This is a genomic window from Acetobacter malorum (assembly GCF_001580615.1).
In the GTDB taxonomy this organism is placed as follows: domain Bacteria; phylum Pseudomonadota; class Alphaproteobacteria; order Acetobacterales; family Acetobacteraceae; genus Acetobacter; species Acetobacter malorum.
In genome coordinates this window covers 1-56465 of the sequence record NZ_LHZC01000035.1, presented here as the reverse complement: position 1 = coordinate 56465, position 56465 = coordinate 1, and the positions used below count along the sequence as shown (strand labels likewise).

The window sequence follows — 56465 nt, the reverse complement described above, 5'->3', positions numbered from 1 at the left end:
CCGTGGGTGATGAAGCCCGGCGGCCACGGCATGCCTACGCTGCCGCTGGCCCCGGAAGAGTAAGGCGCTGCTTCTAAGCAGCACAAACATCTGGACGCCAAAACGCGGGAACTGATTGCTCTGGCCGTCGCCGTTACCACCCGCTGTGATGGCTGCATCTCCGTCCACACCGTTGCCGCCAAAAAAGCCGGCGCAACAAAGGAAGAAATTGCAGAAGCTCTGGGCGTCGCCGTGGCGCTGAACGCTGGGGCGGCCGTGGTCTATTCCAGCCGCGTTCTGGATGCGTTTGAAAACCAGCCTGCTTAGAAGCAGCGCCTTACTCTTCCGGGGCCAGCGGCAGCGTAGGCATGCCGTGGCCGCCGGGCTTCATCACCCACGGGCGTGCGCCCCGCACCTCACGATCTGACACCACCCGCACACCGTCCGGGCGCAGGAAGATTGCCTGTGCACCCTCTCGCCATGCCGTAAACCGATCCAGCTTGCGCACACCGGGGCAGGATTGGCGCAACGGGGCGGCACTGATCACCAGATCCATTCCGGCACATAGCGAGTCGGGTAGCAGCGCCTCGCCATCGGACCGATCACGCACCCTGAGCAGCACGGAACGCCCTTTCAGGCTGAGCAGGCACACATCTGGCACCCCATCCTGCCCGCACGCCAGCGCGCCATCCGGCGTTTCTCCGCCCTCCGCAGGGAAAGGCTGTGGAGGCAACGCCAAAGCTTGCTGCCATGCGGCGCGCACAAGAAACGCATCCCGCGATTGCCCACCCACCAGCAACGCACGCCCATCCCGCACCGCCATCAGGCCTCCATCCGGGCCGATGAGCAGATCCGGCTGTGCGACCAGAAACGGGGACAGCACGCCCGCCAGAACAGGCACCACACCGGCGAGTCGCCACACAGGTCGCCACAGACACAGCCAGCACAACCCGAGCAACACAGCCGCCAGCCCCCAGCCGGGCATATGCGGCACCAGCATGCGGGCAGCGGGCCAGTGCGCAATGCTGTGGGCCAGATGCAGCACAAGCTGAATGCCCCAGCCCATCAAATGGAGTGGCACGGCATCCAGATGCAGCGGCATGAGCATAAGAGCCAGCAGGCCCAGCGGCATGATCCACACGGCCATGAGCGGCACTGCAATCAGATTAGCCAGAATAAAAAACGGCTGCACTTCTCCAAAATGCGCCATGACGATGGGTAAGGTCGCAAGGCCCGCCAGAAGGCTGGTCAACGTCAAGGTGACCAGATGCAAAGTCAGCCAGCGCCGAAAGCCGCGTCCTTCCTCCCGGAAGCGGGCAAGATGCGGGCGGGCAACTTCATAGCCCGCAATCAGCGCCATAACGGCGGCAAAGGACATCTGGAAAGCCACGCCCAGCACTTCCTGCGGCATGACCAGCAGCAGAACCGTCGCCGCCAGCGCCAGCCCACGCATGGAGACGGCACGCCGCCCTGCCACCAGACCCAGCACAACAACCGCCGCCATCATCAGGCTGCGGGTCGCGGGCAAATGCAGGCCGGTCAGCGCCACATAGGCCGCGCCACCCAGCAACGCCAGCAGGGCGGACAGTTCCTTGCACGGCCAGCGCAACGCCGCCCACATCCACGCGGCAAAGCCGATGCGGAACACGGCCATCAACACACCCAGCACAATACCCAGATGCAGTCCGGCCACTGCCAGCAGATGCGCCAGACCAGAGGCGGCAAAGTCTTCCCGCACGTCTCGCGGCACGGAAGCTCCTTCCCCCGTCAGCACAGTTGAGGCCACCGTTCCCGCAGCCCCCGGCAAGACCTGCCGGATACGCGCATCAATCCGCTCCCGCAGCGGCTCCAGCCTTATGGAAAATCCTTGCTGAGATGCCACACAGGCCACCAGATCGCGCTGCCCGTCGGCCTCAAAGCTCTTACGCCTGTCATCAGCGCGCTCTTCAGAGTCGGGCCGCCCGCTCTGCCCCACCGGACCACCCTGAGAGGACCGCCCATTTGAGCACGCCAGCGGCTGCATTCTCCCCAATGCCCGGCCAGACCCGGCACTTCCGGCAAACCACGCCTCGCGCTGGAAATCCCGGCCACCGGGAAAAGCCGGAAACGGCGGAGGCCGCAACAAGGCCCGCACCTGCACTGCCGCACCGGGAGCCAGACTCGCAGGGTCATCCGGGCGCAGCGTCAGGCTCAGCGTGCGCTGCAAAGGCCGCATGTCATGGTCAAGCGGCGTTGCAAATCTCGCCCCGGCCAGCACAACCCGACGCGCCCCGGCAGCATCTTCCGCCCCGCGGGGCGGCAAAACCATGACGGACTGCACCGTGCCCGAGACCACAACCGCCCGACGCGGCAACTCCGGCATGGGCGGCTGGCAATGCGCCGCACTCCATGCGGATACAAATCCCAGCGCCACCGCCACACAGGCCCCGCCTGCCAGACGCGCCCACAGGGACAGCCACCCAGCAACCAGAATGCAAAGGCCCAGCGCCAGCCCCGCAACCGGCAGCCCTACCCCCCACAGCGCCCCCGGTTCCTGCGGCAGAAGAAAATATGCCAGCACGCCCAGCTCCATGCCCACCGGCACCCACAGCACCAGCCGCCGTTGCTCAGCAAGAAGAGCAGCCGTCAGCAACGGCATATGGCTCCCCGCGTGTGTGCGTGATAAGGATGCGCCCCATGACGACGATCCGCACACGCTTTGCCCCGAGTCCGACCGGCCTGCTGCATATCGGCAACGCCCGCGCGGCCCTGTTCAACTTTCTTTTTGCCCGTCATCACGGCGGCGAATTCCTCCTGCGTATTGAGGATACCGACCGTGAACGGTCCACCCAACAGGCTGTCGATGTTATTTTCGACGGGCTGGCCTGGATGGGCATTACGGCAGATGAAAAACCTGTCTTCCAGTCCACCCGGCAGCCCCGCCATACGGAAGTGGCACTGGAACTGCTGGAAAAAGGTCTGGCCTACAAGTGCTATTGCACGCCTGAAGAACTCAAGCAGATGCGTGAAGACGCAATGGCAAACGGCAAGCCGCCCCGTTACAACGGGATGTGGCGCGACCGTGACCCGTCCGAAGCCCCTGCCGGCGCACCCTATGCCGTGCGCATCAAAGCCCCGCGTGAGGGCGAAACGGTTATTGAAGATCTGGTTCAGGGCGAAGTCCGCGTGGCCAACGCCGAGCTGGATGACATGATCATCCTGCGCTCCGACGGCACCCCCACCTATCAGCACGCCGTGGTGGTGGATGACCATGATATGGACATCACCCACGTCATCCGCGGTGATGACCATCTGACCAACACCTTCCGTCAGGCCATGATCTACCGTGCCATGGGCTGGGATCTGCCGCGCTTTGCGCATCTGCCGCTCATCCACGGGCCGGATGGCGCCAAGCTGTCCAAACGTCACGGCGCGCAGTCCGTTGTGGAATTCCGGGATGAAGGCTACCTGCCGGAAGCCCTGTGCAACTACCTGCTGCGTCTGGGCTGGGGCCATGGCGATGCGGAAATCCTCTCCCGTGAAGAGCAGATCAAACTGTTCGATCTGGATGGCGTGGGCCGCTCCCCGTCCCGCATGGATTACGCCAAGCTGCTGCACATCAACGCCGTCTGGATGCGTCAGGCTGATGATGAACGCCTGACCAACGATGTGATGGACCGCCTGAAAGCCGTTGAGGGTGTGAGCACGGATGACACCGTCCGCGCCCGCGTTCTGGCCCTGATGCCCGGCCTGAAGGAGCGTGCCCGCACGCTGGTGGAACTGACGGAAAGCGCTGCCTTCCTCGGCCGCCATGTGCCGCTGAGCTTCAACGCCAAGGCAGAAAAAATCCTCACGCCGGAAGCCCGCACCATTCTGGATGGTCTGGCGCGTGAACTGGCGGCGGTGGAAGACTTCACGCCAGAAAACATTGATGCCGCCCTGCGCCGCTTTGCGGAAGCTGGTGAGCACAAGCTCGGTCAGGTTGCCCAGCCGGTGCGCGCTGCGGTGACAGGCTCCAACACCTCCCCGGGGATTGATGCCACACTGGCGGCTCTGGGTAAGGATGAAACGCTCGCACGCATCGGAGCTGTTCTGCATGGCTAGCTTCCCCGGCCGTCACTCCCGGCATCTGCTCGGTCTGCAAGGCATGACGCCAGACCAGATTGAGCCGCTGCTTGATCTGGCCGAAAGCTATGCTCTGCTCAACCGCTCCCGCAAGGTGCCAAGAGACGTGCTGCGGGGCCGGACGCTGATTAACCTCTTCTTTGAGGACAGCACCCGGACCCGCACCTCTTTTGAGCTGGCAGGCAAGCGTCTGGGCGCGGATGTGATCAACATGTCCGTGGCGCAGTCTTCCGTAAACAAGGGCGAAACCCTGCTGGATACGGCGGCCACACTCAACGCCATGCAGGCCGACCTGCTGGTGGTGCGGCACTCCCAGTCCGGAGCCCCCGCCCTGCTGGCGCAAAAGGTGGAAGCCTGTGTGGTCAATGCGGGCGATGGCACGCATGAACACCCCACACAGGCCCTGCTGGACGCCCTGACCATCCGCCGCCATTGCGGCGGGTTCGGGGGGCTGACGGTCGCCATTTGCGGGGATGTCGCCCATTCCCGCGTGGCGCGGTCTGATATCCATCTGCTCACCACCATGGGCTGCAAGGTGCGCGTGGTTGGTCCGCCGACGCTTGTGCCGGGCGGCTTTAAAAGCCTCGGCGTTGAGGTCTTTCACACCATGGAAGAAGGCCTGCGCGGCGCGGATGTGGTGATGATGCTGCGCCTGCAGCGTGAGCGCATGTCCTCCGGGCAGATCCCCAGTGCGCGGGAATATTTCCGCTTTTACGGGCTGGACCAGCGGCGTCTGGCTCTGGCGAACAAGGACGCACTGGTCATGCACCCCGGCCCGATGAACCGGGGCGTGGAAATTGACAGTCTGGTGGCCGATTCCGACCAGAGCGTGATTCAGGAACAGGTCGAAATGGGCGTGGCTGTGCGTATGGCCGTGCTTGATCGGCTGACCCGCAGCAGGCATTCCGCATGAGCACTCTTCTTTTTGATAATGTCCGCCTGATAGACCCCGCCTCCGGGCTGGATCAGCCGGGCCGCCTGCTGGTGCGCAATGGCGAGATTGCCGGCACGGACAAAGCCGGGGCCGAGGGTGCGCCGGATAATGCCGAGGTCATTGACGGTCAGGGCGCTGTTCTGTGCCCCGGCCTTGTTGATATGCGCGTGGAAATTGGTGAGCCGGGCCACGAATATCGTGAGACCATCGCTTCCGCTGCCCGCGCGGCCTCTGCCGGTGGCATCACCACCATTGCCGTGCTGCCCACCTGTGAACCCGCCATTGATAACCCCGCGCTGGTCCGCCTGCTGCGTGGCCGCGGGGAAGAAACCGGGGCCATTACCATCCTCCCCTACGGCGCGCTGACCAAAGGCTGCAAAGGGCAGGAGCTGGCAGAAATCGGCCTGCTGCATGAAGCCGGTGCCGTCGCCTTTACCGATGGGGCCCGCGCCATTGACCCGGCCCGCCTGATGCGTCTTGCACTGTCCTACGCAGGCGGCTTTGGCGCTCTGGTTGTGCAGCACCCGGAAGAACCTTCTCTGGCAGGCTCCGGCTGCGCCACAGCGGGTGAACTGGCAACCCGCATGGGCCTGCCGGGTATTCCGCCGGTAGCGGAAGCCATCATGATCGCGCGGGATATTCGTCTGGCCGAACTCACCGGGGGCCGCCTGCATTTTGGGCATGTCTCCACGGGGGAAGGTGTCGCACTGATCCGTCAGGCCAAGGCCCGCGGGCTGCGGGTGACGTGTGACACCGCACCGCATTATTTCGACCTGAACGAAAACGCGATTGGCGATTTCCGCACCTACGCCAAGTTCTCCCCGCCCCTGCGTTCAGAAGAAGACCGTCTGGCCATCTGTGCGGCACTGGCCGATGGCACGATTGACGCCATTGCGTCCGACCACCTGCCGCGTGATGCCGATGATAAACGCCTGCCGTTTGCACAGGCAGCAACCGGTGGCACAGGCATGGTCACGCTGCTGGGTGTCACACTGGCGCGGGTGCATGACGGCACGCTCACGCTGCCACAGGCCCTCGCCCTGCTGACGCATAAACCCTCCGCTCTGCTGGGTGCGGCCTGCGGCACGCTGGCAACGGGGGCTGCGGCAGATCTCTGCCTGTTTGCGCCGGACCAGAGCTGGCTGGTGCAGGCTGGCAAACTGCCGGGCCGTGCCCAGAACACCCCCTTTGATGGCCGACCGCTGGAAGGCCGTGTGCTGGGCACCTGGAAGGGCGGACGCCGCGTTTACGGAGCCCCCGCAGCATGATGTCCGACCTCCCCTCCTATGCGCTGTGGCTGCTCGCGGCCATGGCGTTCATGGGATACGTGCTGGGCAGCGTGCCGTTCGGGCTGATCCTGACCAATGTGGCCGGCGTGGGCGACCTGCGCAAAATTGGTTCCGGCAATATCGGGGCCACCAATGTGCTGCGCACAGGCCGGAAAGATCTGGCCGCCGCCACACTGGGGCTGGATGCTGCCAAAGGCGCGCTGGCTGTCATGATTGCGTGGATCATGACGCCGCCGGACTTTTCTGACCGGATTCTCGCCGTCACCGCATTGGCTGTGGTTGTCGGGCATTGCTACCCGATCTTCCTCGGCTTTAAAGGCGGCAAGGGTGTCGCCACCGGGCTAGGGGCGCTGCTGGCCCTTTCTCCCATTACGGGGCTGATTGGCTGCGCGGCATGGCTGGGTGTTGCCAAGCTGACCCGCATTTCCTCCGCCGGGGCGCTAGCGGCTTTCATCATCATGCCGTTTGTCACGCTGGCTCTTTACGGGTTCAGCTTTCAGGCGTCCGGCAAGCCTATGGCCGTGCTGCTTATCAGCCTGCTGGTGCTCATGCGGCATAGTGCGAATATTGGCCGTATTCTGAACGGCACCGAACCCCGGGTTCCTCCCAAACAAAAATGAACACGCTTGTCGCCTGCCTGCGTCTGGCCCGCACCGAGTCTGTGGGGCCACGCACATGGCGGCGGCTGCTCAGCCAGTATCACACAGCCGAGGCCGCGCTTGAGGCCTTACCCCGCCTCCCCCAGCGCGGGCGGGTGCCGCTGGTTATCCCCTCTCAAGACAGCATTCTGCGGGAAATTGAAGCTACCCTTCACATGGGGGGCCGCATCCTCACGCTGTTGGATGCAGACTACCCTTTTCTCCTGAAAGAAATCCCCGACGCCCCGCCTGTCCTGAGTGTGCTGGGGGACGTCGCCGCTCTCAGCAAACCCGGCATCGGCCTGATTGGCGCACGCAATGCGTCCTCCTCCGGGCTGCGGCTGGCGGAAAGTCTGGCAACGGAACTCGTGGAAGCCGGCGTGTCGGTCGTCTCCGGTCTGGCGCGCGGGATTGATACCGCCGCCCATAAAGGCGCACTGCACCGGCAAGGCCTGACAGTGGCCGCCATTGCCGGTGGACTGGACAAACCCTACCCCCTCCAGAACGCCCACCTCCAAGCCGAAATCGCGGAAAAAGGGGCTGTGGTGACGGAAGCCCCCCTCGGCACGGCGCCGCTCAACCGCCATTTCCCGCGCCGCAATCGGCTGATTGCCGGGCTGACGCTTGGCTGCGTAGTGGTGGAAGCTGCACCCAAATCCGGCTCGCTCATTACTGCCCGGCTGGTCGGCGAGTATGGGCGGGAACTCTTCGCCGTTCCCGGCTCTCCGCTGGACCCGCGTTGCCGGGGCAGTAATGACCTGCTGCGCAACGGTGCGGTGCTGACAGAAACCGTCGCCGATATCCTGCCGCACCTGCCACCGGTAGTGTTCCCGGAACCCTCGCGCACCACCTCATCGCCTTCATTTTTTCCGCCAGTGCCGCGTTTGGAGACCGTTCAGGACGGCCCGCAGACTCCGCAGCACTCTTTTTCACTCAGCATCTCAGATGCGCCTGAAACAGAAGAAAAAGCGAACACCGCCAGAGCCACGCAACGCGCATACGGCAAGACGACCGGAAACGCGCAAAGTGGCGCTTTACCGCCCTTGCAGCCTGCATCCAGTCCCTCCGCCTCGTCCGTCTCCAGCACTGCCTCTGTCACAACAAAACCACCCCCACCCCTCGCAGAAACGTGTGAGACCGTGCGGGAAAAAGTGCTTGATCTGCTCTCCTTTACGCCCATAGCGGTTGACGATCTGGTTAGGCGCTGCCAGTTCTCAGCTTCCGCCGTCTTGACCGTGCTCACGGAACTTGAGCTTTCTGGCTGTCTGGACTCACTCCCCGGTGGGCGTGTTGTTCGTGCCGCCAGTCATGGCAAAAACGGCTGATCTAGGTGCTGCTTCCGGCAGGTCGGAGAGAGTATGACTGACGTTGTGGTGGTCGAATCGCCCGCAAAAGCGAAAACGATCAACAAATATCTGGGCGATAACTATACGGTGCTGGCCTCCTTTGGGCATGTGCGGGACCTCCCGCCCAAGGATGGCTCCGTGCGCCCGGACGAAGATTTTGCCATGTCCTGGCAGGCCGATGAGCGGGGCAACAAGCAGGTTGCCGCCATCATCAAGGCTCTGAAAGGCGCCAAAACGCTCTATCTCGCCACTGACCCGGACCGTGAAGGGGAAGCAATTTCCTGGCACGTCCGCGCCATGCTGGAAGAAAAGAAAGCGCTGAAGGGGGTGGACGTCCAGCGCGTCACCTTCAACGAGATCACCAAAAGCGCCATTAAAACCGCCATGGCCCATCCGCGTGACCTCGATATGCCGTTGATTGAGGCGTATCTGGCCCGCCGTGCGCTGGACTATCTGGTGGGGTTCACCCTCTCCCCCGTTCTGTGGCGCAAGCTGCCCGGCTCCCGCAGTGCGGGCCGTGTGCAGTCCGTCGCCCTGCGGCTGATCTGTGAGCGGGAAGCCGAAATTGAGGTCTTCAAACCGCGTGAATACTGGACAGTGCAGGCAGCGCTCGCCACACCGGCTGGCGCCCCGTTTACCGCTCGCCTCACGCATCTGGATGGCAAAAAGCTCGACCAGTTTGATCTGAGCAACGAGGAACAGGCCGCCACTGCCAAAAAGGCCGTGGAAGCGGAAAACCTGTCCGTTCAGTCGGTCGAACGCCGCAAGGTTCGCCGTAACCCGCAGCCACCTTTCACCACCTCTACCTTGCAGCAGGAAGCCTCCCGCAAGCTGGGCATGGGGGCGCAGGTCACCATGCGGACCGCGCAGCAGCTTTATGAAGGCATTGACCTGGGCGGCGAGACCGTCGGTCTGATTACCTATATGCGAACGGACGGCGTGCAGATGGCCAAAGAGGCCATGTTCGCTATCCGCGGCCATATCGGCAAACATATTGGCGAGGAGTATGTCCCCGCCCAGCCGCGTTTCTACAGCTCCAAAGCCAAGAACGCGCAGGAAGCGCATGAAGCCATCCGCCCGACGGATGTGTTCCGCACGCCCTCTTCCGTGGCCTCACACCTCACGCCGGAACAGCGCCGCCTGTATGAGCTGATCTGGAAGCGCGCAGTCGCCAGCCAGATGGAATCCGCATCGCTTGATCAGGTTGCCGTCGATATTGCTGGGCCGTCAGGCAAAACTGTGCTGCGCGCCAACGGCTCCATCATCACCTTTGATGGCTTCCTGCGCCTCTACACCGAAGGCCGGGATGATAGCGACAAGCCTGCGGATGATGACTCCCGCATGCTGCCGCCCATGAAGGAAAAGGACCCGCTGAAGCGCGAAAGCGTTGCGGCGGACCAACACTTCACGCAGCCTCCGCCGCGCTTCTCGGAAGCGTCTCTGGTCAAAAAGATGGAAGAAATCGGCATTGGCCGTCCTTCCACCTACGCGTCTATTCTGACCGTGCTGCGGGACCGCAATTACGTCACGCTGGAAAACCGCCGCTTCATCCCCGAAGCACGCGGGCGTCTGGTTACGGCGTTCCTCGTCTCGTTCTTTGAGCGGTATGTGGACACCACCTTCACCGCCAGCCTTGAAGAACTGCTGGATGATATTTCCGATGGTCGGGCCGAGTGGAAACACGTTCTGGCCAACTTCTGGGATGCGTTTTCCAAAGCGGTGTCGGACACCAAGGATCTGACCATTACCGATGTGCTGAATGCACTCGATAAGGATCTTGGGCCGTTCTTCTTCCCGCCGCGTGAGGACGGGTCGGACCCGCGCCATTGTACGGCCTGCGGCACGGGGCGTCTCGGCCTCAAGCTGGGCCGTTACGGGGCGTTTATTGGCTGCTCCAATTACCCGGAATGCTCCTTCACCCGCCGCCTGTCCTCCGACAGCGCGGAAGATGGTGATGGCGCTGCTCTGAAAGACGGCATGCGGGTGCTGGGCCAGCATCCTGACACGGGTGAGGACATCACCGTGCGTCAGGGGCCTTACGGCCTGTATGTGCAGCAGGGCGAACCAGATCCGGCGGACAAAAAAGCCAAACCCAAACGCGCCTCGCTTCCCAAAGGCATGGACGGGGAAGCCATTACGCTGGATCAGGCTGTAGGCTTGCTCTCCCTGCCGCGCCTTGTCGGCCTGCACCCGGAAAGTGGTGAACCGATTGAGGCCGGGCTGGGTCGCTTTGGCCCCTACGTGAAAATGGGTGCGATCTACGGCTCTCTCGATAAGGACGACGACGTTCTGACCATCGGGCTGAACCGCGCTGTGGATGCGCTGGCCAAAAAGCTGGCCTCCATCCGCAACATGGGCGTACATCCCAAGGATGGTGAACCCGTTATGATCCGTAAGGGCCGCTTTGGCCCCTATGCGCAGCATGGCAACATGGTCGCTACCCTGCCGCGTGGCACGGATATGAACGAGGTCACGCTGGATGAGGCCGTGGCGCTGCTGGCTGAAAAGGGCAAACCTCTGAAAGCCAAGGCCGGGGCCAAAAAGAAAACCACGACCAAGACCGCTGCTAAAAAGACCGCAACCAAGGCCGAGCCGAAAACAGCCACCAAAAAGGCTGCCAGCAAGACCACCACGGCTGCGAAAAAAACGACCCCCCGTAAAACGGCGGCCAAGAAAACCACGACAGAAGACGGCGCTGAGGCTCCGGCCAAAAAGCCCGCCACACGGAAGAAAAAGGCGGACTGACCCGTGCAGAAAAGATCGGGGGCCGCAGCTCTGCCTGACCCTGCGGCCCTCCGGACTTTTCTGGAAGCAGACCGCACCCCCGTTTCTCCACCGGATATCCTGCGGGCCTTTGGCCTCCCCACGCACCTGAAAGCCGCCCTGCGGACGCATCTGCACGCCATGGCGGTTGCGGGAGATCTCGCCTGCCTGCCCCCGGGCAGACTGAAGGGCGTGACGGGCCTGCCGGAAACTGCCCGCGCCATCATCACCCGCATGGGGCGCGATGGCCTGCCACTGGCCCACCTGCCGGATGACCCGCGCGGCAGCACGGTCGCCCTTGTCACACCGCATCTGGACGGCAACCTGCTCATCCCCGGTGATGAGCTGATCCTGCGCCTACGCCCTGCAACAGGCCGCACCCGGCGCGAAGGCCGCCCGATCCGCCTGCTCTCCACGGCCTCTCGTCAGATTGCCGCCGTCTTTCAGCCCGCGAGTCCGTCGAGTGCGGAAAATCCCCCATCGCAGGCACGACCAGACCAGCTAATCCCCTGTGACCGCAGGCTTACCCGACCTCTAAATGTCGTGCCGGATGCCGCCTCCCCTCGCCCGGCGCCCGGCGATGTCGTGCTGGCAGACCTCCTGCCCACGCAGGATGGGCAGCCTCCGCAAGCTCGCCTTCGCACCGTTCTCGGCCCGGCCACCGTACCGGGCATGCCCGCCACACTGAGCCTGCTGACCCATACCGTCCCCACGGAGTTTCCGGCGGAAGTGGAAGAGGAAGCGTGCAGGGTTGCCCAGATGCCTGTGGCACCAGACGCCTCTGATGCCGCCTCAGCACTTTCCTCAGAAAGACGCACGGACCTGCGTTCCCTCCCGCTCGTCACCATTGATGATGCTACGGCGAAGGATTTTGACGATGCCATCTGGGCGGAACGGACAGCAGATGGGTTCCGGCTGATTATCGCCATTGCGGATGTGGCGTATTATGTCGCGCCGGGGTCCGCGCTGGATGCCGAGGCCAGAAAACGGGGCAACTCGGTCTATCTGCCGGGCCGCGTGGTGCCCATGCTGCCCCCAGCCCTCTCTGCCGGGGTCTGCTCCCTCAAACCGGGGGAAGACCGGCTGTGCCTGTTTACCGAGCTTGAAATCACGCCCACCGGGCAGATCCGCTCCGGCAAACTAGGGCGCGGAATTATGCGCAGTGCAGCCCGCCTGACTTATCAGGACGTGCAGCAGGCACTGGGAAACGCCACCTCACCAGATCAAACGGCCAGTCCACAACCGGACTTCAACAGCAGCCCGGCTCTTGCTGCGAACGCCAGCCTCTCGGCTCTGCCGCCCGACCTCATGCGGACCTTACAGGCCGCGGCTCTGGCATTGCAGGCCGATGCCACAGCCCGTGGCGTTGTGAGCCAGCCGGAAGAAGAGTATCGCGTCACGCTGGATGAAGACGGACAGCCCGTAGATTTCAGCCTGAGGGAACGCCTGCCCGCGCATGATCTGGTGGCCTCGTTCATGATTGCCGCCAACCGCTTTGCGGCGGAAGAGCTGATGCGGCACAACGCACCGGGACTGTTCCGGGTGCATCCCGCACCGCCGCCACCCTCCGGCGACAGCACGGGCGGCCCCCGCCAGCCAGCCCGAATGCAGGCACGCTATGCGGCCTCACCGGGGCGGCATTACGGGCTGGCGGTGGAGCACTACGCGCATTTCACCAGTCCAATCCGGCGCTATGCGGACCTTGTGACGCACCGCGCCCTGCTGGCCACCCTTGAGCGGGACGCACGCATTGCAGCCTCCCTCCAGCCGGACAGATCAGACCTGCCAGCCCTGGCAGAACATCTGCAACTGACGGAACGCCGGGCCGCCTCTGCCGTTCAGACCTGTCAGGACAGACTTGCTGCCATTTTTCTGACCCCGTTTATCGGGCACACTCTCCAAGCTCATGTCACGGTCGCAACACGCTCAGGCCTTGCCGTGACATTGACGAAAACAGGAACTCCGTCTTTCCTTTCGTTTCTCGCCTTGCCGGATGACTCAGGGATGCATGACGACTCGCTACCTATGCGCTCAGACCTCAGTTCAGGAACCCGTTTCCTGAACAGCGGCCTGCTGCCCGTCGTCCTGACGGCCACCCATCCGGCACAAGGCACACTCACTCTGGCACCGGCCCCCAGACGCCATGCCAGCTAGTACGGCCCGCCGCCTGTTTCCCATGCCGTTGCGCCGTGCATTGCCCTGCATCCTCATCGCAACCCTGCTGGTCTCCCAGCCGGTGCCCTTGCGCGCGCAGAGCAGTTCCCCCACGCCCGGCCCGGACAGCCTGCCCTCCGCCCAGCCAGACGCCGCACAGGCCAGCCCGGCCAAAGCAGCCGCCGCGCCGCAGGCCGACGCTCCCCCTGCCAGCACGCCAGACGCGCCGGAGGCTGTGGAGCCGGACAAACCGGGCGTTGATATGGGGCTGGTCCGTTCCGTCATTGCCACAGCACTGGAATTTCTGGCACCGCGCACGCTGGAGTCTCACACCAGCCGGGACTTTACCCTGTGGGGTCTGGGCTCTCTGACGGCGCTGGACCCGATGCTTACGCTCGACACCCGTGGCGCAGACATCCGCCTGCTGTCCGGGCAGACCAGCCTGCTCTCTCAGCCCGCTCCGCCCGCAGGGAATGCGGAAGACTGGGCTAAACTGGCCGTGGATTTCATCTCCACAGCCCGTGCGCATTCCGAGTCCGTCGCGGATGCCAGTCGGGAAGATCTGGTGCAGGCGTTTTTTGATGAACTGTTCAACCATCTGGACCCGTATTCCCGCTATATCGGCCCTTCCTCCGCCACCACGGACCGTCAGGCCCGCGTGGGGGGTGAGGCAGATGCCGGGCTCAGCCTGACGCGCAAAGGGCGGGATATCGTGATCTCCGCCGTCAATGCTAATGGCCCAGCCTGGACCGCCACGGTTGATCCGGGTGACAAGCTGCTGGCTGTAAACAACAGGCTGACAGCCGGGCAATCGGTTGAAACCGTCACCGGCTGGCTGCGGGGGGAGGAAGACTCCCGCGTCACGCTGCGTCTGCTCTCTCCGGGGCAGCGGCGTGGCCATACTGTGGTGCTGCACCGGGCCAAGGTGCCGCCGGAAACCGTATTCGCTTTTGCCAGCGGCCCGCTGGTGGTGCTGCGCGTGACCTCCTTTTCTTCCGATACGGCGGAAGAAATGAGCCAGTATCTCGATCAGGCAACGCAGGACCCCAACCTGAAAGGGCTGATTATTGACCTGCGCGGCAACCGTGGCGGCGTGCTGCAACAGGCAGTGACGGCGGCTGCCCTGTTGCTGGACCGGGGTGTTGCCGCCGTAACCGATGGGCGAGACCAGCAGGCTAACCATATCTGGGCCGTGCAGGGTGGCGACATGACCAACGGCCTGCCCATTGCCATTCTGGTGGATGGACGCACGGCCAGTGCGGCGGAAATTCTCGCAGCAGCGCTGGCTGACCATCGCCGCGCAGTGGTGATCGGCAGCTCCACGCTCGGCAAAGGACTGGTGCAGACCGTGGCGCAATTGCCGGATGAGGGCGAGCTGTTTGTGACATGGAGCCGCGTGATTGCACCTCTCCACTGGCCGTTGCAGGGCCTCGGCGTCATGCCCCAGCTCTGCACCAGCCTTGGCGAGACTGAAATGACCCGCCAGATGCACGATCTTGCTGCGGGCACGCTGGACAATCAGCCCGCGGTCGAGGCCTCCCGCCTTGCCCGCTTCCCGCTGCCCGTCTCGCGCATTCTGGCCATCCGCAAGGCCTGCCCGGCCGCATTGGGGAGCGACAGGGATCTGGACGTCGCCCGCGCTGTGCTGGAAAATCCCAAATGGTATAAGACGGCCATTGCCGCCATACCGGGAGAGGCTGCCTCATCCGCCTCAGCTTCTGCCGCTACGGGCACGCACTGATGACCACCCCGCGTCTGCGTTCCGACATTGTGGCCCGCGCCCTACTCCGCCAGTGCGGACAGGATGGGCGCTCTGCCATGATGCTTCGGCGCGGCGATGCTGATGCCGGTGGGATTCTGGTCGTTCTGCTGGGGCGGGATGGCACCGCCATGGTCCTCAGCCAGACCCGCACAGCCGAGGGGGAAGCCGCGTGGCTGAAAAGTTCGGGAGAAAACCCGCTCACGCCTGAAGACACACAGGCCTACATTGACCGGCAACTGCGCTATGATCCGGATTTGTGGGTTCTGGAGGTGGAAGCACCCGACTTCAGACCTCCGTTTGAAGCAACGCTGATCTGACAATACTTAACGGTGTGTGGCTTATGTCACACGCCTGACACGCCGATTACCCTCAAAACGGGGGTGTTTTTGAAAACAGTTTCCACAAGCTGTTGCACACAAGGCCAGTTTACAGCAAAGAAGGCAGGCATATGTGCCACGTGCACCAAGACCACAATGCCCGGCCACTGCGGAAACAGTGCCACAGCAGGGAGAAGAACATGACGCTGCGCCAAGGCCTCCTCGCGCAATCACTGCTTTCTGCACCGTTGGTGGCAGGTTTCCTGCTGTGTGCCGCGCCTGCCATGGCTCAGCCTGTTCAGGGCCTGTATATTGCGGGCGAAGGCGGCGCGACCTTTAACCAGGACCAGCGCGTCCGCACCTCCAACATGTTCCCGGACGGGCGTGACCGCTGGCGGACCGGGGCAACCGGAATCGGCTCGATCGGCTATGGTCTGGGCAACGGGTTCCGTGTGGAAGTGGAAGGTGACTACCGCAACCAGACGTATCAGCGGTTTGTGACCAACTCCCTCAGCAGCCGGGCCGATGGCCGCCGCCAGACCTATGGCGTGATGGCTAACGCGCTGTTTGACATGGATGTGGGCAACCCGTTCATCTTCCCGTATTTTGGTGCGGGTGTCGGTTATGGCTGGACGGCCATGAACACCTCCATCACAGCACCGGGGAACCAGCTTTCCCAGCATGTGGGCGGCACGTTCGGTAATTTTGCCTATCAGGGTATTTTTGGTGTCGCCTTCCCCACGCCGTGGGTTGTCGGGTTGTCCTTCACCGCAGAATATCGCTTCTGGACCATGCTTGGCCCGCAGTCTCACGGCTCTTCCGCATGGGGCACCATTGGCGGGGCCAACCAGTCCAAGCCTTACAGCTTTGCCACGGGCAACCGTGACACCAAGACGGACTTCAACCACTCCCTGATGCTGGGCCTGCGGTATGAGTTCAATCCGGCTCCCCCGCCGCCGCCGAAGATCCCGGAACCCGCAGCCGCTCCGGCTCCGCAGCCAGCCCGCAGCTATCTGGTATTTTTTGACTGGGACAAGTCTGACCTCTCAGACCGCGCCCGCTCCATTGTGGCCGTAGCCGCACAGGCCACGACCCACACCAGTCTCACCCGCATTCTGGTCTCTGGCTATACGGATAACTCCTCCGCCTTCCCCGGCCAGAAACGTGGTGAAGCTTACAACGTAAAGCTCTCCCTCCGACGCGCGGAAATGGTAAAGGCCGAACTGGTGCGTGATGGCGTGCCGGGCGCGACTATTGATATTCATGGCTATGGTGAAGAAAATCCGCTGGTCAAAACCGGCCCCAACACCAAGGAAGCCCAGAACCGCCGCGTGGAAATTCTTTTCCGCTAAGCAACAAGGGCTGAAGCTCTGCCGGGAAAGCTGAAAAGCAGCCCGAGAGATTTCCTCGCTTTCCAATAAAAAACGCTGCCCCGGCATAAAGCTGGAGCAGCGTTTTTTATTGGCTCGGATCTTGTGCCGTCTGCCGTGTCCGATGCTGACCCGCCCGAGAGCAGGCCAGCACCACGCCGCAGCGTTTTCCCGGCTTTTAGAGCCCGGAGAACAGAGACGTAGACAGATACCGCTCTGCAAAGGACGGCGCGATGGCGACAATCGTCTTCCCTTTAGACTCCGGTCGTTTCGCGACCTGAAGCGCGGCGTGCAGGGCTGCCCCGGAAGAGATCCCCACCGGAATACCATCCAGACGGGCACAGCGGCGTGCCGCAGCAATGGCTTCACGCTCAGAGACAGGAATCACTCCATCGAGCAGCTTGGTATTCAGCGTGGCCGGACAAAAACCCGGGCCAATGCCCTGAATGCCGTGTGGGCCGGGTTCATCCCCATTCAGAATGGCGCTTTCGGTCGGCTCCACACCAAACACCTGCAAGCCTTTACGGCGGGGCTTCAGGGCTTCGGCAATACCCGTCGCCGTGCCACCTGTGCCAACGCCGGCCACCACAGCATCAATCTTGCCATCCGTATCAACCCAGATTTCTTCCGCCGTGGTCGCAGCATGCACAGCCGGGTTGGCGGGGTTATCAAACTGGTCCGGCATCCAGGCGTCGGGCGTTTCCTGCAGAATCTCACCCGCGCGGGCAATAGCGCCAGCCATACCCAGACGCGCGGGAGTGAGTTCCACCTGCGCGTCCATCAGCCGCAGCATGCGCCGCCGTTCAATGGACGCCCCTTCCGGCATGGTCACAATCAGCCGGTAGCCACGGGCGGCTGCGACAAACGCCAGAGAGATGCCTGTATTACCGGAGGTCGGCTCCACCAGCACCGTACGGCCGGGGGTAATGCGCCCTTCCCGCTCGGCTTCCAGCACCATGGCGGCCCCGATACGATCTTTGACGGACCCTAACGGATTAAAAAATTCCAGCTTGAGCAAAAGGCGGCATTTCAGCTCTTCATCCCGCGTCAGATGCGGGAGGGCCACCAGAGGCGTTCCGCCAACCACGCCAACAACCGAGTCGTATACCTTGCCGCGTGGTGCAGCGAAGCCGTAACTTCCCCCGGATTTATCCGAACTTGTCATGAACCTGCCTTTTCTGTGTGTTTTCTCTCGTGGCTCTTTTATAATACGAATTATCAACGTAGATAAACAGGGGAATGCCTGCTATATCTCGATATCATTCATGTTTAACGGCAGATTTGCCTTTTTTGAGGTGAAAGGAACCAGACCCATGATCCTGCGTCGGGACAGAGCCATGACAGCTGTGCTCATCATGCTGGACGTTGCCTTTCATGCAGGCCGCTCCGGCACGGTCAGTGCAGCGGATATTGCTGAACGCTCCGCTCTGGCGCGGCGTGGGATTGAGCCGCTGCTCCAGGCCCTCTCACGCACCGGCCTGCTGGAAAGTATTCGCGGCCCACGGGGCGGCTACCGTCTGGGTCGCCCCCGGCGGGATATTTCTCTGGTGGATATCATCAATGCGGTCACGCAGGATGACAATAGCGGCGAGGACGGCCCGCAAGGCCCGCTGTTCAGCAAAGTGATCGAACCCTGCTGGAAGCAGTTCGACAAAGAGCTGACGGCCCAGATGAAGAAAACCACGCTGGATGATCTGGTTAAAAAGACGGAGAGCTGTGGTCTCAAACGCCCCCTGAGCGAGCCGATCACCTTCTCAATCTGATTTCTGCAGGCCAGACTGGACCCAATAAAAAACGCGCTGCCCGAAAAACCGGGAACAGCGCGTTTTTTATGAAAAGCGTCTCAAAAAGAACAGCGCCCCCCATAAACCGGGAGGCGCTGCGCCCATAAGAGACTTATTTCTTGTGGCTCACCACACGACGACGGGTCGTGGTGGCCTTTTTAGCGGTCGTTTTTGTTTCCGCAGCTTTGGTTTCCACCGGAGCAGCAGGACGGGGCAGAACAACGCCCGTGGCGTCAACCTGCGCCGTCACCGTCAGGCGGGTGCGTTTTTCACCCGGACCGGGGACCAGAATGGCCGTGAACGTATCCTGACCGGCATAAGCCATGGTCGGGGTGTAGGTCACGTGGGTGTCGTTATCCAGGCTGTACAGGAACGCCTTACCATGTTCCGGAGCCGGAGAAACACCGAAGGAGGCATAGGCCTTCCCGTTGTCCTGAGACACCTTGAGGTCACACAGGCCATCGTCCGAACGCACCGTCATGGTGGTGCTCAGGCTGCCATCAGCGGCCTTTTTCAGCGGCGTGGTCTGGCAGACCGCAGATTTCTTCATATACCCAAACGGGTTGGGAGACCCGGAGTTAACTGGCCCACCTGTAGTCGCACAGCCGGCAAGCATACCACCAGTTAGCGCCAAAACGGCAATTCCTCGCAAGCGCACTCGACAGCTCCGCTTCACTATTTATTAAGTACACATGAACCTTCTGCGCACTCTATTGCGGGTAAATCGGGCAAACTTATGCCCACATCCCACTTGTGCCGCATGATTCGTCTTTGCGTTTAGAACATACTGAGGAAGGAAGAAAGGGGGATAAAGAGCATCGCCCCGCACTGCTGCCTCGCTTTTGAAAAAGCGACATCATTTTGCCCGAAATTAAGGGTTGGAAGACCAGACTGTGTCATCCCTGTGTTCCGGCCTGACTGAATGTGATGAGACTTCCGGCGTGCTGTAATGCTGAGACGCGGTATGAAAAAATACTTCTATCTTTCTCTGCTGAATACGCTATTTCGTTCATCAAACCTTGTCGAAAACCGTTTCATACGCTGAGCCTGCCGGGGAGACCTTGTTGTGAAGAGGCACGCCCGCTCCAGCTTGTATCGGAGGACCCGCATGTCTTTTTCCCGTTTTCTTGCCGCTGGTGCCGTTGCTTTTGGTGTGCTGCACAGCACCGTTACACTGGCTGCCACCCCGTGCGGCCACTCCCCGGCGCATGAAGCGTTTGATATTCAGGCTCTGAAAAGCGAGCTGATGGTCACGGCTCTGTCCTGCAATGCGCAGGACCGTTACAATGCGTTTGTCGGCAAGTTCCGCTCCACGCTGCTGAATGAAGAGCAGAAGCTCAACACCTATTTCCGCAGCACCTACGGCAGCAGCGCCCAGCGTGAGCATGATGATTACATCACACAGCTGGCAAACATTCAGTCCGAAAAAGGTCTTCAGTCCGGCACCATCTTCTGCATGCAGCGCATTGCCATGTTTGATGAAGTGAACGCGCTGGAAAGCTCTGAAGATCTGGCTAACTACACGGAAGCCAAGGACGTCACCCAGCCGGCCTCTTTTGAAACCTGCGCAGCGCCCGCCTCCTCCCATTCGGCCCGCCCGGCACGCCGCGCAACAAAAGCCAAAGCAAAAACCACACGTCGCGCCTAAAGCGACCTGTCTGGCGACGGAGGGTTTTGCGTTTCAGGCGCACCCCTCCGTCACCCTTCAAGAACAGGCCTGCTTGACGAATCAGCGACAAAGCGGGACAGACCATATCCATGAGCGACCTGTTTTCTGCGCCCCCGCCTTCCCGCAAACCTGCGGGGAAACCTGCGACCAAAGCTGAGACCAGCCCCCAGGCCTATGACGCCAGCGCCATTGAGGTTCTGGAAGGGCTCGAGCCTGTCCGCCGCCGCCCCGGTATGTATATCGGCGGCACGGATGAAGCGGCCCTGCATCACCTCGCCGCCGAGGTTCTGGACAACGCGATGGATGAAGCCGTGGCAGGCCATGCCTCGGCCATTGATGTGCGGCTGGACCCGGAAAATCGTCTGACTATTCGGGATAACGGGCGCGGTATTCCCGTGGATGCGCATCCGCGCTTCCCTGACCGCTCCGCGCTGGAAGTCATTCTCACCACCTTGCATGCCGGTGGTAAATTCTCCGGCAAGGCCTATGCCACCTCCGGCGGTCTGCACGGAGTCGGGTCTTCCGTTGTGAACGCCCTCTCCTCCCGCATGGATGTGGAAATTGCCCGGGACCGCGCCATCTGGCGGCAGGCCTATGAGCGCGGCAAACCTGTTACGGCGCTGGAAAAGGTTGGGCCGACGCAAAACCGGCGCGGCACCCAGATTACCTTCCAGCCGGATACGCTCATTTTCGGCTCGCACGTTTTTGTGCCGTCCCGACTCTACAAGCTGTGCCGGTCCAAGGCCTTCCTGTTCCGGGGCGTGACCATTCGCTGGTCCTGTGATCCGTCTCTTATCAAAACAGGCGATGACACCCCGACGGAAGCCACGCTGCACTTCCCCGGCGGTCTGGCCGACAGCCTGACGGATGAACTCGGCGCCTCTGCGCCGCTGCTCACCCCGCTCTGGGCGGGTGATGCCAACCTGCCGCCTGCGGCCGATGGCACGGATAACGGGCGCGTGGAATGGGCCGTCGCCTTTCTGGAAAGCGGCACGGCTGCCCTGGCCTCCTACTGTAATACCATCCCCACCCCGCAGGGCGGCACACATGAGACGGGCTTCCGCAACGCGCTGGTCAAAGGCCTGCGCGCGTGGGGGGACCAGCGGTCCAACAAGAAAGCAGCCTCCATCACGGCGGAAGACGTGCTGGGCATGATTGCGGCCAAGCTGTCCGTCTTTATCCGGGACCCGCAGTTTCAGGGCCAGACCAAGGAAAAGCTGACCTCTTCCGAAGCCAGTAAGCTGGTGGAAACCGGCCTGCGTGACCGGTTTGACCACTGGCTGGCCCAGAACCCGCCGCAGGCCGATGCGCTGCTGGGGTTTGTGATTGAGCGGGCTGAAGAACGTCTGCGTCGACGCGAACAGAAAGACACGCCGCGCAAAAGTGCCACGCGCCGCCTGCGCCTGCCGGGCAAGCTGACCGACTGCACCCGTGAACGCGCCGAAGAAACGGAAATTTTTCTGGTGGAGGGTGACTCCGCCGGTGGCTCCGCCAAGCAGGCCCGTAACCGGGAAACGCAGGCTGTTCTTCCGTTGCGCGGGAAAATTCTGAACGTCGCCAGCGCCACCACGGAAAAACTCCGCGCCAATCAGGAACTGCGGGATCTGATTGAAGCCCTCGGCTGCGGTTCGGGGGATCGGTTTGAGCTGAGCAAGCTGCGCTACGGGCGCGTCATCATCATGACCGATGCTGACGTGGACGGCGCGCATATTGCCTCACTGCTCATGACGTTCTTCTACCGGGAACTGCCGGATCTGATCCGCAACGGGCACCTCTACCTTGCCCAGCCGCCGCTGTACCGGCTGACGCAGGGCGCACACTCCGTCTATGCGATGGATGATGCCGACCGTGAGCGCAAATTGAAAACCGCCTTCAAGTCGCGGGGCAAGATTGATATCTCCCGCTTTAAAGGTCTGGGGGAAATGCCCCCGGCTGACCTGAAAGAAACCACCATGGACCCCAAGCGCCGCACGCTGCTGCGCGTGGTGGCTCCGCCGGAAGACCGGCTGGCGACGCGGGAGCGGGTGGAAAGCCTGATGGGCCGCAAGCCCGAGCTTCGCTTTGCCTTCATTCAGGAACATGCTCAGTCTGTGGGTGAACTGCTGGATGTATGATCCAGCCCTCCGGGCATCTGGACTGGTCTGAGTATGCCCGCCTCTTTTGCCAACAGCCCCGTCAAGGAACGCCTGCTGGCTCTGACGCAACTGGTGGGCAGCATGATCTGCCTCCAGTTTGGCTCATCACTGGCTAAATCGCTGTTCCCGCTTTTTGGGGCCGGGGGCATGGTGGGCCTGCGCACGGCCTTTGCGGCCATTGCTCTGGTTGTGTTTTTCCGCAGTTGGCACGCCATCTCACGCCGCACGCTCCGGCTTGTTCTGCCTTACGGCATTGCCATTGCCGGGATGAACCTGTGCTTCTACCTGGCACTGGAACGCATTCCACTGGGCATGACCGTCGCTATTGAATTTACCGGCCCGCTGTTTCTGGCCTTTATAGGTTCCCGCAGGCTGGCTGACATCGGCTGGATTATCCTCACAGTGCTGGGCCTGTGCCTGCTGCTGAAGCCGGACACAGCCGCCCTGCCGGACATGGTGGGCGTTGTGTATGCCGTGGGGGCGGCTATCTGCTGGGCGCTCTACATCGTTTTTGGCAAACGCATGACCGGCAAGCTTTCTCCCGGCCATGCTTGCGCGCTGGGCCTGCTCTCCAGCGCAATGATCCTCTTTCTCCCCTGCTTCACCCCGGCGTTCCTGATCGGCCTGCACCACCCGCTCCTGCTGGGCATGGCGGTGCTGGTAGCGCTTAGCTCCTCCGCGCTGCCTTACGCGCTGGAAATGCAGGCCATGCACCGCCTCTCCGCGCGGGATCTGGGCGTGTTGTATAGTCTGGAACCCGTCTGTGCGGCCTGTGCCGGGATTCTCTTGCTGCACGAAACCCTATCCCTTCTGCGAATGGGCGGCATTCTGTGCATCGTGCTGGCCTCTGCGGGTACCGTGCTGACGCCGGGCAGAAAAAGGCCGCTCAACGAACAGCCTGAGTTACCGCAATAAGGCGGATTGGTTTTTCATTGTTTAAATGGCGTCAATTCAGAGCTCTGCGGAACTGCTGCTAAAACCGGCTACCACTCAATTTTTCGGTTCAAAAACGGCGGATGAACGCCCCCTCAGCGAGCCGCCAGATGCACCGTGGCATCCGGTAGAGAAGCCGCTGCCGTTGATGCGCCATGATGCATGGCCTGCATCACCACCGGGTCAAACAGGCGGGTGAAGCTGCCGGGGTGAATCCCCATCCACAGTGTGACAAGCGCCAGCGGAGCCAGCACCGCAATTTCCCCCATACTCAGGTCACGCAGCAGATGCACGGTGCCCTGCAGGCCGCCAAATAGCACCCGGCGATATAGGGAAAGCATGTAGACCGCCCCCATAATCATGGTACCCCCGGCCAGCAGCGCCACCCAGAACGAGACATGAATCGCCCCCATCAGCACCAGCACCTCGCCCACAAAGGAGCCGGTGCCCGGCAGCCCAATATTGGCCATGGTGAACAGCATGGTGAGCAGAGCCAGCACCGGCATTTGCCGCGCCACGCCACCCAGAGCGGAAATCTGCTGTGTGTCAGACCGCAGGGCGACCGCTGAGACACAGAAGAACAGTGCCGCAATCACCACGCCATGCGAGAGCATCTGGAAGATAGCGCCATCAATGCCTTCGGCCGTCAGCGTGAACAGCCCCACGGCAATCATGCCCATGTGGGAGAAGGAGGAATAAGCAATCACCCGCTTCATATCCGTCTGCGCAAAGGCGACAAAAGCGGCATAGAGAATCGCGACCACGCCCAGCGCCAGCACATAGGGTGCGAACAGATGGGCGGCATCGGGGAACATCAACACCCCAAACCGCAGTAGCCCATACGCCCCCGTTTTGGACAGCACGCCGGAGAGCATGGCCGATGCCGGAGCCGGTGCTTCGGAATACGCATCCGGCAGCCAGGCATGCAGCGGGAACAGCGGCAACTTCACGCCAAAGGCCAGCAGGAAAGCCAGAAGTAACCAGCCTTGCAGGGAATGGGAGAAGCCTGCCTGCATCAGTGCCGGAATATCCGTGGTGCCCGCCTGCTGCCACATCACGATCAGAGCGATGAGCATGAACAGTGAGCCGCCGAACGTGAACAGGAAGAACTGCAACGAGGCCCATGCCCGTTTGGGGCCGCCCCAGATGCCGATCATCAAACTCGCCGGGATCAGCGTTGCTTCATAAAACACATAGAACAGCAGCAGGTCCTGTGCGGAAAACAGGCCGAAAAGCGCCGTTTCCAGCAGCAGCATGGCGGCTACAAACTCCCGCGCCTGCGTGCGAATGCTGCGTGCCCCTGCCGCCATGGCAAGCGGTGTGAGAAACGCCGTGAGCAGGATAAACACCAGCGAGATGCCATCCACCCCGGTATGATAGGAAATTCCGGCATCCGAGACCCAGCCAAGCCGGGTTTCAAACTGCAGGCCCGGTGTTGCGGGGTTAAAGCCCAACCAAAGTGCCACGCTCAGCGCCAGAACGGCCAAACTGGTCCCCAGCCCGATCCGCCGGGCCAGAAGGTCCTGCGCCTCCCCTCCCCGACAAAAAAGCCAGGCCACCAGCGCGCCAGCCAGGGGGATATAAGTTATCAGAGAAAGCAGAGCGTGGGGCACGGCGTTTTTACCATCCAGATTGCATCACTTCACTCTGACCCTGCCCTTTTTTAGAAAGAGAAACCAGAGAAGTGCCGTTCACGTTCCGCAGAGCATCCGCCAATACTCTGTGAGAACCTGCGGAGTCTCACCGCCGCCCGAACAGTTTTTCCAGATCGTTTTTTGTCATTTTCAGCCATGTGGGCCGCCCGTGGGAACAGGTGCCCGCGCGCGGCGTGGCTTCCATCTGCCGCAGCAGGGCGTCCATTTCTTCCCGGCTCAGGCGTCGCCCGGCGCGAATGCTGCCGTGGCAGGCCATGCGGGCAATTACCGCGTCCAGTCGCCCGTCTAATGAGGGCATTTCATCCGGCGCGCCGGCATCATCCGCTTCCAGCTCTTCGGCCAGATCCCGCAGCAGGCCAATGGCGTCCGTGGTGTTCAGCATGGCCGGCAAAGCGCGCACCAGCACGGCGGTGCCGCCAAAGGCTTCCAGTTCAATACCGAGTTTGGCCAGCATCTCCTGCCGGCTCACCAGCACATCCACCTGCCCGCGCGGCAGTTCCACCACATCCGGCACCAGCAAGCGTTGCCCGCGTATGCTGCCGCTGAGGAATTGCTCCCGCAGCCGCTCGTGCGTCAGCCGTTCATGCGCGGCATGCTGGTCCACCAGCACAAGGCTGCCATCCGCTGCCACTGCAATAATGTAGGTATCCAGCACCTGCGCCACAGCCGCCCCCAAGGGATGCGCGGCGGCCTGCTGAGTTGAAACGGCGGATGGGGGGACTGTGCCGGCAGCATACGACTCCGGTAATGCCCCCGGTGCCATGCTGCCTGCATCCCCTCCGGCAGCGCCTGTCATATAACCGGAGGCAGTCCCGCCCTGCCCACTCTGAGCCTGCCCATCCGATGAGAAGGCAGGCGCATCTAATCCGCCCCCAAAGCTCCCAGAACCAGATCCGTCTGAACCCGGTGGGCCACCTTCAGCACCGAGGCCTGCCTCATTTCCATACAAGCCAGTTCCATCCCCTGAAGGCAAAGGCGGCAGCATACGGGCGGACGGCGTATCCCCCAGCCCGAGGCGCGGCTCGGCAAAGCTTCCCTGCGTGGCATACGGCATAGGCCGCTGGCCCGGCGCGGGCGGTGCGGGCTCTTGCGGCGTATTTTCGGGCGGATACCAGATGCGACCCGGCCTGACGGCGGAAAATGAAGGCCGAACGCCCACGCTGCCTGCCCCGGCTTCCAGAGCGCGCCCGAGCGTGCCGATTACCAGAGAACGGACGGAGGCCTCATCCGCAAAGCGCAATTCTGTTTTGGCGGGGTGGACGTTCACGTCCACGCGGTCTGGCGGGATGGTGAGCATCAGCGCCACCACAGGATGCCGCCCATGCTCAATCACCCGCCGATACGCCACGCGCACGGCGGTTTTCAAAACCGGGTCCACCACCGGGCGGCCATTGACCAGCATGAACTGCCCCGCCGCCGTCGCGCGATGCACAGACGGCCCGCAGGCAAAGCCGGAAAGCGTCATGCCGTCTCGTTCGCCATGAATTTTCAGGAAGCCATCGGCCTCATTGGCACCCAGCAGAGCCGCCGCACGGGCCGCCATATCCTGCGCGGGCAGGTCAAACACCACGCGGTCATCCATGCTGAAACGGAAGGCCGTATCCGGCACCGCCAGCGCCAGACGGCGGATGACGCTTTCCGCATGGCGGCCTTCAACCCGCGCGCTTTTGAGAAACTTGCGCCGGGCCGGGGTGGCAAAAAACAGATCTTCCACCACCACACTCGTGCCGGGTGCGCCTGCACTGGGTTCGGGCGGGAAAATCCTGCCGCCTTCGACCCGGATTTTCCAGGCGCCACTCTCGCCACGCGGGCGGGAGGTGATGCTCAGCCGCGCCGCAGCCCCGATGGACGGCAGCGCCTCCCCCCGGAAGCCGAGGGTGCGAATATGAACAAGGGATTCGTCCTGCAATTTGGACGTGCAATGGCGTTCAACCGCCAGCGTGAGTTCATCCGGGAACATGCCGTTCCCGTCGTCCGTCACAATAATCTGGTCGATCCCGCCATTTTGCAGGCTGACATCCAGCCGCTTTGCCCCGGCGTCAATGGCGTTTTCCACCAGTTCTTTCAGGGCCGCCGCAGGGCGTTCAATCACCTCACCCGCAGCAATGCGGTTAACCAGAACTTCCGGCAGCCGTCGCAGCGTAGGCCGCAACGGCAAGGTGCCGGTTGTTTCAGACGAGGAGGAAACAGGGTCCGACATGGTCAGACCTTAGCCTTAGAACAGGCCGGATTTTTTGGGATGCACTGTGGGGGTCACGCCTTTTGTCGGCTTGTTCCCCAGAGCCGCATTGGCTTTCAGGCGGCGGTTTTCCGCATCCGCATCAACAGCGGACCCGGCATTGCCACCTTTCCAGAACATGAGCTGGCTCACAAAGCCGGAGCCCGCAGCCCCAAGCTCACCTTCATCAGGCGCATCAGAGGCGTCTGCCGCTTCATTCACCAGAATGGACTGGGCACCGCTGGTGTCCCCGTTGGTGCCGTGCAGCGCCACATCCGGGGAGAGCGTTTCCAGAGCCTGCAGGCGTTCACTCTCATCCTGCGGGCGGTCTGCCCCGCTCACCGGCTTGGCCAGCGCATCCATGGGCGGCATGGACAGCGGCGCACGAGTGGTGACGGTGTATTCATCCGGCATACTGCGTTCCAGCCCGAACGCACGGGCGGCTTCAGACCCGGAACACCCGGTCAGCATTACGCAGCCACCCAGAAGAAGCAGCGGAGAAATCAGTGTCGAGACACGGCACGCCATCTTCTGTCTTATATCCTTCCTGCCCAGCCTGCCGGTACGACAGGTTGCTTTATAAATCACGATGCCTGCTGCTGCCGGTCCGAAAAGACACTCTGCAACACCAGAACACAGACTGCACATACAATAGCAGAGTCAGCCACATTAAACACATACCATGACCAACCAAAAGCATGTGCATGAATAAAATCGACCACCGCGCCATAACGCACCCGGTCAATCACGTTGCCAATGGCCCCGCCGGTAATGGCCCCCACGCAGGCGGCTGTCAGTTTACTGGGGGTTCTGGCCATCCACACCAGCAGGCCAGAGGCCACGCTGAGTGCGATAACGGAGAACAGAATCCGCCCGGCATTGCCTAAACCACCAAACATCCCGAACGTCACCGCATGGTTCCAGACCATGGTGAAGTTCAGGCCCGGCATGACCTTAACAGACACCCGTTCCGGCAGATCCAGCCCATACAAAATCCAGTATTTGCTGAGCTGATCCGCCGAGAGGGCCAGCATCAGCACCAGAAAACCGATGCCGAAGGGCCGGCGCATAAGCGGTGTGCTCACGCGCCCTCCTGCACAGCCGTAGTCATCTGCTGTTCCCGCTCCGCCACCACATCGGCACAGCGCAGGCACAGGCCCGGCGCACCGTCTCGCGTGCCGGTTTCCGGCAGCACTTTCCAGCAGCGGGCGCATTTCTCACCCTCAGCCGGACGCACAACCGGCGCACCGTGCAGTTCACCGCCTTCCTCACCCTCGACATAAACCGAGCTGCTCTGCGGGGCGACCAGCACATCCACGTGCGAGACAATGGCCAGCTCGCTCCAGTTCACCCCGGCAAACTCACCAGCTTCCTCTTCAGAAAGGGTGAGTTCCACCTGCGCCTGCAAGGAGGACCCAACGGTGCCATCGCGCCGTGCACCTTCAATTTCCGTGGTGATGATACGCCGCACAGCGCGCAGGCGCGTCCAGCGTTCATCCAGCTCCGGGTTACTCCACTCAGCCGGCAGATCCGGGAAGGCCTGCAGATGCACGCTTTCACCGTCCCCAAAGCGGGCCGTCCAGGCTTCTTCCGCCGTAAAGACCAGCACCGGTGCCAGCCATGTGGTCAGGCAGCGATGCAGATGGTCCAGAACCGTCCGGGCCGCACGGCGCGTCAGGCTGGACGGTGCATCGCAATAGAGCGTGTCCTTGCGGATATCGAAGTAGAAGGCCGACAGATCCGTGGTGCAGAAGCCATGCAGGGCCGGATAGACGCCAACCCATTCATGCGTTTCCACAGCGCGGGTCATCAGGCCGCCAAGATCGGTCAGGCGATGCAGCACCCAGCGTTCCAGTTCCGGAAGCTGGTCATACGGCAGTGCTTCTTCTTCCGTAAAGCCATCCAGAGCGCCCAGCAGCCAGCGCAGCGTATTGCGCAGGCGGCGATAGAGTTCGCCCTGCTGCTTGAGGATTTCCTTACCGATGCGCAGATCTTCGTTTGTGTCGGAGTTCATGACCCACAGGCGCAGGATATCCGCGCCCAGATTGTCATTCACTTCCTGCGGCGCAATCACGTTGCCCAGTGATTTGGACATCTTGCGACCGTGTTCATCCAGCACAAAGCCGTTGGTCACAACCGCTTTGAACGGTGAGATGCCCCGCGTGCCAACGCTTTCCAGCAGTGAGGACTGGAACCAGCCGCGATGCTGGTCAGACCCTTCCAGATACAGATCGGCGGGGAAGGACAGACCGGGCTGGCCGAGCACGAAGGAGTGGGTGGACCCACTCTCGAACCAGACATCGACAATGTCGAACACCTGCTCGTAATCGTCCGCGTTGCGCCCCTCCCCGAGGAAGCGGGACGCCGGAGAACTGTACCATGCGTCAGCCCCTTCCTCACGGAAGATGTCCACAACGCGCTGCATGACGTCTGCATCACGCAGAACTTCGCCCGTGCGTTTTTCAACAAACACGGCAATCGGCACGCCCCATGCGCGCTGGCGGCTGATGCACCAGTCCGGGCGGTTTTCGATCATGGATGTCAGGCGGTTACGGGCCTGCGCGGGCACAAACGTCACATCATCCAGCGCATCCAGCGCTTTCTGACGGAGAGCGGCCTCGCCATCCATGCGGATGAACCACTGCGGCGTGGCGCGATAGATCACCGGAGCGCGGGAGCGCCAGGAATGCGGATAGGAATGGACCAGTTCCCCACGGGCCACCAGACCGGCAGGCGCTGTGCCTGCGGCGTTGGCCTGCTCCATCACGGCAGTCAGCGTCGCGCAGACCGGATCTGCTGCCTTGAACACATGCACACCGGCAAAGCCCGGAACCCACGGTGAATAGGTGCCGTCATCCTGCACGGTTTCCGGCACTTCCACGCCGTATTCCTTGCACAGACGGAAATCGTCCTCACCATGCGCAGGCGCCATATGCACAAGGCCCGTGCCTGCTTCCGTGGTAACGAAGTCACCCGGCAACATCGGCACGTCATAATCATAGCCGGAGCCACGCAGCGGATGCGCACAGACGGCCCCCTTCAGGGCCTCACCCGGCAGGGTATAGAGAATGTGGTGCGCGGAAATGTGGGCTTCCTTGCAGAAGCTCTCCACCAGTGCTTCGGCCACCAGAACCTTGGCACCCGGTTCCAGCAGCGCGCCCTCACGCGTTTCATCCACACGCAGCACCACGTAGGTGATCTCCGGCCCGTAAGCCAGCGCGCGGTTCCCGGGGATGGTCCACGGCGTGGTAGTCCAGATCACCACGGACACATCCTTGAGCGCATGCGCCGGGGTGGGGTCTTTCACAATGGGGAAAGCCACCAGAATGGTTGTGGATTTGTGGTCGTGATATTCGATTTCGGCTTCGGCCAGAGCCGTTTTTTCAACCGGGCTCCACATCACCGGGCGCAGGCCACGATACAGGCCACCATTCAGCAGAAAACGCCCGATCTCGCCGACGATGGCGGATTCGGAGGAGAAATCCATGGTCGCGTAGCGGTTGGCCCATTCGGCCTGCACGCCAAGGCGCTTGAACTCGTCCATCTGCACGCCCAGCCATTTGGCGGCATAGGCGCGGCATTCCGCGCGGAATTCCAGCACAGGCACGGAATCCTTGTCCCGTTTCGCCTTGCGGTATTCCTCTTCCACCTTCCACTCAATCGGCAGACCATGGCAGTCCCAGCCCGGCACATACCGCACGGCATAGCCGGACATGCGGTGGGCGCGGTTGATGACGTCCTTGTTGATCTTGTTCATTGCGTGGCCGATGTGCAGATGGCCGTTCGCATAGGGAGGGCCATCATGCAGCGTGAAGGGCTGACGGCCTTCCGCCTGCTGCTTTATCTGCGCATCCAGCCCAATCTCAGCCCACCGGGCAAGCCAGTCCGGCTCCCGCTTGGGCAGGTTGCCGCGCATGGGGAAGGACGTGCGGGGCAGAAAGACGGTATCGCGATACAGATCGGCGTTAGCGCTTTTCTCTGAATCACTGCTGCTGGATTTAGACATGGAACGGCAGGTGTCACTCTGGTTCGGGTTCAGCACAACAACAGGCCTGCCAGACTGGCAGACCTGCACGTTTATCCGTTATCCAAGCGCAAGCCCAAAGGGTCAAGCTGCAAGGGGCATTATCAGGGTTAATTCCCGCGCAGTTCGTCTTCCAGAACGCCACGGGCCTGTGCGGCATCCTGCGTAATCTGGTCTTTCAGCGCGTCCAGCCCCTCAAAGCGTTTTTCAGCCCGCAACATGCGGTGGAGTGCTACGGAGAGGGTCTGGCCATACAGGTCGCCGTCAAAGTCAAACAGATTGACTTCCAGCCGGCTTTCCTGCCCGTCATCAATCGTCGGGCGGCGGCCGATATTGGCCACCCCGGGCCGGGTCTGGCCGTCAGGCAGACGAACCGTGACTGCATACACCCCGCGTGCGGGCTCAAGATGCCGCCCCAGCGGAATGTTGGCGGTGGGGAAGCCCAGCAGGCGGCCACGCTTGTCGCCATGCTTGACCTCACCCCGGATAAACCACGGGCGGCCCAACTCTTCCGCGGCCCGTTCCGGGTACCCATCCTGCAACAGACGCCGGATGCGGGAGGAAGAATACGGGCCAGCCCCGTCGGAGAGGGCCTGCACGGGGGTAAAGCCCATGCCCAGCTCCGCAGAGCGCTCGGACAGGAACGTCACATCGCCCCCGCGCCGATGCCCGAAGGCAAAATCCGGCCCGCAGGCCACGTGCTTCAGGCCCAGCGCGTCATACAGCACATCTTCCACAAACCGCTCGGCGGACATCTGGGAGAACGCTTCATCAAATTTGATCTGGAAGACATGCCGCACACCCAGCGCCTCAAGCGCTGCCAGCTTTTCAGCCGACAAGGTCAGGCGAAACGGCGGGTCCTGCGGGCGGAACAGCTCCCGCGGGTGCGGGTCAAACGTCACCACAGCCAGAGGTAGGTCAGGCCGGGCGGAATGGAGGGTGTGCACCAGATGAGCGTGCCCAAGATGCACCCCATCAAAATTCCCCAGAGCAGCAGCGCAGCCACGAGCTTCATCGGGGATGGTCTTCCAGTTCTCGTGCAGCTGCGCCCTGATCACGCCTGCGGCTCCGCACCGGGCAGACCGAACAGGCGCGCCGCTTCCGGCAGGGTTGCCACCACCGGGTGGCGCTTGCCTGCCACCGTGCCATCCTCCGGACGGGCAATCTGGCAGACCTGCAATCCGGCATCGGCTGCGGCATCCAGTTCCGCCGTCACATCAGAGAGGAACAGCACATCCTCAGGCTTCCAGCCGGTTTCCAGCAGGATGTTGCGGTAGCTCTTCTCGTCTTTCTTGCCACCCACACGCAGGTCAAAAAAGCGGCTGAACAGCGGAGTGACGTCACCCTGCTGCGTATGGCCGTAAATCAGCTTTTGCGCAGGCTCGGAGCCGGAAGAATAGACCGCCAGTGTCAGCCCGGCTTTGGACCACGCTTCCAGAGCCGGCACCACATCCGGATACAGGCTGGCGATCAGTTCACCGCGCTGATAGCCCTGCCCCCACACAATACCCTGAAGTGCCTTGAGCGGGCCGACCTTGGCGTCCTCATCCATCCAGCGCGTCAGTTGCTCCATAGGCGGCACGCCGGGGGCCAGACGGGCAATTTCTTCCAGTTGGGCATGCACCACCGGATCATGCGCCTGTTCCGCCACCAGTTGGGGCAGATGCGTGCGGGCATAAGGGAAGAGCACCTGATGCACGAAGGAGATGGGAGCCGTTGTGCCCTCAATATCCAGCAGGACGACGCGCGGCGTGTGAGAGACTGCACTCATTGATCGTAAGCCATAAAACGGGTTGCAAGGTCGGTGCCGGTATAGTCCGCAATCCAGCCTTCCTTGCGGGTGAAAATCCGCAGAGCCACCACATCCGGCGCAGGCCCGGCATCAAACCAGTGCTTTGTGCCTTCCGGCACGGAAATCAGGTCTGTCTGGGTGCATTCCACATCGTAAATTTTGTCCGCCACATGCAGGATGAAGTGGCCGGAGCCATGCACAAAAAAGCGCACTTCATCTTCACTATGCGTATGCTCAGACAGGAATTTAGCCCGCAGCGCAGGGAGGTTGGGCGTGCCGGGGTTCACCTGCATGACGTCGGCAGAGCCTGCCCCCGTCTCGCCCATTAATTTGTCCAGAAACGGACGATAGGTGGCCAGCACCGTCTCGGCATCTGCTGAGCGCGGCGGGATCTGGGGGCCTTCCCACCGTTCAAACCGCACACCCAACGGGCTCAACTGGCTGGCAATTTCCGCCGGGTCCTGCGTTTGCAGAACCGGGGTTTCGGGGACGGTATCCTGATAGATGGTCAGCGTGCTCACAGGCCCAGCTTCCTTCTTTCAAGCAGGCAGGCCAGAAGAAATTCCAGCCCTTCCAGACGCGCCAGTGCGGTTGGCATATCCTTACCCCACACATACACGCCATGGCCGCGAATAATGTAGCCCGCTGCCATGCTGCCAAAGGACGGTGCAACCACCTGCGCCAGACGGGCAATATCCTGATCGTTCTCAAACAGGGGCACCGGGACCGACGTTTCGTGCGTGGTCTGGCCTTCAAACACTTTCAGCACTTCATAGTCTGCCAGGTGAAGAGCCGGACCTTTCTCGACCATGGAAAGCACGGTCGCCGCCACGGAATGCCCGTGCAGCACAGCGCCTGCGGTGGGGTCCTGCTGATAGATCTGGCAATGCAGCAGCGTTTCCGCACTCGGCTTATCGCCGCTGCGGTGCGGTTTTCCGGCTTCATCAACCGTAATCACATCCGCTGCCTGCAGAAAGCCCTTGTGGCAGCCGGAGCGGGTGATGGCGATGCGCCCATCCGGCAGACGGCGGCTGATATTCCCTGCCGTGGCAGGCACCCAGCCACGCGCATCCATCCGCTGCCCAGCCACCAGAATATCCTGCGTGGCGCGTGCAAAATCCGTCATGGTTTCGCTCATGCTTTAAATCCGGCCTTTAATCCGCCTGCGGACCGCCTGAAGGCGGCCTGCGTCCTGCCGTGCCGTACGGCTGGCCTCAGGGCTGGTGTGTTTTTTCAGGCTGCACAGCAGCGGGGTCTACCGGTTTGGCAGCAGGCGGGGGAGAAATATGGCCACCGGCACGGGGAGCCGGTTCATCCATCGGTTCATCGTCCGCCATGTGTTTCTTGAAGGATTTAATCCCCTTCGCGAAGTCACCCATCATGGAGCTGATCTTGCCGCCACCACCAAAAACCACCAGCACAACCGCAAGCACAATCAGCCAGTGCCAGATGCTTAAGCTACCCATTCAACAGCCCTCTGTTTATAAGGCCGGCGCACTGCGAACGGCCAAAATTCCCTGTTTCTGTTCTGACCACATGGCGGCGCTTCCCCCATCATGCAAGCCCGATCTCTCTGCGGGGCCTGAAAAACGGGGCAAAACACCGTGCGGACCGATCACCCGGCGGACGCCAGCCTCAGGAACTGCCGCCCTCCAGCACAGGTTCTATAAATCCATACGTAGGGTAGACGGTTTTCCCCATGCCGTGAATAGGCGACCACCAGACACGCACCTGCGTCCAGTTATTCCCCGGTGAGATATCCTCCACCGGTGCGCGGCGCGTCACCCGTCCCGGCTCCCAGTTAGCGTGGTCCACCAGCACAAGGCGGGAATTTTTCACCGCCCGCACCACAGAGACATGCCCTGACGGCAGACGGCGCGTGGAGCGGAACACCAGCACCTCACCCGGTTGCGGCGCGGAGGTGCGAGTGTAATGCCCCCCGGCCTGCCGCCACCAGCTGGCCGCCGCCCCGCGTAACTGAACACCGGAATGCTCCCGCGCATAAGGGGCACACTGCACAGAGCCACCCCATCCGCCATGCCCGGCACAGGCTGCCAGCAACAGCGGCAGTAACAAAACACTCCAACGCTTCACGACTCGGCCCTCAAACGCTCCATCCACTCCTGCGCTTCCGCAGGGTCCATCTCCAGCACCCGCTGCGCCACGTCCCGCCCAAACCCGGCGCGGGCCAGAATCCCCATGGCGCGGCGCTCCTCAACCTCTTCCGGGCTCAGGCCGCGTCCGCCCTCTTCTTCCTTCCCGGCAGAGGCACGCGGGGGGCGGAGAGACGGCATTCCGGCAAACGGCCCCAGCCGCCGCTTGCGCGCCAGCACAAGGGCTGAAGACAGCTCAACTTCCCCAGGAGAAAACCCTTCGACCACCTCCTGCAAGGCGGCCTCACGCACATCAGCCTCCACGCCACGGGCGGCCAGATGCGCCTGCACGGCGCGGCCGGAGCGGCCAGAGCGCACCAGTCGGCGGGCGCGGGCCTGCGCAAAAGCGGCATCATCCACAGCACCCAGCCGAATCATATCGTCCGCCACAGCTTCCACCACCGGGCGCAGGGCGGCGGCGGTGGCGCGCACATCCTCCTGCTCGGCCCCGGCCTTCAGAGCGCTGCGCTCCCAGCGGGCAATGCGGCGCAACAACACCTGCTCCAGCCCCTGCCGTGTGGTGGAAAAACGCGCCAGATGCGCCAGAGCCGCTTCTCGCAAAACCTTGCGGTCAGGCGGCGGTACATCGGAAGGGGGTGCGGTGTCAGATCCCATGTCCGCCCTTATGCCTCATTTTGCTGCAAAAAGACCATTCCTGACCCATTTACCCCCCTCCTGCGCAAGAAATGTGACAGTTTCATGCGAGATTTTCGTTTTAGACGTTTGACTCTGCCCGCAGGACACCCCCATCATGCCGCGTGCAAACGGGTCGCCCGCTCCAGATCAGGCAGCGGGCATTTTCTGTTTTGCACTGTTTCTCCTTTTTTGATGACCACCTCACACGCAACACAAAGAATTATTCCATGATTCCAGCCCTGACACCGACCTACAACCGTGCCCCCCTCGCTTTTGAGCGTGGCGAAGGCGCCTGGCTGTACACGACGGACGGGCGACGATTCCTGGACTTTGCCGCGGGCATTGCCACCTGCTCCATCGGGCATGCGCACCCGCATATGGTCAAAGAACTCAGTGAGCAGGTGGGCCGCGTGATGCACGTCTCCAACCTGTTCCAGATCCCGCAGGCCACGCGGCTGGCGGAACGGCTGGTTGCCAACAGCTTTGCGGACAGCGTGTTCTTCTGCAATTCCGGCGCGGAAGCCAATGAAGGCATGGTGAAGTTCGCCCGCCGGGCACAGGCCATGTCCGGCCACCCGGAACGGACGGACATTATCTGCATGGATGGCGCGTTCCATGGCCGGACGCTGGCCATGCTCTCCGCCACCGGCAACCCGAAATATCTGGAGGGCTTCGGTGCTCCGGTTCCGGGCTTCGTGCATGTGCCGTTTAATGACATCACAGCCCTGAAAGCCGCCATTACACCGCAGACGGCCGCCATCATGCTGGAACCCATTCAGGGGGAAAGCGGCATCAAGGTCGCCAGCCCTGAGTATCTGAAAGCCGTGCGCGCGCTGTGTGATGAAACCGGCGTGCTGCTGGCGCTGGATGAAGTGCAGTGCGGCGTAGGCCGGACGGGCAAGCTGTTTGCGCATGAATGGGCCGGCATTACGCCGGATGTGATGTCCGCCGCCAAAGGTCTGGGCGGTGGCTTCCCCATCGGGGCCGTTCTGGCGACGGAAGCCGTTGCCAAGAACATGACGGCAGGCACGCACGGCACCACCTTTGGCGGGAACCCGCTGGCCTGCACGGCGGCCAATGCGGTGCTTGATGTTCTGCTGGCTCCCGGCTTTCTGGAGCAGGTCCGCTCCCGCGCCGCTCTGCTGGATGGTTTGCTGGATGAACTGGTGCAGAGCGCGCCCACCATTTTTGCGGAACGGCGCGGCCTTGGCCTGCTGATCGGCCTGCGGTGCGTGCTGCCGGTTGGCACAGTGCAGGCCGCAGCGCAGGACGCCGACCTGCTGTGCGTCACAGCGGGTGACAACGTTCTGCGTCTGGTGCCGCCCCTGACGATTTCTGAAGACGAGTGCCGTGAGGCTGTCTCCCGCCTTAAAAAAGCGGTGCAGATTTTGACCAATACCCAAAATAACAAAACACTGGAGCCCACCCTGTGAGCGCTGCCCTTACCTCTCTCTCCACCCCCACCAAGCAGACCGGGCCGCGCCACTTCCTCGACCTGAAAGATCTGGACGCAGGTACCCTGCGCCAGATTCTGGATGTGGCCGCCGGTATGAAGCAGATGCAGAAGGGCCGTCGTTTCCCCCTGCATCCGCGCGTGCCGCTGGCTGGCCGGGCGCTGGGGATCATCCTCTCCAAGCCGTCCACCCGCACCCGTGTCTCCTTTGAAGTGGGAATTCGTCAGTTGGGCGGGGATGCCGTCATCCTCTCCCCGGCCGACATGCAGATTGGCCGGGGTGAGACCATTACAGACACCGCCCGCGTCCTCTCCCGCTTTGTGGATGCGCTGGTGCTGCGCACGGGCCGCACGGAAAACCTGCATGAACTGGCGCGTGCCGCCAGCGTGCCGGTTATCAACGGTCTGACACCGTCTTCTCACCCGGTGCAGATTCTGGCCGATATCCTGACGTATGAAGAGCATCGTGGCCCGGTTAAAGGCCGCACTTTTGCCTGGACAGGTGACGGCAACAACGTGCTGGTCTCCCTGATTGAAGGGGCTGTGCGCTTCGGCTTCAAGCTGCGCGCCGCTACCCCGGCAGACATGGCCCCGCCGCAGGACGTGCTGGACTGGGCCAAGCAGGAAGGTGGCGATGTGGTGCTGACCACAGACCCGCGCGCTGCTGTGGAAGGCGCTGACTGCGTGGTGACGGACACATGGCTGAGCATGTCGGACTCGGAAGAAGAATCCGCCATGCGCCTTGCCAAGCTCTCCCCCTACCGGGTGGATGCTGCTCTGATGGCCGTGGCCGCGCCGGATGCCCTGTTCATGCACTGCCTGCCCGCCCATATTGGGGAGGAAGTGACGGAAGAGGTGTTTGAAGGCCCGCAATCCGTCGTGTTTGATGAAGCCGAGAACCGTCTGCACGCTCAGAAAGGCCTGCTGGCCTGGACCATGGGCGGAGAGAACTGGCTCTCTTTCGGGAAGGAATAAGCAATGAACGGCGCGGACAAACCCGTAACCCCCTCCGGCACGGAAGACACACCGGCCACACCGGGATGGGTGGAAGACAGTCTGGACACCATTCTGGCCAGCCTGCCGCTTGCTGCGGATAAACTCGCGCCGTTCCGTGCTTCCTATCTGGATTGTCTGGCAGGCTGCGGCCGCGCTGCGGATCTGGACAGCGCGCATGACGCCTGCCGTCAGGGTTTTCTGCGCGCCCTGAAGGACAGTCTGGGCCTGAATGCGGAGGCCGCCCGCACGCTGGAACAGCAGCTTGAACAGCTGGAACTGTCCATTTCCTCAGACATCTGAGCCCCTGCATCAGTCAGCAAGGACGCCCCCTGTTATTGCCGGGGGTGCCTCCCCATATTCTCAGCACTGATTGCACTTAAGGTTTTTTATGGAAACTCCTGCTTTTCTTGACCGTGACCGTCCCGATGTGCCGGATCTGGTTGTGCCCGGTGGTGTCACGCCGTTCTATCTGCAAGGCCGCCCCGTGCGCGGGCGTCTGGTGCGCCTTGGCGTGCTGACCGATGTGCTGCTGACCCGCCATGACCACCCCAATGTGGTGAACCGTCTGGCTGGCAAGGCGCTGGCGCTGGTCGCCGGTCTGGCCTCTGCGCTGAAGTTTCAGGGCGCGTTCTCCCTGCAAATCAAAGGCGACGGCCCCGTCACCATGCTGGTGGCAGACTGCACCGATACCGGCGCGCTGCGCTTTTACGCCCGCACGGATGATGACGCTCTGGACGCCCTGCTTCTGGATACCCCGAACCCGACTGATCGTGACCTGCTGGGCAATGGCTATATGGCCCTCACGGTTGATCAGGGTCCGGACATGGAGCGGCATCAGGGGATTGTGGACCTTGCGGGCGATGACCTCGCTGCTATGGCAACGCATTACTTCAGCACCAGTGAGCAGCATGCCTGCTGGATCTATCTGTGCTGCACCATGACGGATGCAGGCTGGCGCGCTGGCGGCCTTGTGCTGGAACGCATTGCTGGTGAAGGTGGCACCCATGTTGTGGGCGATGAAGACGCCGACGCAAGCTGGGAAACCGCCACTATTCTGGCCTCCACGCTGTCCACAAAGGAAGTGCTGGACGACACGCTGCCGTCTGCCACCCTGCTGCACCGCCTGTTCCATCAGGAAGATCTGCACGTCAGCCAGCCGCGCGCGCTGGCCTATGGCTGCCGGTGTTCCCGCGCCCGTCTGGCCAATGTGCTGGAAGGGTTCGACACGGATGATCTGGACCACATGTGCCAGGATGACGGGCAGATTGTGATGACGTGCGAGTTCTGCAACCATGACTTCCGCTTCCCGCGCAAGGACATCGCGCCGCGCTCCGCCTGAGAGGACTTGTTTTCCATGTCGCTGTTTTCTCGCCCGCTTCGTGCAACATGCTCTGTCGCTCTGCTCCTGCCAGCTTTTCTGGCAGGCTGTGCGGGCGATAAGCAGCCGACAAAATTTGCCCCGCTCCGCTATGACTATCTGAGCGTGATGCACCTCAATGCCGCCACGCTGAACATTGAGGACGCCACGCTGCAAAACCCTGTGGTGGGTGATATTGGCAACCGCGCCCCGACCCCGCCCGCACAGGCCCTCCGCCAGATGGCGCAGGACCGGCTGGTGGCAACCGGTGCCTCCGGCACGGCACAGTTCGTGATTGATCGTGCGTCTATTCTGCATCAGGCAGGCGGCGTGCTGGCCGGGCAGATGGATGTGCATCTGGTGCTGCTGAACAGCGGCGGCACACAGGCCGCACGGGCGGAAGCGCATGTCTCCCAGACCCTGCGCCCGGATCTTTCCAAAGGCGATGCGGACAGCCCGGCCAATCTGTATGAACTCACCAACGACATGATGCAGCGCATGAACGTGGAGTTTGAATATCAGATCCGCAATACGCTGAAAGACTGGATGACCGATGCGGGCGGTACGCCGGTTGGCTCCGCCATTCAAAGCCAGTCCCTTGACGCACCGGGGGCCAAAAGCCGCACAACGGCCAGCAGCGTAGTACCTGCCGCCGCAGTTCCGGCCGCAGCTACGGGTGTAACCAGCGCCCCCGCTCTGACAACACCGGCCATCACGACGCCGCAGGTCACCACCCCGACCATCACCACACCCACCGTAACAGTGCCGACCGTCACGACCCCGAATGTTTCCGTGCCGGATGCAACATCCGCCACCACGCTGCCGGAAAACGCGCCTGTTGCTGAGACATCGGGCAGAAGCACGTCGACCGGCAACGCAGCATCCGCCAAAAACTCTGATCCTGACCCGGTTTTTCCGGCTGGTGAGGATGATGATGCATCGTCCTCTTCCACCACCACGAAGGCCCGGTCTCCTGCGCCCGGCGTTCTGCAGCTTCCTAAAAAATAAGCCTGTTTATTGAGCCCGACCTGCCACTCCTTCCGGCAGGTCGGGCCTAACACAACAGATTTCAGAAGTTGCTTTGCACGGACGCCATAAAGCTCCGGGGCTCTCCATAATAATTGTAGTAATAGACAGTCCCCAGACGCTGATAATATCGCGTATTGGAGAGGTTATTGACGGTGAACGTCATGTTCAGTTCCGGCCGCCACTGATACCCGACCTGCGCACTCGCTACCGCATAGGCTCCCTGCCGAACAGTGCGGTTTGTGCCAAACGTGCCGCTTTGTGCATCCACACCGGCCCCAATACTCCAGACATTGCGCGTCACCTGCGGGGCGGCAAAGCGATAATGCGTCCAGAGTTTGAACAGATGCCGGGGTGAGTTGGCGGTATAAGGCAGCCCAGCCAGACCGGAAGAATCCTTGAGGATCTTGTTATCGTTAAAGGTGTAGCCAAGGCTGATATCCCAGCCGGTTAGCAGGCGGCCCAGCATTTCAAACTCAAAGCCCTGACTGCGCACTTTGCCCGCCGCATGGTAGCAGGTGCTGGTGCCGGAGAGGCCACAGGTGGAAGAGCCATCCTGATCTTCCATACTCTTGTTGCGCTCAAGAATATGGTAGCCCGCCAGCGTCACACTCAGATTGCGGTGGAAGAAAGAGCCTTTAAAGCCGCCTTCAATCTGCTGCCCCAAAACCGGCTTCAACCGCCCGGTGTGGCTGTAGGCGGATTGCGGCTGGAAGGTATCCGTAAAGCTCACATAGGCCGCAACATCCGGCACAATATGCCACACCAGCCCCAGATAGGGTGTAGGAACCGCACCGTTTTTCTGGCTGACAACATAAGGCGTGTTTTTGGACAGGTTTTTATATTTGTACTGATAAAAACTCAGCCGCCCACCAAGCAAAAGATCAAGAGACGGCATCAACTGAACACGGGCTGAGCCGTAAACTCCATATTGCTGCGTGGGTTCACGATAGCGGGTTGTAATGTCCGGGCGGATTGTGTCGGAAATAACCGGCGAGAAGATATCCAGATTACTCAGGCCCGGCGTAGTGCGCCATGAGGCAGACGAGCCGCCATCATACAGCAGGTCGGAATCATAATTCGCGCCGATCAATAAATCATGTTTGCGGTTCAGCAGATGCACGGGTCCGGTAAAATACAGGTCCGCGCCATCATAAATTTCCCGCCCCTCATACCGCGCTACAACAAAGTTGCCGGTTTTCTGCGGTGTCACCACGCTATTCAGATAGGTGTAGTGCATGGAACTATCGGTTTCACGGTGGCGGCCTGTCAGCTTGCCGCGCCAGCCTGCGCCAAACTCATGTTCCAGTTCCCCATCAAACTCATACATGGGGCTGCTGGTGCGGCCCCAGTTTGCCCCCACAAAACTGTTGCGCGCCAGATGCAGGTCCTCGCCAGAGGCCGCCATGGGCAGGCCCATAAAGCGCGTCGTGTCATTTTTCTGGCCGGTGGCGGAGACTGAGAGCGTGGTTTTGTCCGTAATATGCACATCAATATCCGCATAGGCTGTCCAGCGGGTGTCGTGCGCTTGCTTGTAGAAATAGTTGCGGTCTCCGCCAGCCAGCACAAACCGGCCTGTGACCTTTTTATTCCCCGTCAGCGGGCCGGTTACATCGGCATCCGCATGGAACGTATCCCATGAGCCACCGCTGAAATCTCCCTGCGCCCGATAAGTATCCAGCCCGTGCTTGCGCACAAAGTTCACACTCCCACCGGGGGGTGCTGACCCCTGAAACATCCCGTCCGGGCCACGCAAAACTTCAAGGCGATCATAAATCGCCAGATCAAACTGCTGACTGAAAGACATACCACCGCTGGACGGCACGCCATCATATTGCGGCTGCACGGCATAACCACGGGAGGTAAAGCCTGCCGTGCCGTCCCCATACGGGTTGACGTTCACACCCGGCACCTGTTTGAGCGCCTGATCCACCGTTGTCAGGTTCTGATCCTGCATCTGCTGGCGGCTAACGACGGAGACGGATTGCGGAATTTCATCCAGCCGTAACAGCATTTTGGTCATGGAGACAGCCTTCACCACATAGCTGCCGGTGCCATCGGTCGTCGCATTCTTGTGCCGCTGCCCCTGCACCAGCAGTTTTTCAACACTGGCGGGCATGTCATTCTCGTCAGAAAGCTGGGCGGCTTTTTTAGCCTGCTCGCTTTTTGCGGTTTGTGCAGGTTTTGCTGCTGGCTGCGTCGCTTTTGCGGATTTGGTGGCTTTTTCCGTTGTTTCCGCTGCCGCCGCACAAAAGGCCGGGGCGCTGCAAAAGCCCATCCCCGCTCCGCATAGCATCAGGCCGGAGCAGGAGAGCAGCCCTGCTTTTAAACGCGTCATCGTCAGTCCTGCTCTGTAGTCGGCATGGCCTTTTGCCGTCGCCATCGTCTGTCTCGCCACTTTCGTTATTAAGAATTATTCTCATTATCACTTACTCGTGAGGCGCGGCAAGAGAGATCCCCCCAGATTGATAACTTTTTTTTATGAGACATCTTCAGAAACTGGCGATGCGTGTGCCGCACGCGCCCGCCCGATATTTGAAATTGCAGCCAGCGCACGCCCCGGCCATAACAGCCCGATGCCGAACCAGACGCCCTCCGCCTCCCCGTTTGCCATTGCTGATGGCCTGCCCGTGCAGGACGTGCTGCCTGATCTGTGCGCGGCCCTTGCCCGCACACCCACGGCAGAGCAGCCCGCCTCCGCCATTCTGGTCGCCCCTCCGGGGGCTGGGAAAACCACCACCGTGCCGCCCGTTCTGGCTGCGGCCCCATGGCGGAAGGAAGCAGACCGTATCATCATGCTTGAGCCGCGCCGTCTGGCTGCCCGTGCTGCGGCCACGCGCATTGCCTCACTGATGGGGGAAGAGGTGGGCGGCTTTGTCGGGTTCCGCACCCGGCTGGATGCCGCTGTCTCTGACCGCACCCGCATTGAGGTGCTGACGGAAGGCCTGTTCCTGCGCCGCCTGCTGAGCGACCCGATGCTGGAAAACGTCGCCTGCGTGATTATTGATGAAGTGCATGAGCGCTCACTGGATGCAGACCTCGCTCTGGCCTTCTGCTTAGACCTGCAACGCACGCTGCGGCCTGACCTGCGGCTGGTCGCTATGTCCGCCACGGCAGAAACCGAGCGACTGGCCAGCCTGATGAACGCCCCGGTGCTGACCAGCGAGGGGCGGATGTACCCCCTCACCGTGCAGCACGCCAAACGCGATATTCCACATCTACGGGATCTGGCCACCGTGACCGCGGCAGGTGTGCGGCAGGCTCTGGCCGAAACGGAGGGCGATATTCTGGTCTTCCTGCCCGGCACAGGAGAAATCCGCCGCGTTGCCCAGCTTCTGGAAGACTGCCGCACCACGGTTCTCCCCTTGCATGGAGAACTCCCCCCGGCGGAACAGGCGCTGGTGCTGCGCCCCGGCCCACAGGGGCAGCGGCGCGTTATTCTCTCCACCTCCATTGCGGAAACCTCGCTCACGGTGCCGGGCGTGCGGGTGGTGGTGGATTGCGGCTTCCGTCGTGCCCCGCGCTTTGATGCCGGGGCCGGTCTGTCCCGGCTGGAAACACTACGCATCTCCCGCGCCGCCGCCCGCCAGCGCGCAGGTCGTGCGGGACGAGAAGCCCCCGGCACCGCCTTCTGCCTTTGGACCACCGCAACAGAACGCGGCATGCCCCAGCATGACCGCCCGGAAATTCTGGAAGCCGACCTTTCCGATTTTGTGCTGGCCACCGCTTTGTGGACTGACACCGTCGGCCAGTCCGACACCCCGCTGCCCCTGCCCGACCAGCCCTCCGGCAGCGCCGTCGCAGCCGCCCGAGAACTGCTGATTATGCTCGGTGCGCTGGATGATGACGGTCAGATTACCCAACACGGGCGCGACATGGCGGCCCTTGGCACGCATCCGCGCCTCGCCGCCATGATGCTGGCCGCCCGCTCACCGGAGGAAGCCGCCATGGCCGCAGACCTCGCGGCCCTGCTGGAAGAACGAGACCCTCTGCGCCCCCGCGCTGCCGGACGCGCCGGGCCGCCGCCCGTGCCACCGTCCGATATCTCCCTGCGGCTGGACCTGATTGCCGGGGGAGACCACCCGCAGGCCGACCGGGGCGCACTGGCCCGCATCCGTCAGGCCGCCTCTCGCTTCCGCCTCCGGCTGGGCCTACGCGCGCGCCAGCACGCCGGGGGCGACCCGGCTGCCCTGATTGCCGCTGGCTTTCCAGACCGGATTGCCCTCTCGCGTGGAGAAGCCGGGACATTCCGCCTCTCCAACGGCAGCAATGCCCGCCTGCGGCGCGATGACGGGCTGGCAGAAAAAAAGCTGCTGGCCGTGGCGGGGCTACATTTGCGCACCTCCGCCGAAATCCGCCTTGCCGCTCCGCTAGATCTGAACGCCCTCCCCCCGGCCCTGCTGGACCGCACAAAGGAGCAGGTGGAAACCTCGCTGGACCCGGTCTCCGGCAATATTCTGGCCCGCCGCCGCACGCGCATTGGCTGCCTTGTGCTGCGGGATCTGACCGAGAAGGTGAAAGCAGGCAACGCCGCCTCTCTGCTGCTCGCACAAGCCAAAGCCACGCCGGACACCACACTGGACTGGCCGGAGGCTGCCCGCCAGCTACAGGCCCGCGTGGAACTCGCCCGCGCCTTGCCCGGTGGCGCAGGACTGGGTGAGGAGTGGCCAGACTTTACCACCCCGGCACTGGCCGAGCGGATGGACGACTGGCTCGCCCCCTATCTTGACGGGTTAACTTCTCTGGCCGACCTGCGCGGGCTGGAGTTAACCACCCTGCTCAAAAACCATCTGGGCTACACGTTGAACGCCTGGCTGGATAAAGAACTCCCCACAGGTCTCCCCTTCCCCGGGGGCAAGGCGAGCGTGGATTATACGCAGCCGGTGCCCGTCGCCTCCGCCCGCGCGCAGGTCTTTTATGGCACGGAGGAAACGCCAAAACTGGCGGGAGGACGTGTCCCGCTGCGTCTGGCCCTGCTCTCCCCCGCAGGCCGCCCGCAGGCGATTACGGCGGATCTGGCGGGCTTCTGGAAAGGCGGCTGGGCAGATATGCGGCGGGACATGCGGGGCCGTTACCCCCGGCATGAATGGCCGGAAAACCCAGCCCTCAGCCCGGCAAAACCGCGCAGGCCAGCGCGTTAACGTTTTGTCACATCATTACCACAATGCGTTGCAAAACAGCACCATAGGAGGGTGCTGGGCCACAGAGGCATTGCACTTTGGGGGCAAAGGAGGCCAAAAGTCTCTATGGACGGAAAGCAGATCACAAACTCATGAAGACATTTATGCGGAGCCTGCCCGCCATGGCGGCACTGTGTTCGTCTGGCCTTTCCATGGGATCGCACACCGCACACGCTGACCCCTCCACCCTTTTTGCTCCTGCCACACCCATTGTTGCCGCCCCCGGCCCGACAAGCTTTGCCCCGCTGGTGCGCAAGGTTGTGCCGGCTGTGGTGAATATTGCCGTCACGCGGGATTCAGATTCCAGCACCCGCAAAAAGCTCCCCTCCGCCGTAAAGGGCACGCCGCTCGAGCGCCGCTTTCGGGAGCGGATGCGCAAACATAGTGATGAAGTGCTGGGCGCAGGCTCCGGTTTTATTCTCGACCCGTCCGGCGTGATTGTCACCAACGGTCATGTGGTCGAAGACGCGGACAAAATCACCGTCGCCCTTGCCACGGGCAAAGAATACAATGCCCGCCTGATTGGCATTGATGACCTGACAGATATTGCCGTCATCAAGATCGACAGCCCCACCCCGTTGCCGTTTGTGGAATGGGGGGACAGCCGCCTTGTGCAGGTGGGGGACTGGATTATGGCTGCCGGCAATCCGTTTGGCCTTGGCTCGTCCGTCACCGCTGGCATTGTCTCGGCCCGGGGGCGGGATATTGGCACCGGCCCGTTTGATGACTTCCTGCAACTGGACGCGCCCATTAACCCCGGCAATTCCGGTGGCCCCACCTTTAATCTGGCCGGGCAGGTTATTGCCCTGAACACCGCCATTGTCTCCCCCACCGGTGGATCCGTGGGTTTAGGGTTTTCCATTCCGTCTGAAATTGTCATGCCGGTTGTCAACGCCCTGCAACGCGAGGGACGCATTGACCGGGGGTGGCTGGGCGCCACGCTGGAAGACATTACCACCCATAACGGCACCCGCGTGGCAGAGGTGGACCGCAACGGCCCCGCAGCACAGGGCGGCCTGAAGCGTGGTGACATTATTACGGCCATGGGCGGAGAGCATATGGATACCGCCCGCACCATGATCCGCGCCGTTGCCGCTGCTCACCCCAACAGCACGGTGCAGATTAGCGTGCAGCGGCAGAGCCAGCCGATGACGCTGACCATCCATGTCGGCCATCGCCCGCTTTCGGAAGACTGAGGGCGGACGGCCTCGTTAACACCCCCTGATTGTTATATTTAAAAATCGAATAAATAGAGAAAATATAGAGAATTTTACTTTTAATTACAGAACCGTGAAACAAGACCAGAATGGTCCATTACTTACGGAACCCAAATAAATATTGACCCCACCCACCGTGAGCGTAAAATGCGCGGGAAAAGAGATACATTTTCAGAATAGATTGTTTGCAAGATGTGTTTCTGAATGACGCCGCACCCGGTCCGCCGGGGGCTGATGCGTTTTCTACCGATGTTGTGCGCCACCGAAAGGGCTTCACCATGCAAATGTACGGTTTTCTGACACTGCTGGGTCTGGACATGCTGTTTACCGGCCTCAAGCTGAACGACATGTCCTTCCTGACCTTCAGCATCGCTTTCGGCCTTCCGGTTGTGCTGATGGCAACCTACGTTCTGGACAACATGCAGAAAGACGGCGTCTGAGTCTTTCGGACCCGGTCCTTCTGACAAAAAGCCCACAAAAAAGCCGCCGAGGCCTCTGCCCGGCGGCTTTTTTGCGTCTTAAACCCAAAGCTGATGGGTTAAATCATATCCAGCGGTTCCTTGCTGGCCGGCGGTGGGAAGGCAGCGTCCAGAGCGGCCAGATCCTCATTCGTCAGCGTAATTTCCTGCGCGGCAATATTGTCCTTGAGATGCGCGAGGGACGACGCCTTGGGGATTGGCATCACATTATTCATCCGCAGCACCCACGCCAGCGCAATTTGTGCCGGGCTGGCCGGGCCATTGCTTGTGGTGTGCCGGGCGGCCACGGCCTTCACCGCCTTGTTCTGCAACAACGCACCGCCCTGCCCGATGGGGGAATAGGCCATGGTCATCACATGGCGGAAGCGGTTGGTGTCCAGCAGGTCATACTCCACGCCCCGATGCTCCAGATTATAAAGGATCTGGTTGCTCGCGCATTCACCGGGCCGGGTGTATTTTTCCAACTCCTGTATGTCGTCCACATCAAAATTGGACACGCCCCAGTAGCGGATCAACCCTTCTTCTTTCAGCTTGCGGAAGGCCTCAATGGTTTCGGCCAGCGGCACGCTACCGCGCCAGTGCAGCAGATAAAGGTCCAGCCGGTCCGTCGCCAGCCGCCGCAGGGAAGCGCGGCAGGCTTTGGCCACGCCCTCGGCTGAGGCATTGGTGGGCAGCACTTTGGAGACCAGAAAAATATCGTCCCGCAAATCCCGCATGGCTTCACCCACCAGACTTTCCGAGCGGCCTTGCCCGTACATCTCAGCGGTATCCACCACCTTCAGACCTGCCTCTACACCCTGACGCAGTGTGGCGACTTCCTCTTTCCATGTGGCGGAGGATTCCCCCATATTCCAGGTGCCCATGCCCAGTGCAGGCAGTTTTGTGCCGTCCGGCAGTGTGACTGTTTTCGCCATATCGTTCGCGTCCTTTTTCCTCAAACAGAGGTTGCCTTAGCCCCTGAGCGCGTCTGGCCTCACCCGGCCAGACCGCACAGAACACCTGACTTTGCATCGGGTCAGGCAGCATCCCCTGTTGTATGCTGATAGTCCAGCCAGCGCGGGAGCATCACAATCGTTCCCCTGCGGGAAGCCCACATGCCTGCAACACATACCGGGCCGCAGCGCAAAAGCAGCGCACAAACCGCCGCAAAACAACGCGCAGACGACCACGGGATTTGTCCGCCATTGGCTCTCTGCATGCCTGCCGAAAGCTGATAGACTGACCCCATGCCAGAGCACAGGACCCGCCCCGCATGACGCAGATCGGCTTTTATCACCTCACCCGCACCAGCGTGGCTGAGGCCTTGCCGCAACTGCTCTCCCGCACGCTGGGTAGCGGGCAGAAGGCCGCCGTATGGTGCGCCAGCAAACCGCAGCTGGATGCGCTGGATAAAGCCCTGTGGAAAGTCTCGGACCCGGCATGGCTCCCGCATGGCAGCGAGGGCATTCTCTGCCCCGACCTGCAACCCATCTGGCTAACGCTCGGGGAGGATGTGCCCAACGCCGCCCCGTTCCTGTTCCTGCTGGAAAACCGCACCTGCCCGGACAACCCACCTTTTGAGCGCGTGTTTGACCTGTTTGACGGGCATGATGAAGCCGCCGTGGCCGCCGCCCGGGAACGCTGGACCGCCATGAAAGCCGCCGGGCATGACCTCGCCTACTGGCGGCAGGAAGACCGGGGCTGGAAACGGGCACGCTAAAAGCCGCCCAAACCATAACGGAAGTGCATTGAAAGCACACGGAACCCAGAAAATCCCCTCTGCCTTATAATGTCCCGTTCTTTGCCGAGACACGTTCCCGGAAATATGCCCATAGTCTGGCCATTACCGCATTATAAATGCCGGACTATGAAAAAAGGCGTGGAACAGACAGAATGAAACGATTGACGGGCACGCTGGGCGGCCTTTTCCATAGTTTTGGCAGCCTGATTCTGTACTGGGGCGTTTTGCTCACGTTTGGCCTCAAACCCGCCATTGTCGCCACACTCCTGTTTATTGTGGCTGAAGTTATCTGGCGTATGGCGACGCACCGCCCATTTCCGGCATTATGGTGGTTCTCCAATATCATGGCGCTGGTGTTCGGCGCGGTGGATCTGTATGCCGACACCCCGTTCATGATGCGTTATGAGGCCACGGTCTCCAACCTGATTACGGCGGCCTTCTTCGCAGCCGGTGCGCTGGGGGAAGAACCGCTGGTGCTGCGTCTGGCCATGAGCTCCAAAAACGGGCACACCATTCCCAAAGACCGGCCAGAAATCATACAGTTTTTCCGAGCCTTCACGCTGCTCTGGGCCGCCTATTTTGTCGCCCGGGCGGGTGTGTTCCTCTGGATCATGACAGCCTTCCCCCTGACAAAAGCCCTGATGCTCCGCACCGTTATCAGCTGGGCCAGTCTGGGAGTGATGATGCTTATCAGCATAAATGGCCGCAGGGTATTGATGCTCTGCCGCCACTTTGGCTGGTTTACTGCACCAGCAACACCGGCCCGCCTGACACCCTCCGCCTAATACGTCACCCCAACCCGCAGACCCAGCAAGCGCGGGTTGGCCGCCACCGCCTGCCCAACAGCCAGACCACGGGTCAGATAACGGGCATCAGCCAGATTGCGGCCATAGACGGCAATATTCCACCACCGCCACTTCTTTTCTATCTGGGCATCCACCAGCACATACGGGTCATTAACCAGTGTGCTGCTGGGATACAGGTTTGTGCGTCCGCGCCGCACCACATTGACGTTCACAGACCAGCCACCCCCCGGCGTCCAGGTGCCGCTAAAGCCAAAACTGCTTTTGGGGGTGCCGTTCAGTTGCTGGCCACTGAAATTCTGCCCGGCAAAAACAAAACGGTCATACGCCGCATAGGTCAGGCCCAGAAAGCCGCTGAGCGTCAGGCTCCGAATGGGTTTAAACGTGGCGTTCAGTTCCATACCTCGTGTGTGCGCTTTAGCTGCCGTCGCCACAACGGATTCACCATTCGCATTGGTCGTAACCACCTGAAGATTGGAAATGAGGTTTGAATAGCCTATGACCTCAGCTGACCATTTGTCTTTCCGGTCATGCAGGCGGTAGCCAATTTCCAGATTGTTTCCGTAACTGGCGTCAAACGGTGTCTGGGCTGTCGCCGCCATGACCGCATGCGGACTAAAGCCCGGCGGCATATAGGCCCGCGTATAGCTGATCCAGCCATACTGCATCAGCACGCTGTCTGTTTGCGGATGATATTCCAGCTTCAGCCCCGGCAGCGGCACCGTGCGGGACGCAGTCTGTTTAGGGAGCGTTTGCAGAATGGTGTAGGCATCCGGCACAGATGCTGTCTGCAGCCCGCTCCACTGGGACATGGACCACTGATTATGCTCCACCCGAAAAGAGGGGACCAGACGCCATGATGGTGAAAAACGCCAGCCCAGCTCAGCAAATCCGGCAACATTGGCGTTATTCAGCACAGCGGTTGTGTTGCTCAGATAATAAGGGGACATATCAAAAAGATACGGCGTGCTCCGCATCATTTCCTGCCCAAAAATACCGCCCCGCCAGTCCAGCGTGCCGGAAGAACCGGAGAGCGTGATGGTCCCGCCGGCCTGCCGCGTCGGCATAGTAAAACCCGTGCGGGCTGAAAAAACGCTTTCCGGAATTTCTGATTTCCATTGGGTCGCATTGCCGCCCAGAGCAACATCCACAATCATTTTATGGCTGAACACACGATGATACTGGGCGGACCCGGCCCAGTAGTCATTATCATTCACGCCGCGCTCTGTGTTGACAGACACATGCCGCAAAGCCAGCGCAGGAGGCGCAAAATAATCATTCCCGCCATGATTGAGTACATGGTGCAAAGACACCCGCCATTCCCCTCCGGCGGAATCCTTATGCAGCAGCTTCAGCCTGCCAAACCAACTATGCCAGCCTGCGGTATTCTTCCGGTCCAGAAAGTGGTTGGAAATATACCCATCAGCCACTTCCCCACCAACCGTGACACGGAGCGCCGTGTTCGGCCCCAGAGGAATATCGTTGCTCATCACGGCGCGGCGGCGATTGCCTGTCCCATATTCAAAATCCAGAGACCCACCAAATTTGTTCCCCGGATCTCGGGATGTGGCGGACACCATGCCACCAAAAACATTCGGGCCTCTGGTCAGGTCCGGCCCCTGCGTGACATCCATATGGTCCAGATCAAAAATCTGCCCCAGCGCCATACTCATCATGGGAATACCGTCCAGCATAAACGGGACGTAGAGACTACTTGTCTCTTCTTCCGGGCCGCCCAGACCACGCATCATGATGACGGGGTTAGCCTGCGTCGTGGATGTGAAGGAGACGTTAGGCAACCGCTCCGCCACATCCGCCAATGTGTCCAGATGGCGCTCCTTCAACGCTGCACCGGAAAGACGCGCTATGCTGGAAGAAACAACAAAAGACGCATTCCGGCTGCGCACGACAATCTCTTCTGCTTTTTTACGGCAGGACGCTGCCTGCGCCGAAGCCGCCTGCCCGTTCTTGCCGGAAACCTGCTGGTCTGCGCAGGGCGTTGCTCCCCACCCCACGGGGGTCATAGCGTAGTCCAGCACAGGCATAACAAGCAGCGCGTATTTCAGGGCTGAAAGGGAGGGATGTCTTTTGCTCATACCAACATGATAATGTCTCGCAATTGCACCGCCACTCAGATTAGTCTAATCACTCCAATCAGACACACAGCCAAGGGATTTTTCTGGAGATGCCTGACGTCAGATCCAGTGCCATACACCGGCACCAGCCAGAGCATCTGGCCGGCCAGTCCCTTCTGCATCCTTTGTACAGCAAGCTTTATAACGGGCTGAGTGCAGGCTTCTTCTCCTCAGCACAGCCCACAACCCTGCATGGGGAAATGGATGATTGCCCGGCAGTTTTGCGTTGCTCCATCATTCTGTCCGGCCAGTGTGAAATGACGTTTGCGGGGAAAACGCACCTGTTCCATGCGCGGGATGTTGCCACAGCCTATCTGCCCGCAACCCGTTTCCAGATGGCCACCAGTGCAGATTTTTCCTGCCTTGAAGTGCATATTACGCCAGAATTGCTACAGGAAATGAGTACGCCTCTCCCATGGGGTGACGCTGCTCTTGCATCTCACACGCCGTTTTTCAGCAGCCTCAAGGCAACGCCATCCGTCCACAAAGCCGCCACCGGCCTGTGTCAAAGTTTGCAGAAGAACCTGTCCAACGGGCCTTTAAGCTGTGCAGCTGCCCTGACTATTCTGGGCCAGTCCTTTGAACAGATTGAGGCCGCCCCGCAAGGCTCCCCCCTCTCCCGTCATGAAAAAGCCTGCCTGCATCAGGCGCGTTCTTTTCTGCTATCCCGCATGGACAAAGCCCCCACCATTATTGAGCTCGCCCGCTATAGCGGCCTGAATGCCACGCGGCTGAAAATGGGGTTCCGCATTCTCTTTGGCTGTGGCCCTTACAGCCTGTTTCAGGCCCACCGCATGGAACACGCCAAAACGCTTTTAAAAACCCATTCCGTGACAGAGACCGCCATGGAGCTTGGCTATAGCAACATGAGCCACTTCAGCGCGGCTTTTAAACGGCAGATTGGTAAGGCACCGCACCTTTATCGTAAGGAAGGCTAAGCCCTTCATCGAGAGCTGTGTCTGATCGGGGTATTGGACTAATTCGGGTGGCCCCGCACAGCCGGGTGCCTATCCTTGCTCTTTATGCAAAAGAGCCGTTTTTTCTCCCCGTTCTCCGCTCTGCCGCTGGTCTGGAAGCGGGCCATCACGCTGGGGCTGATGTATGCCGGGCAAGGCCTTCCCGCAGGACTGGCCTTTAATGCCTACGCCACCATTCTGCGGGAAAGTGGTGTTTCTCTTCACACCATTGGCTGGAGCGGGCTGACATTTCTGCCCTGGGCCTTAAAATTTCTCTGGGCTGGGCCGACAGACAATGCCGGGAAACGCCGGGGGTACGGGGCACTTATTCTGCAAATGCAGATCCTCGCCATTCTAACCTGTCTTGTTCTGGCATTTTTCCCGCCTGAGCACAGTTTTGCGCTCTCACTGGTTGGCATCATCCTGCTCAATACTGTGTTTGCAACACAGGATATTCTGACCAACGCAGCCGCAGTCTCCCACCTGCAAGGCCGGAATGCCGGGCTGGCCAACGGGATTCAGGTTGTCGCTTTTCTGCTCGGCATGCTCGCTGGTGGGGGTGGAAGTCTGCTGGTTTACGCCCGGATTGGCTGGGGTGGCACACTCTGCACCATGGCGGCGGTTCTTTTCCTGCTCTGCCTGATCCTGTTGCCTCTGCGGAAATATGTGGAACCAGATGCCAGCCGGATTGCCCGCCCTTCCCGCCTGAAGGATTTCTTCCGCCAAAAAGGCTTTGGATGGGCGCTTACCAGTTCTCTGGCGTTTAAGTTTGCGGGCGGAGCGCTTTTAGCCCTGCTGCAACCGTTCCTGATCGACCAGCATATTTCTGTTGAAACCATTGGCACGCTGCAAATCTCAAATCTTCTGTGCGGCGCGCTCGGCGGGGCCATACTGGGCACAATCGCGGTTAAAAAAGCGGGCAGTTGCCAGGCTGTTACCCTTCTGGCCATCCCTTCTGCGCTTTTGCTGGGTGCTTTGTGGATTTTGCAGGCAACGCACACTCTGTCCGCCCCGGCTCTCTATCTTGCTCTTGGCACAGAGAACTTTTTTGACGGCGGGTTTTACGTCGCGCTCTGGTCCCTGTTGATGAACTGGTCCTCCGCAGAACGTCCTGGTCTGGACTACAGTTTTCTTCAATGCGGGGAGAGTGTTTCCAATGTTCTGGCGGCCTCGGCCATTATGCCGCTGGCAGCCAGCGCGGGCTACTCTCTGGCGTTTCTGATGGTCTGGCTCTGCGGGCTTGTGTTGCTTGTCCCGCTTATTCTCGCAGCCCGTCGTCTGGCCCCACTCTCTTGCGACCGCGCCTGAACCACTCAGCCTCTTCCTGCAATCCTATGACAGAAAGACAGTCCAATGTTTCACTATAATCTTGAACAAGTTGCCGCCACGCTTTCCGTTCTGCACCTCAACCAGCAGACAGACGACTTTGCCGCAAAAAGCATGACAACGCTGTTTGCGTTCGGCCAGCACAATATCGGCATGGTCCGGTTTGAAGGCTCAACCCCGTGGGAAGAACATCCGCATGATGAATTTCTGCTTGTTGTGGAAGGGCAGACAACGGTTGTCCTGAAAAAGGACGGCGAGGAACTCACTCTTGTGGGCAAAAAAGGGGACGTTCTCTTTGTGCCCGGCGGCTCATGGCACCGGCAGGATACGCAGGGGCCAGTGGCTCTGCTGTATATCACCGACAAATCCGGCACGCAGCACACGGCCAAAACGCCTACCTGATGACGTTGCAGGAAGCTGCCGAAAACCAGACAGCTTCCATACTTTACGTGATAAAATTACCACTGGCAGACGGCCTAAAAAGACAGTCTGCCAGTTTGTAAATCGCCTTACTGACCACCCCGCACAGCCGCACTCTTTGCACGCGTTGCTGCAAATTCAGAACCGGGCTTCCACTGCGGCCAGCCTTGAGAAAACGCCAGAGCACGCCCAACAGTATAGAGCAGTGCCACATCTTCTGCCGCCCCGCGCACATCCCAGTCCGGGCTCCATGCGTCACAGGCCTGATGGTAGCAGACCATATAATCCTGCAACCATTTCCGCCCGGCAGGCACGCCACCTTTCAGCAGATCGGGGTAGCCCGCCATATCCATAAGGGCCGCGACCGGCACACCAGCGCGGGCAAACGGCAGATGGTCGGCACGGTAAAAGGCCCCGCGTTCCGGCATGGCTTCCGGCAGCATCACGCGACCCTGTTTTTCCGCAGCGGCCGCCACGTCATCCTGCACCGTGTCCTGCCCTGCCCCAACCATGAAGACGTTGTGGGAAGGACCGGCCATCTGCAACACATCCATGGTGAAATTGGCTGCCGTTTTTTCCAGCGGAGCCATGGGGTGCGCGGCATACCATGCCGAGCCCAGCAGCCCGCGTTCCTCAGCCGTCCATGAGGCAAACATCACCGTCCGCTCCGGCTGCGGACCGGCCTTGAACGCACGGGCAATTTCCAGAACACCGGCCACGCCAGAGCCATCATCAATCGCGCCGTGGCGGATCACTTCATGACCCTGCGCATCCTTGCTCATGCCAAATGCATCCCAGTGCGCGCCAAACATCACGGTTTCATCCGGGTGTTTGCTGCCGGTCAGTTTGCCCAGCACGTTCTGGCTTTCCAGATGCGAGACCTCAACCGGCACATTGAGTGAGAAGCGCGCCTTTGGCAGCGTCACGGGCTTGAAAGACGCCTGCCGTGCCTGCACCCGCAGCGCGGGCAGATCCAGCCCGGCCTGCGCAAAAACCTTTGTAGCGGCCGGGGTAGAAATCCAGCCCTGCATCAGCACCGGCTGGTTCTCACCGCTCTGGGCAATGTCAAAGGACTCACCACCCGGTGCAATCACTGTGGACCACTCATAAGCCGCCCCCGCTGTGTCATGCACAATCAGCGCGCCAATCGCACCGCGACGGGCAGCTTCCTCATATTTGTAAGTCCAGCGGCCATAATAGGTCATGGCGCGGCCACCAAATTTGCCGGCCACGGCTTCATCCGGTTTGGCGTCAAAATCCGGGTCGTTAATCAGGAAGACAGCAATCTTGCCTTTCAGATCGACACCTTTGAAATCATCCCAGCCCCGCTCGGGCGCATGCACGCCATACCCGACGAACACCAGCGCCGCGTTCTGGATTTTCAGACGATCCACACCATGCCCGGTGGTGAAATAGACGTCTTTCGTCTGCTCCAGCGGCAGAGTGTTTTTGGCATAGGCCACCTGCAGGAGGTCAGGCTTCCCCACGCGGGTATGCTGCAACGGCACGCGCTGCGTCCAGCCGCCATTCTCGCCAGCCGGTTCCAGACCAATCTGCTTATACTGCTCAATCAGCCAGGCCACGGTGCGGGCCTCCCCCGGAGAACCGGGAGCGCGACCTTCAAACGCATCGGACCCGAGCACCTTCATGGCATCTGACATCCGCTGCGGGCTGATGGGGGCGTAAACAGAGGGCGAAACATCAGCGGCCTGCGCTACGCGGGAAAGCCCCTGCGGCCCACC

The 56465-nt window shown here is 61.4% G+C and carries 46 protein-coding genes and 1 pseudogene; 28 read left to right on the top strand and 19 right to left on the bottom strand.

The features are described from left to right. Positions 1-78 precede the first annotated feature (78 nt). Positions 79-306, top strand: a pseudogene (locus AD930_RS17295) (carboxymuconolactone decarboxylase family protein); the annotation flags it as partial. Between the two features lie 10 nt (positions 307-316). On the opposite strand, the gene AD930_RS02645 reads toward AD930_RS17295, so the two are convergent. Further along, complete coding sequence (locus AD930_RS02645) at positions 317-2617, bottom strand: ComEC/Rec2 family competence protein (RefSeq protein WP_061505005.1); 2301 nt, start codon at positions 2615-2617, stop codon at positions 317-319. Between the two features lie 38 nt (positions 2618-2655). On the opposite strand from AD930_RS02645, the gene gltX reads away from it, so the two are divergent. The 10 genes from gltX to AD930_RS02590 all read left to right on the top strand — a co-directional run bounded on the left by gltX (position 2656) and on the right by AD930_RS02590 (position 16638). Next, on the top strand, positions 2656-4062 hold the full coding sequence (gltX, locus tag AD930_RS02640; RefSeq protein WP_061492286.1) for a glutamate--tRNA ligase: 1407 nt from the start codon (positions 2656-2658) through the stop codon (positions 4060-4062). Then, positions 4055-4996, top strand: a complete 942-nt coding sequence (locus tag AD930_RS02635; protein WP_043552084.1) for an aspartate carbamoyltransferase catalytic subunit — start codon at positions 4055-4057, stop codon at positions 4994-4996. The genes gltX and AD930_RS02635 overlap by 8 nt, the downstream gene beginning before the upstream one ends. Further along, the gene (locus AD930_RS02630; protein WP_061505004.1) at positions 4993-6285 is read left to right on the top strand and encodes a dihydroorotase; all 1293 of its coding nucleotides are present in this window, start codon (positions 4993-4995) and stop codon (positions 6283-6285) included. The genes AD930_RS02635 and AD930_RS02630 overlap by 4 nt, the downstream gene beginning before the upstream one ends. Continuing rightward, positions 6285-6926 (top strand): glycerol-3-phosphate 1-O-acyltransferase PlsY, encoded by a 642-nt coding sequence (plsY, locus tag AD930_RS02625; protein ID WP_043553204.1) that lies wholly within the window; start codon positions 6285-6287, stop codon positions 6924-6926. Before AD930_RS02630 ends, plsY begins: the two co-directional genes overlap by 1 nt. Beyond that, positions 6923-8269 carry a DNA-processing protein DprA gene (gene dprA / locus AD930_RS02620; RefSeq protein ID WP_061505003.1) on the top strand — a complete coding sequence of 449 codons (1347 nt, stop codon included), beginning with the start codon at positions 6923-6925 and terminating at the stop codon, positions 8267-8269. The genes plsY and dprA overlap by 4 nt, the downstream gene beginning before the upstream one ends. A 33-nt stretch (positions 8270-8302) precedes the next feature. Next, on the top strand, positions 8303-11035 hold the full coding sequence (gene topA, locus AD930_RS02615; protein WP_061505002.1) for a type I DNA topoisomerase: 2733 nt from the start codon (positions 8303-8305) through the stop codon (positions 11033-11035). 3 nt (positions 11036-11038) lie between these two features. Beyond that, the gene (locus AD930_RS02610; protein WP_061505001.1) at positions 11039-13207 is read left to right on the top strand and encodes a ribonuclease R family protein; all 2169 of its coding nucleotides are present in this window, start codon (positions 11039-11041) and stop codon (positions 13205-13207) included. Further along, positions 13197-14948, top strand: coding sequence for a S41 family peptidase (locus tag AD930_RS02605; RefSeq protein ID WP_061505000.1), 1752 nt, complete (start codon positions 13197-13199; stop codon positions 14946-14948). The genes AD930_RS02610 and AD930_RS02605 overlap by 11 nt, the downstream gene beginning before the upstream one ends. Further along, complete coding sequence (locus tag AD930_RS02600) at positions 14948-15286, top strand: DUF1491 family protein (protein WP_061504999.1); 339 nt, start codon at positions 14948-14950, stop codon at positions 15284-15286. Before AD930_RS02605 ends, AD930_RS02600 begins: the two co-directional genes overlap by 1 nt. Positions 15287-15486: 200 nt before the next feature. Further along, positions 15487-16638 (top strand): OmpA family protein, encoded by a 1152-nt coding sequence (locus AD930_RS02590; RefSeq protein WP_043552066.1) that lies wholly within the window; start codon positions 15487-15489, stop codon positions 16636-16638. Positions 16639-16834: 196 nt separating this feature from the next. Here AD930_RS02590 and cysK read toward each other — a convergent pair whose 3' ends face one another. Continuing rightward, the gene (gene cysK, locus AD930_RS02585) at positions 16835-17821 is read right to left on the bottom strand and encodes a cysteine synthase A (RefSeq protein ID WP_043552064.1); all 987 of its coding nucleotides are present in this window, start codon (positions 17819-17821) and stop codon (positions 16835-16837) included. A gap of 148 nt (positions 17822-17969) precedes the next feature. Here cysK and AD930_RS02580 point away from each other — a divergent pair, with 148 nt between their 5' ends. Then, the gene (locus tag AD930_RS02580; protein WP_043553198.1) at positions 17970-18419 is read left to right on the top strand and encodes an RrF2 family transcriptional regulator; all 450 of its coding nucleotides are present in this window, start codon (positions 17970-17972) and stop codon (positions 18417-18419) included. Between the two features lie 133 nt (positions 18420-18552). Here AD930_RS02580 and AD930_RS02575 read toward each other — a convergent pair whose 3' ends face one another. Further along, a complete protein-coding gene (locus AD930_RS02575; protein WP_043552062.1) occupies positions 18553-19098 on the bottom strand; it encodes a hypothetical protein in 546 nt (181 codons plus the stop codon). Positions 19099-19548: 450 nt separating this feature from the next. Here AD930_RS02575 and AD930_RS02570 point away from each other — a divergent pair, with 450 nt between their 5' ends. From AD930_RS02570 to AD930_RS02560, 3 genes are all read left to right on the top strand, one after another. Further along, entirely contained in the window at positions 19549-20088 is a 540-nt protein-coding gene (locus AD930_RS02570) for a hypothetical protein (protein WP_043552060.1), read from the top strand. A 110-nt stretch (positions 20089-20198) separates the two neighbouring features. Continuing rightward, positions 20199-22223 (top strand): DNA topoisomerase IV subunit B, encoded by a 2025-nt coding sequence (gene parE, locus AD930_RS02565; RefSeq protein WP_043552059.1) that lies wholly within the window; start codon positions 20199-20201, stop codon positions 22221-22223. A gap of 33 nt (positions 22224-22256) precedes the next feature. Beyond that, positions 22257-23159, top strand: coding sequence for an EamA family transporter (locus tag AD930_RS02560; protein WP_061492306.1), 903 nt, complete (start codon positions 22257-22259; stop codon positions 23157-23159). A gap of 113 nt (positions 23160-23272) precedes the next feature. Here AD930_RS02560 and AD930_RS02555 read toward each other — a convergent pair whose 3' ends face one another. The 12 genes from AD930_RS02555 to AD930_RS02500 form a co-directional block, all read right to left on the bottom strand. Next, positions 23273-24790 carry a complex I subunit 4 family protein gene (locus AD930_RS02555; RefSeq protein ID WP_061504998.1) on the bottom strand — a complete coding sequence of 506 codons (1518 nt, stop codon included), beginning with the start codon at positions 24788-24790 and terminating at the stop codon, positions 23273-23275. Positions 24791-24917: 127 nt separating this feature from the next. Then, positions 24918-27032, bottom strand: a complete 2115-nt coding sequence (mutL, locus tag AD930_RS02550) for a DNA mismatch repair endonuclease MutL (protein ID WP_061504997.1) — start codon at positions 27030-27032, stop codon at positions 24918-24920. Between the two features lie 15 nt (positions 27033-27047). Then, a complete protein-coding gene (locus tag AD930_RS02545; RefSeq protein ID WP_043552055.1) occupies positions 27048-27578 on the bottom strand; it encodes a DUF3035 domain-containing protein in 531 nt (176 codons plus the stop codon). 56 nt (positions 27579-27634) lie between these two features. Beyond that, positions 27635-28120: a signal peptidase II gene (gene lspA, locus AD930_RS02540; RefSeq protein WP_061505012.1), complete on the bottom strand. Its 486-nt coding sequence runs from the start codon at positions 28118-28120 to the stop codon at positions 27635-27637. 11 nt (positions 28121-28131) lie between these two features. Then, a complete protein-coding gene (ileS, locus tag AD930_RS02535; RefSeq protein WP_061505011.1) occupies positions 28132-31056 on the bottom strand; it encodes an isoleucine--tRNA ligase in 2925 nt (974 codons plus the stop codon). Positions 31057-31184: 128 nt separating this feature from the next. Further along, positions 31185-32132 (bottom strand): bifunctional riboflavin kinase/FAD synthetase, encoded by a 948-nt coding sequence (locus tag AD930_RS02530; RefSeq protein WP_208598550.1) that lies wholly within the window; start codon positions 32130-32132, stop codon positions 31185-31187. Next, positions 32129-32845, bottom strand: coding sequence for an acireductone synthase (gene mtnC / locus AD930_RS02525; RefSeq protein ID WP_061504996.1), 717 nt, complete (start codon positions 32843-32845; stop codon positions 32129-32131). Before mtnC ends, AD930_RS02530 begins: the two co-directional genes overlap by 4 nt. Next, entirely contained in the window at positions 32842-33387 is a 546-nt protein-coding gene (locus AD930_RS02520) for a 1,2-dihydroxy-3-keto-5-methylthiopentene dioxygenase (protein ID WP_061504995.1), read from the bottom strand. Before AD930_RS02520 ends, mtnC begins: the two co-directional genes overlap by 4 nt. Continuing rightward, positions 33384-34004, bottom strand: a complete 621-nt coding sequence (locus tag AD930_RS02515; RefSeq protein ID WP_061492298.1) for a methylthioribulose 1-phosphate dehydratase — start codon at positions 34002-34004, stop codon at positions 33384-33386. The genes AD930_RS02520 and AD930_RS02515 overlap by 4 nt, the downstream gene beginning before the upstream one ends. A 76-nt stretch (positions 34005-34080) precedes the next feature. Then, positions 34081-34332 (bottom strand): twin-arginine translocase TatA/TatE family subunit, encoded by a 252-nt coding sequence (locus tag AD930_RS02510; protein WP_061504994.1) that lies wholly within the window; start codon positions 34330-34332, stop codon positions 34081-34083. Between the two features lie 169 nt (positions 34333-34501). Next, a complete protein-coding gene (locus tag AD930_RS02505) occupies positions 34502-34960 on the bottom strand; it encodes a CHAP domain-containing protein (protein ID WP_061504993.1) in 459 nt (152 codons plus the stop codon). Continuing rightward, the gene (locus AD930_RS02500; RefSeq protein WP_061504992.1) at positions 34957-35634 is read right to left on the bottom strand and encodes a RecX family transcriptional regulator; all 678 of its coding nucleotides are present in this window, start codon (positions 35632-35634) and stop codon (positions 34957-34959) included. The genes AD930_RS02505 and AD930_RS02500 overlap by 4 nt, the downstream gene beginning before the upstream one ends. A 248-nt stretch (positions 35635-35882) precedes the next feature. Between AD930_RS02500 and AD930_RS02495 the strand changes: the two genes are divergently transcribed. The 5 genes from AD930_RS02495 to AD930_RS02475 all read left to right on the top strand — a co-directional run bounded on the left by AD930_RS02495 (position 35883) and on the right by AD930_RS02475 (position 40469). Further along, positions 35883-37088 carry an aspartate aminotransferase family protein gene (locus tag AD930_RS02495; protein ID WP_061505009.1) on the top strand — a complete coding sequence of 402 codons (1206 nt, stop codon included), beginning with the start codon at positions 35883-35885 and terminating at the stop codon, positions 37086-37088. Further along, positions 37085-38083 carry an ornithine carbamoyltransferase gene (gene argF / locus AD930_RS02490; protein ID WP_061504991.1) on the top strand — a complete coding sequence of 333 codons (999 nt, stop codon included), beginning with the start codon at positions 37085-37087 and terminating at the stop codon, positions 38081-38083. Before AD930_RS02495 ends, argF begins: the two co-directional genes overlap by 4 nt. Positions 38084-38086: 3 nt before the next feature. After that, complete coding sequence (locus tag AD930_RS02485; RefSeq protein ID WP_043552043.1) at positions 38087-38404, top strand: hypothetical protein; 318 nt, start codon at positions 38087-38089, stop codon at positions 38402-38404. A gap of 88 nt (positions 38405-38492) precedes the next feature. Further along, positions 38493-39443, top strand: a complete 951-nt coding sequence (hslO, locus tag AD930_RS02480) for an Hsp33 family molecular chaperone HslO (RefSeq protein WP_061504990.1) — start codon at positions 38493-38495, stop codon at positions 39441-39443. A gap of 15 nt (positions 39444-39458) precedes the next feature. Further along, positions 39459-40469 (top strand): hypothetical protein, encoded by a 1011-nt coding sequence (locus AD930_RS02475; protein ID WP_061504989.1) that lies wholly within the window; start codon positions 39459-39461, stop codon positions 40467-40469. Positions 40470-40530: 61 nt separating this feature from the next. Here the strand turns inward: AD930_RS02475 and AD930_RS02470 are convergent, their stop codons facing one another. Then, the gene (locus tag AD930_RS02470) at positions 40531-42825 is read right to left on the bottom strand and encodes a TonB-dependent siderophore receptor (RefSeq protein WP_244150467.1); all 2295 of its coding nucleotides are present in this window, start codon (positions 42823-42825) and stop codon (positions 40531-40533) included. A 238-nt stretch (positions 42826-43063) separates the two neighbouring features. On the opposite strand from AD930_RS02470, the gene hrpB reads away from it, so the two are divergent. The 3 genes from hrpB (at position 43064) to AD930_RS02455 (ending at position 47324) form a co-directional block, all read left to right on the top strand. Then, complete coding sequence (hrpB, locus tag AD930_RS02465) at positions 43064-45628, top strand: ATP-dependent helicase HrpB (protein WP_061505008.1); 2565 nt, start codon at positions 43064-43066, stop codon at positions 45626-45628. A 131-nt stretch (positions 45629-45759) separates the two neighbouring features. Next, entirely contained in the window at positions 45760-46863 is a 1104-nt protein-coding gene (locus tag AD930_RS02460; protein WP_061505007.1) for a S1C family serine protease, read from the top strand. 206 nt (positions 46864-47069) lie between these two features. Then, complete coding sequence (locus AD930_RS02455) at positions 47070-47324, top strand: hypothetical protein (RefSeq protein WP_043552040.1); 255 nt, start codon at positions 47070-47072, stop codon at positions 47322-47324. Between the two features lie 98 nt (positions 47325-47422). Here the strand turns inward: AD930_RS02455 and AD930_RS02450 are convergent, their stop codons facing one another. Continuing rightward, complete coding sequence (locus AD930_RS02450) at positions 47423-48277, bottom strand: aldo/keto reductase (protein WP_061504988.1); 855 nt, start codon at positions 48275-48277, stop codon at positions 47423-47425. A 338-nt stretch (positions 48278-48615) separates the two neighbouring features. On the opposite strand from AD930_RS02450, the gene AD930_RS02445 reads away from it, so the two are divergent. Both AD930_RS02445 and AD930_RS02440 read left to right on the top strand, forming a co-directional pair. Beyond that, positions 48616-49062, top strand: a complete 447-nt coding sequence (locus AD930_RS02445) for a DNA polymerase III subunit chi (protein WP_061504987.1) — start codon at positions 48616-48618, stop codon at positions 49060-49062. A gap of 173 nt (positions 49063-49235) precedes the next feature. Further along, positions 49236-49868 carry a DUF3159 domain-containing protein gene (locus AD930_RS02440; protein ID WP_167375129.1) on the top strand — a complete coding sequence of 211 codons (633 nt, stop codon included), beginning with the start codon at positions 49236-49238 and terminating at the stop codon, positions 49866-49868. Here AD930_RS02440 and AD930_RS02435 read toward each other — a convergent pair. Continuing rightward, entirely contained in the window at positions 49865-51982 is a 2118-nt protein-coding gene (locus AD930_RS02435) for a TonB-dependent receptor (protein ID WP_244150466.1), read from the bottom strand. The genes AD930_RS02440 and AD930_RS02435 overlap by 4 nt on opposite strands. A gap of 89 nt (positions 51983-52071) precedes the next feature. Here AD930_RS02435 and AD930_RS02430 point away from each other — a divergent pair, with 89 nt between their 5' ends. From AD930_RS02430 to AD930_RS02420, 3 genes are all read left to right on the top strand, one after another. Beyond that, on the top strand, positions 52072-52959 hold the full coding sequence (locus AD930_RS02430; RefSeq protein ID WP_061504986.1) for a helix-turn-helix domain-containing protein: 888 nt from the start codon (positions 52072-52074) through the stop codon (positions 52957-52959). Between the two features lie 84 nt (positions 52960-53043). Then, positions 53044-54285, top strand: a complete 1242-nt coding sequence (locus AD930_RS02425; protein WP_061504985.1) for an MFS transporter — start codon at positions 53044-53046, stop codon at positions 54283-54285. 45 nt (positions 54286-54330) lie between these two features. Next, positions 54331-54705: a cupin domain-containing protein gene (locus tag AD930_RS02420; protein ID WP_043552033.1), complete on the top strand. Its 375-nt coding sequence runs from the start codon at positions 54331-54333 to the stop codon at positions 54703-54705. Positions 54706-54812: 107 nt separating this feature from the next. Here AD930_RS02420 and AD930_RS02415 read toward each other — a convergent pair. Continuing rightward, positions 54813-56465, bottom strand: a 1653-nt coding sequence (locus tag AD930_RS02415) for a M28 family metallopeptidase (RefSeq protein ID WP_061504984.1), incomplete at its 5' end; no start/stop codon positions are given.

What these genes read in the sequence shown, in the direction of transcription:
- AD930_RS02570 (WP_043552060.1), top strand. Translation starts at nt 19,549, where the DNA reads ATGTCTTTTTCCCGTTTTCTTGCCGCTGGTGCCGTTGCTTTTGGTGTG.
- topA (WP_061505002.1), top strand. Translation starts at nt 8,303, where the DNA reads ATGACTGACGTTGTGGTGGTCGAATCGCCCGCAAAAGCGAAAACGATC.
- AD930_RS02495 (WP_061505009.1), top strand. Translation starts at nt 35,883, where the DNA reads ATGATTCCAGCCCTGACACCGACCTACAACCGTGCCCCCCTCGCTTTT.
- parE (WP_043552059.1), top strand. Translation starts at nt 20,199, where the DNA reads ATGAGCGACCTGTTTTCTGCGCCCCCGCCTTCCCGCAAACCTGCGGGG.
- AD930_RS02470 (WP_244150467.1), bottom strand. Translation starts at nt 42,825, where the DNA reads ATGACGCGTTTAAAAGCAGGGCTGCTCTCCTGCTCCGGCCTGATGCTA.
- AD930_RS02450 (WP_061504988.1), bottom strand. Translation starts at nt 48,277, where the DNA reads ATGGCGAAAACAGTCACACTGCCGGACGGCACAAAACTGCCTGCACTG.
- AD930_RS02420 (WP_043552033.1), top strand. Translation starts at nt 54,331, where the DNA reads ATGTTTCACTATAATCTTGAACAAGTTGCCGCCACGCTTTCCGTTCTG.
- AD930_RS02445 (WP_061504987.1), top strand. Translation starts at nt 48,616, where the DNA reads ATGACGCAGATCGGCTTTTATCACCTCACCCGCACCAGCGTGGCTGAG.
- AD930_RS02515 (WP_061492298.1), bottom strand. Translation starts at nt 34,004, where the DNA reads ATGAGCGAAACCATGACGGATTTTGCACGCGCCACGCAGGATATTCTG.
- lspA (WP_061505012.1), bottom strand. Translation starts at nt 28,120, where the DNA reads ATGCGCCGGCCCTTCGGCATCGGTTTTCTGGTGCTGATGCTGGCCCTC.
- plsY (WP_043553204.1), top strand. Translation starts at nt 6,285, where the DNA reads ATGTCCGACCTCCCCTCCTATGCGCTGTGGCTGCTCGCGGCCATGGCG.
- dprA (WP_061505003.1), top strand. Translation starts at nt 6,923, where the DNA reads ATGAACACGCTTGTCGCCTGCCTGCGTCTGGCCCGCACCGAGTCTGTG.
- cysK (WP_043552064.1), bottom strand. Translation starts at nt 17,821, where the DNA reads ATGACAAGTTCGGATAAATCCGGGGGAAGTTACGGCTTCGCTGCACCA.
- ileS (WP_061505011.1), bottom strand. Translation starts at nt 31,056, where the DNA reads ATGTCTAAATCCAGCAGCAGTGATTCAGAGAAAAGCGCTAACGCCGAT.
- AD930_RS02435 (WP_244150466.1), bottom strand. Translation starts at nt 51,982, where the DNA reads ATGAGCAAAAGACATCCCTCCCTTTCAGCCCTGAAATACGCGCTGCTT.
- AD930_RS02560 (WP_061492306.1), top strand. Translation starts at nt 22,257, where the DNA reads ATGCCCGCCTCTTTTGCCAACAGCCCCGTCAAGGAACGCCTGCTGGCT.
- hslO (WP_061504990.1), top strand. Translation starts at nt 38,493, where the DNA reads ATGGAAACTCCTGCTTTTCTTGACCGTGACCGTCCCGATGTGCCGGAT.
- AD930_RS02460 (WP_061505007.1), top strand. Translation starts at nt 45,760, where the DNA reads ATGAAGACATTTATGCGGAGCCTGCCCGCCATGGCGGCACTGTGTTCG.
- AD930_RS02440 (WP_167375129.1), top strand. Translation starts at nt 49,236, where the DNA reads ATGAAACGATTGACGGGCACGCTGGGCGGCCTTTTCCATAGTTTTGGC.
- gltX (WP_061492286.1), top strand. Translation starts at nt 2,656, where the DNA reads ATGACGACGATCCGCACACGCTTTGCCCCGAGTCCGACCGGCCTGCTG.
- AD930_RS02475 (WP_061504989.1), top strand. Translation starts at nt 39,459, where the DNA reads ATGTCGCTGTTTTCTCGCCCGCTTCGTGCAACATGCTCTGTCGCTCTG.
- AD930_RS02645 (WP_061505005.1), bottom strand. Translation starts at nt 2,617, where the DNA reads ATGCCGTTGCTGACGGCTGCTCTTCTTGCTGAGCAACGGCGGCTGGTG.
- AD930_RS02430 (WP_061504986.1), top strand. Translation starts at nt 52,072, where the DNA reads ATGCCTGACGTCAGATCCAGTGCCATACACCGGCACCAGCCAGAGCAT.
- AD930_RS02425 (WP_061504985.1), top strand. Translation starts at nt 53,044, where the DNA reads ATGCAAAAGAGCCGTTTTTTCTCCCCGTTCTCCGCTCTGCCGCTGGTC.
- AD930_RS02485 (WP_043552043.1), top strand. Translation starts at nt 38,087, where the DNA reads ATGAACGGCGCGGACAAACCCGTAACCCCCTCCGGCACGGAAGACACA.
- AD930_RS02600 (WP_061504999.1), top strand. Translation starts at nt 14,948, where the DNA reads ATGACCACCCCGCGTCTGCGTTCCGACATTGTGGCCCGCGCCCTACTC.
- AD930_RS02580 (WP_043553198.1), top strand. Translation starts at nt 17,970, where the DNA reads ATGATCCTGCGTCGGGACAGAGCCATGACAGCTGTGCTCATCATGCTG.
- AD930_RS02510 (WP_061504994.1), bottom strand. Translation starts at nt 34,332, where the DNA reads ATGGGTAGCTTAAGCATCTGGCACTGGCTGATTGTGCTTGCGGTTGTG.
- AD930_RS02590 (WP_043552066.1), top strand. Translation starts at nt 15,487, where the DNA reads ATGACGCTGCGCCAAGGCCTCCTCGCGCAATCACTGCTTTCTGCACCG.
- mutL (WP_061504997.1), bottom strand. Translation starts at nt 27,032, where the DNA reads ATGTCGGACCCTGTTTCCTCCTCGTCTGAAACAACCGGCACCTTGCCG.
- mtnC (WP_061504996.1), bottom strand. Translation starts at nt 32,845, where the DNA reads ATGAGTGCAGTCTCTCACACGCCGCGCGTCGTCCTGCTGGATATTGAG.
- AD930_RS02635 (WP_043552084.1), top strand. Translation starts at nt 4,055, where the DNA reads ATGGCTAGCTTCCCCGGCCGTCACTCCCGGCATCTGCTCGGTCTGCAA.
- AD930_RS02500 (WP_061504992.1), bottom strand. Translation starts at nt 35,634, where the DNA reads ATGGGATCTGACACCGCACCCCCTTCCGATGTACCGCCGCCTGACCGC.
- AD930_RS02605 (WP_061505000.1), top strand. Translation starts at nt 13,197, where the DNA reads ATGCCAGCTAGTACGGCCCGCCGCCTGTTTCCCATGCCGTTGCGCCGT.
- AD930_RS02630 (WP_061505004.1), top strand. Translation starts at nt 4,993, where the DNA reads ATGAGCACTCTTCTTTTTGATAATGTCCGCCTGATAGACCCCGCCTCC.
- hrpB (WP_061505008.1), top strand. Translation starts at nt 43,064, where the DNA reads ATGCCGAACCAGACGCCCTCCGCCTCCCCGTTTGCCATTGCTGATGGC.
- AD930_RS02545 (WP_043552055.1), bottom strand. Translation starts at nt 27,578, where the DNA reads ATGGCGTGCCGTGTCTCGACACTGATTTCTCCGCTGCTTCTTCTGGGT.